The 57,021-nt window shown below is 73.8% G+C and carries 30 protein-coding genes and 5 pseudogenes; 14 read left to right on the top strand and 21 right to left on the bottom strand.

Annotation, left to right across the window (positions count from 1 at the left end; translation table 11 throughout):
- Positions 1 to 38: 38 nt before the first annotated feature.
- Positions 39 to 1,589 carry an FAD-dependent oxidoreductase gene (locus B1205_RS24240; RefSeq protein WP_089157709.1) on the bottom strand — a complete coding sequence of 517 codons (1,551 nt, stop codon included), beginning with the start codon at positions 1,587 to 1,589 and terminating at the stop codon, positions 39 to 41.
- Between the two features lie 215 nt (positions 1,590 to 1,804).
- Here B1205_RS24240 and B1205_RS24235 point away from each other — a divergent pair, with 215 nt between their 5' ends.
- Entirely contained in the window at positions 1,805 to 2,740 is a 936-nt protein-coding gene (locus B1205_RS24235; RefSeq protein ID WP_089157708.1) for a putative sugar O-methyltransferase, read from the top strand.
- Positions 2,737 to 3,723, top strand: a complete 987-nt coding sequence (locus B1205_RS24230) for an NAD-dependent epimerase/dehydratase family protein (protein ID WP_089157707.1) — start codon at positions 2,737 to 2,739, stop codon at positions 3,721 to 3,723. The genes B1205_RS24235 and B1205_RS24230 overlap by 4 nt, the downstream gene beginning before the upstream one ends.
- On the opposite strand, the gene B1205_RS24225 is transcribed toward B1205_RS24230, so the two are convergent.
- The 13 genes from B1205_RS24225 to B1205_RS24165 all read right to left on the bottom strand — a co-directional run bounded on the left by B1205_RS24225 (position 3,715) and on the right by B1205_RS24165 (position 21,297).
- A complete protein-coding gene (locus B1205_RS24225) occupies positions 3,715 to 5,091 on the bottom strand; it encodes an NDP-hexose 2,3-dehydratase family protein (protein WP_089157706.1) in 1,377 nt (458 codons plus the stop codon). The two genes, B1205_RS24230 and B1205_RS24225, sit on opposite strands and share 9 nt — an antisense overlap.
- The gene (locus tag B1205_RS24220) at positions 5,088 to 6,122 is read right to left on the bottom strand and encodes a glucose-1-phosphate thymidylyltransferase (RefSeq protein ID WP_089157705.1); all 1,035 of its coding nucleotides are present in this window, start codon (positions 6,120 to 6,122) and stop codon (positions 5,088 to 5,090) included. Before B1205_RS24220 ends, B1205_RS24225 begins: the two co-directional genes overlap by 4 nt.
- Entirely contained in the window at positions 6,119 to 7,318 is a 1,200-nt protein-coding gene (locus B1205_RS24215) for a glycosyltransferase (RefSeq protein WP_089157704.1), read from the bottom strand. The genes B1205_RS24220 and B1205_RS24215 overlap by 4 nt, the downstream gene beginning before the upstream one ends.
- 35 nt (positions 7,319 to 7,353) lie before the next feature.
- Complete coding sequence (locus tag B1205_RS24210; protein WP_254910162.1) at positions 7,354 to 8,571, bottom strand: 3-deoxy-7-phosphoheptulonate synthase; 1,218 nt, start codon at positions 8,569 to 8,571, stop codon at positions 7,354 to 7,356.
- Between the two features lie 255 nt (positions 8,572 to 8,826).
- Entirely contained in the window at positions 8,827 to 10,095 is a 1,269-nt protein-coding gene (locus B1205_RS24205) for a helix-turn-helix transcriptional regulator (RefSeq protein WP_140158131.1), read from the bottom strand.
- A 222-nt stretch (positions 10,096 to 10,317) separates the two neighbouring features.
- Positions 10,318 to 11,625 carry an amino sugar nitrososynthase RubN8 gene (gene rubN8, locus B1205_RS24200; RefSeq protein WP_089157701.1) on the bottom strand — a complete coding sequence of 436 codons (1,308 nt, stop codon included), beginning with the start codon at positions 11,623 to 11,625 and terminating at the stop codon, positions 10,318 to 10,320.
- A gap of 15 nt (positions 11,626 to 11,640) precedes the next feature.
- The gene (locus B1205_RS24195) at positions 11,641 to 12,876 is read right to left on the bottom strand and encodes a class I SAM-dependent methyltransferase (RefSeq protein ID WP_176308775.1); all 1,236 of its coding nucleotides are present in this window, start codon (positions 12,874 to 12,876) and stop codon (positions 11,641 to 11,643) included.
- 28 nt (positions 12,877 to 12,904) lie between these two features.
- Entirely contained in the window at positions 12,905 to 14,026 is a 1,122-nt protein-coding gene (locus B1205_RS24190; RefSeq protein ID WP_089157700.1) for a DegT/DnrJ/EryC1/StrS family aminotransferase, read from the bottom strand.
- Positions 14,023 to 14,820 carry a thioesterase II family protein gene (locus tag B1205_RS24185; RefSeq protein WP_089157699.1) on the bottom strand — a complete coding sequence of 266 codons (798 nt, stop codon included), beginning with the start codon at positions 14,818 to 14,820 and terminating at the stop codon, positions 14,023 to 14,025. The genes B1205_RS24190 and B1205_RS24185 overlap by 4 nt, the downstream gene beginning before the upstream one ends.
- Before the next feature lie 5 nt (positions 14,821 to 14,825).
- The gene (locus tag B1205_RS24180; protein WP_089157698.1) at positions 14,826 to 15,281 is read right to left on the bottom strand and encodes a type II 3-dehydroquinate dehydratase; all 456 of its coding nucleotides are present in this window, start codon (positions 15,279 to 15,281) and stop codon (positions 14,826 to 14,828) included.
- Between the two features lie 90 nt (positions 15,282 to 15,371).
- Positions 15,372 to 16,121, bottom strand: coding sequence for a 3-oxoacyl-ACP reductase FabG (fabG, locus tag B1205_RS24175; protein WP_089157697.1), 750 nt, complete (start codon positions 16,119 to 16,121; stop codon positions 15,372 to 15,374).
- Positions 16,118 to 17,347 (bottom strand): cytochrome P450, encoded by a 1,230-nt coding sequence (locus B1205_RS24170; RefSeq protein WP_089157696.1) that lies wholly within the window; start codon positions 17,345 to 17,347, stop codon positions 16,118 to 16,120. Before B1205_RS24170 ends, fabG begins: the two co-directional genes overlap by 4 nt.
- On the bottom strand, positions 17,344 to 21,297 hold the full coding sequence (locus tag B1205_RS24165) for an amino acid adenylation domain-containing protein (RefSeq protein WP_176308774.1): 3,954 nt from the start codon (positions 21,295 to 21,297) through the stop codon (positions 17,344 to 17,346). Before B1205_RS24165 ends, B1205_RS24170 begins: the two co-directional genes overlap by 4 nt.
- Positions 21,298 to 21,507: 210 nt before the next feature.
- On the opposite strand from B1205_RS24165, the gene mhpA reads away from it, so the two are divergent.
- From mhpA to B1205_RS24120, 10 genes and pseudogenes are all read left to right on the top strand, one after another.
- On the top strand, positions 21,508 to 23,049 hold the full coding sequence (mhpA, locus tag B1205_RS24160; RefSeq protein WP_089157761.1) for a bifunctional 3-(3-hydroxy-phenyl)propionate/3-hydroxycinnamic acid hydroxylase MhpA: 1,542 nt from the start codon (positions 21,508 to 21,510) through the stop codon (positions 23,047 to 23,049).
- A gap of 95 nt (positions 23,050 to 23,144) precedes the next feature.
- A pseudogene (locus B1205_RS33590) lies at positions 23,145 to 30,804 on the top strand (SDR family NAD(P)-dependent oxidoreductase); the annotation flags it as partial.
- A pseudogene (locus B1205_RS33585) lies at positions 30,781 to 31,290 on the top strand (polyketide synthase dehydratase domain-containing protein); the annotation flags it as partial. The pseudogenes B1205_RS33590 and B1205_RS33585, both read left to right, overlap by 24 nt.
- A gap of 654 nt (positions 31,291 to 31,944) precedes the next feature.
- A pseudogene (locus B1205_RS33580) lies at positions 31,945 to 35,874 on the top strand (type I polyketide synthase); the annotation flags it as partial.
- Positions 35,863 to 36,324 (top strand): annotated as a pseudogene (locus B1205_RS33575) (hypothetical protein); the annotation flags it as partial. The pseudogenes B1205_RS33580 and B1205_RS33575, both read left to right, overlap by 12 nt.
- 539 nt (positions 36,325 to 36,863) lie before the next feature.
- Positions 36,864 to 38,291, top strand: coding sequence for a type I polyketide synthase (locus B1205_RS24140; RefSeq protein WP_089157694.1), 1,428 nt, complete (start codon positions 36,864 to 36,866; stop codon positions 38,289 to 38,291).
- Between the two features lie 14 nt (positions 38,292 to 38,305).
- Positions 38,306 to 39,544, top strand: coding sequence for a nucleotide disphospho-sugar-binding domain-containing protein (locus B1205_RS24135; RefSeq protein WP_089157693.1), 1,239 nt, complete (start codon positions 38,306 to 38,308; stop codon positions 39,542 to 39,544).
- Complete coding sequence (locus B1205_RS24130) at positions 39,541 to 40,779, top strand: glycosyltransferase (RefSeq protein WP_089157692.1); 1,239 nt, start codon at positions 39,541 to 39,543, stop codon at positions 40,777 to 40,779. The genes B1205_RS24135 and B1205_RS24130 overlap by 4 nt, the downstream gene beginning before the upstream one ends.
- Positions 40,776 to 41,927, top strand: coding sequence for a class I SAM-dependent methyltransferase (locus tag B1205_RS24125; protein WP_089157691.1), 1,152 nt, complete (start codon positions 40,776 to 40,778; stop codon positions 41,925 to 41,927). Before B1205_RS24130 ends, B1205_RS24125 begins: the two co-directional genes overlap by 4 nt.
- A 20-nt stretch (positions 41,928 to 41,947) precedes the next feature.
- On the top strand, positions 41,948 to 42,772 hold the full coding sequence (locus B1205_RS24120; RefSeq protein ID WP_089157690.1) for a TylF/MycF family methyltransferase: 825 nt from the start codon (positions 41,948 to 41,950) through the stop codon (positions 42,770 to 42,772).
- Here the strand turns inward: B1205_RS24120 and B1205_RS24115 are convergent.
- From B1205_RS24115 to B1205_RS24090, 6 genes and pseudogenes are all read right to left on the bottom strand, one after another.
- Entirely contained in the window at positions 42,744 to 43,841 is a 1,098-nt protein-coding gene (locus B1205_RS24115; RefSeq protein WP_089157689.1) for a glycosyltransferase, read from the bottom strand. The genes B1205_RS24120 and B1205_RS24115 overlap by 29 nt on opposite strands.
- A complete protein-coding gene (locus tag B1205_RS24110) occupies positions 43,838 to 45,376 on the bottom strand; it encodes a B12-binding domain-containing radical SAM protein (protein ID WP_254910160.1) in 1,539 nt (512 codons plus the stop codon). Before B1205_RS24110 ends, B1205_RS24115 begins: the two co-directional genes overlap by 4 nt.
- A 110-nt stretch (positions 45,377 to 45,486) precedes the next feature.
- Positions 45,487 to 46,140 (bottom strand): HAD-IA family hydrolase, encoded by a 654-nt coding sequence (locus tag B1205_RS24105; protein WP_089157687.1) that lies wholly within the window; start codon positions 46,138 to 46,140, stop codon positions 45,487 to 45,489.
- 334 nt (positions 46,141 to 46,474) lie between these two features.
- A pseudogene (locus B1205_RS24100) lies at positions 46,475 to 47,227 on the bottom strand (Gfo/Idh/MocA family protein); the annotation flags it as partial.
- Positions 47,224 to 48,384: a DegT/DnrJ/EryC1/StrS family aminotransferase gene (locus B1205_RS24095; RefSeq protein WP_089157686.1), complete on the bottom strand. Its 1,161-nt coding sequence runs from the start codon at positions 48,382 to 48,384 to the stop codon at positions 47,224 to 47,226. The pseudogene B1205_RS24100 and the gene B1205_RS24095, both read right to left, overlap by 4 nt.
- 72 nt (positions 48,385 to 48,456) lie before the next feature.
- Complete coding sequence (locus B1205_RS24090) at positions 48,457 to 49,074, bottom strand: class I SAM-dependent methyltransferase (RefSeq protein ID WP_089157685.1); 618 nt, start codon at positions 49,072 to 49,074, stop codon at positions 48,457 to 48,459.
- 229 nt (positions 49,075 to 49,303) lie between these two features.
- Here B1205_RS24090 and B1205_RS24085 point away from each other — a divergent pair, with 229 nt between their 5' ends.
- Together B1205_RS24085 and B1205_RS24080 are read left to right on the top strand one after the other, a co-directional pair.
- Complete coding sequence (locus B1205_RS24085; protein WP_089157760.1) at positions 49,304 to 50,509, top strand: cytochrome P450; 1,206 nt, start codon at positions 49,304 to 49,306, stop codon at positions 50,507 to 50,509.
- Between the two features lie 93 nt (positions 50,510 to 50,602).
- Positions 50,603 to 50,767 carry an MbtH family protein gene (locus B1205_RS24080; RefSeq protein WP_089157684.1) on the top strand — a complete coding sequence of 55 codons (165 nt, stop codon included), beginning with the start codon at positions 50,603 to 50,605 and terminating at the stop codon, positions 50,765 to 50,767.
- An 89-nt stretch (positions 50,768 to 50,856) separates the two neighbouring features.
- Here B1205_RS24080 and B1205_RS30415 read toward each other — a convergent pair.
- Positions 50,857 to 57,021, bottom strand: a 6,165-nt coding sequence (locus B1205_RS30415) for a type I polyketide synthase (protein ID WP_254910159.1), incomplete at its 5' end; no start/stop codon positions are given.

Raw genomic sequence — 57,021 nt, 5'->3', positions numbered from 1 at the left:
GCCCGGCCGACGGGCAGGTCGGCCGGGCACGCCCCGGGTCAGCCGATGCTGCGTGCGAAGCGGAAGAACCCGTGCCGGTCGTAGTCACGCTTGACGCGCACCAGCCGCGGGTAGTTCTCGGCGTAGTACTCCGCGCGCCAGTTCGGCAGCGACGGGTCCCAGAAGTTCTGGTAGCTCTCCCGCAGCGAATGCCGGTCGAGCACGGCGAAGCCGTCCGCGAGCCAGCTCTCGGTGAGCGCGACGTCGTCGCTGGTGTAGTTGGCGTCGATCATCTGCCCGGTGAAGCCGGCCAGGATCTTGGTGGTCCGGTGCACGTAGGCGGTGTCCGTGCGGGCCGGCTCGTTCGCCGCCCCGCCGAGCGCCTCGAAGTAGAGCATGCGGTCCTGCGCGGGCGTGGAGTTGGCCGGATCGGTCAGGACGGCCACGAGGTCGTCGACGTCGGCGCGGGGCACCGCGGCGTCGTACATCCGGGACCGGGTGTGGTAGTGGATGGCGCGGGCCACCCGTGCGTCGGGACCGGTGCCGACCCGGTGGCACTGCGCGGTGGTGAGCGTCGTGCAGCCGTACAGCGACATCATCATGTCGTGCACGGACGACGGGGCGACCTGGCGGGTGTAGGGGGTCACGCCGATCTCCCCGACCAGTTGGTCGATGAGCCGCTCCAGATCCTCGATGGCGCCGTACCAGACACCCGACATGATCACCACGGTCTCCGGCGTGGGTGGGTTCCGGACCCGGGTCAGCAGGAGCGAGGACAGATCGTTGGGCGCCGAGATCACCCAGTCCTGCCACTTCTCGATCACCGAAGCCGCGTCGTTCAGCCAGATCAGCCGGTAACCGATGAGGGTGTCGCGCTCCACCGGCCGCAGCGTGTAGCTGGTGACGACGCCGTAGTTGCCGCCGCCGTTGCCGCGCAGCGCCCAGAACAGGTCGGGGTGCTCCCGCGCCGAGGTGCGTACGACGCGCCGGTCGGCCAGCACCACCTTGGCCGAGACCAGCCGGTCACAGGCCATGCCGAACTTGCGGGTCTGCATCCCGATGCCGCCGCCCTGGAGGTAGCCTCCCGCGCCCACCGTGGGGCAGATGCCACTGGCCAGGGCCATCCCGTGCGGGGTCAGGGCGGCCAGCGCGTCGACCTGCTGGGTGCCGGCGCCGATGGTGACGTACCCATTGTTGATCGTGACCTGGTTGAGCCGGGAGACGTCGAGGATCATGCCGGTGGTCGTCGAATAGCCGCCGAAGCTGTGCCCGCCGCTGCGCGGGACGGTGTGCACGGCGTGGTCGTGCGCGAAGGCCAGGGCGGTCCGGACGTCCTTGGCGCTCTCGCAGTACGCGACCGCCATCGGATTGGTGCTGTCGAACTGGGCGAGGGACTGCTCGCGGGCCTGCCCGTAACGCGCGTCCGTCGGCAGGATGAGGTCGCCGTCGAGGTGGCGGCTCAGCGACTCCCACCTCGGCCCGCCGCCACCGCGCCGGCCGGTGCCGCCGGCGGCGGAACCGCTCGGTTCGGCGACGCCGCCCGTCACCACGCCCACCGCCGACGCGGCGGCGAGGCCCAGGACGGCGCGACGAGAAACGTTACCTGTCACAGTGGATCTCCCCGTGAGAGTGGGACAACCATTCGATCCTAGTCGATCTCTGTGGGGGCGGGTATCGTCCGATGTGCTGAGTGGACCGCCCCGTTCCTCCAGCGGATTCCGGCCGGGCGGGCGCGAATCGATCGCCTCGGTGGTCGAGGGCCGGCGTCCACGACTGTCAAGTCGACTGGCTTTCGGCCCACCCGCGGCGGGTGTAGGAAAAAGCCATGACTGAGCAGGTCCAGCAGGCGCACCGGCGGTACGGTCCGAGCGAGCAGTGGCGGCACATCAACGAGGCGCACATCACCGAGGAGGCCGTGGCCGACCTCGCCGGATTCAAGTCCAACGGGGTCAACTTCAAGCTGGCGCTGTGGAACCCGGCGCCCAACGGCGTGCGGTACCTGAAGGCGCTCACCTTCCTCCTCGGCATGCAGCTCGACCCGACGAACCGGGAGCGGCTGCGGCGGACGCGCAACCGGGAGGTCGGCGACCCCTATTCGGTACGGTGCCACGGTGAACCGGTGTGCCTCGACTACCTGCAGGCCGTGCACGAGGTCGACTTCATCGCGACACAGGTGACCCTCGACGGCGCCCGGATCCTGGAGATCGGGGCGGGCTACGGCCGGACCTGCCACACCATGCTGTCCAACTACGACCTCGCCGGTTACACGATCGTCGACCTGCCGAACACCCTGGCCCTCGCCCAGCGGTACCTGCACACCGTGCTGGAGCCGGAGCAGTTCGCGAAGATCCGCTTCCTGGGTATCGACGACATCGACGACACGGTGCGGGCCGACCGCTTCGACCTGTGCGTGAACGTCGACTCGTTCGCCGAGATGAGCCCCGGCACCGTGCGCGACTACCTCGCGCTCGTCGATGCCACCTGCGCGCACTTCTACGTCAACAACCCGGTCGGGAAGTACCTCGACAAGACGCTCGACGGGCACTCGCAGGGCACCGCCGTGGTGGAGCTGGCGTTGACCAGCGGGCTGCTGCGCGACGTGATCGACATCCACGACAGCGAGGCGGTGCGGGAGAAGGTGCCCGCCTTCGAGTCCGCGTACCGTCCCGGTGAGCGGTGGGAGTGCGTGGCGAGCGACCGCGCGATCGCGTGGAGCTACTACTGGCAGGCCCTGTACCGCGCCGAACCGGTGACCCGGTGAGCGCCGGCGGGGGCCGGCCGCTGGTCGCGGTGCTGGGTGGTTCGGGCTTCGTCGGCGCCGCGGTGGTGGAGGCCCTCGCCCGGCGGCCGATCCGGCTGCGGACCACCGGCCGCCGCCCGCAGTCGGTGCCGCCCGGGGCGGTGGCCGACATCGAGGTGTCGTCGGCCGACCTCACCGATCGCGCGGCGCTGGAGGCGGCGGTGGCCGACGCGGACACGGTGGTCCACCTCCTGATGCACACGGCCGGCTGGCGTGAGGCCGACGACGATCCGGACGTCGAACGGGTGAACGTCGGCGTGATGCGGGACCTCGTCGAGATCCTGGGGGAGAGCGGCCGGCCGACCCCGGTCCTGTTCGCCGGTTCCACCTCGCAGGCCGGCCTGCCGGAGCGGATGCCGCTCGACGAGAGCGCGCCCGACCGGCCCACCACCGCCTATGACCGGCAGAAACACGCGGCGGAGCAGGTGCTCAAGGCGGCCACCGCCGCCGGGCGGGTCCGCGGGGTCTCCCTGCGGCTGCCGACCGTCTACGGCGACAGTCCCCGGGGGAGCCTGAATGGTCGCGGCGTGGTCTCCACCATGGTGCGCAGGGCCTTCGTCGGCCAGGAACTCACCCTCTGGAACGACGGTACGGTGGAGCGCGACCTGCTGTACGTACACGACGCCGCGGACGCCTTCGTCGCCGGGATCGACCACGCGGACGCGCTCGCCGGTCGGCACTGGCTGCTGGGCACCGGCTGTGGTGTGCCGCTGGGCGACGTGCTGCGGACGGTCGCCGACCTGGTCGGCGACCGTCTGGGACGGCCGCCGGTCCCCGTCGTCTGCGTGCCGCCGCCCGACCTCGCCACCGACACCGACATGCACAGCGTCGCGATCGACTCGTCGCGGTTCCGAGCGGCCACCGGCTGGCGTCCCCGGGTGCCGCTGGACGTCGCGCTGCGGCGCTGTGTCGACGCGTTCGCCCGCACCGCCGCCCTACAGTAGGCCGGTGCGCAGGCCGACCACCGCCAGCAGCGTACGTGCCTGCATGTTGAGGTAGTGGCCGTGCCGGGCCAGCGAGTTGAGCTGGCCCGGGGTCATCCAGGCGTAGCCGGGCGGGGGTTCGGTGCCCGCCTCGGCCTCGCCGGCCTCGACCAGCAGGTACCGGCTGACGGCGTTGAGGAACCGGCCGCCCTCGTCGGAGTGCACCGCGGCGTACCGGATCCGGTCGGCGCCGGCCCGGCGCACCAGGTCGAGGAACGGCGGTCGCTCCCGTTCCGGCAGGTGGGCGTAGTTCTCCAGGGTGCACTGCACCGTCGGCCCGAGTTCGACGGTGTCGAGCAGGCCGCCCTCGGCGCGGGCGTGCACCAGCAGGTGCGGCACCCCGCCGAAACGGCGGACCAGGAACGCGCAGACCCCCATGCCGACCGGCTCGAACAGCGGCTGCATCCACGAGGTCACCTCCCGGTTGCCGGCCTCGACGCGAACCCCGCCGACCCGGAAGTACCGGTTTTGGACGTGCCGGATCTCGTGGTCGGTGCGCACCCAGTCGGTCACCTCGGCGAGCGGCATGCGCTGGGCCCGTACGTCGTGCCGGGCCCGCTCGTTGGTGAACCACGACAGCACGTCGGTGTCGGAGCGCATCGCGCCCGCCTCCGCCGGCGCCGTCGGGGCGCAGGCGAGGACGCTGCGGGCGTCCATGTTCACGACGTTGTCGCGCTCCAGCAGCTTGCCGATCTGCCCGAGGGTGAGCCAGCAGAAGTCGTCGTGCGGCGGCACGTCGTCGAGAGTTTCGATGATCATGTTGCGGTTGGACTTGCACAGGAACCAGGAACCGTGCTCCGACTGGAGCACGTCGGCGAGCACCCGGCCCCGGTCCGGCCGGGTGAAGTGTTCCAGGTAGCGCACGCCGGCGCCCTCGTGCACGCCGGTGTAGTTGCTGTGCGTGGCCTGCACGGTCGGCGAGAGTTGCAGCAGCCCGGGATTGCCGGGCTCCATCTTGGCCTGCATCAGGAAGTGCAGGACACCGTCGAACTCCTTGGCCAGGATGCCGAGGATCCCCACCTCGGGCTGCACGATGATCGGCTGCTCCCATTCCCGGCCGTCGATCGAGACACGCAGCCCCTCGACGCTGAAGAACCGGCCGCTGCGGTGCACGATGTTGCCGGTCTCCGGATCGGACGACCAGCCGTCGATCCGGTCGAGCGGCACCCGTCCGACGTCGAAGCGGTGCGCCCGCTGGCGTTCGGCCAGCCAGGCGTCGAAGTCCTGGGTCCGCATGTCCGTGCCGGTCGTGACGGCCCGCAGGGAAAGCGCGAGCCGGGTGGGCAGCCGGGTGTCGTCCCGTGCCGCCAGTCGCGTCGCGATCGTCATGCCGGACTCCTCCGGGCCGAAGGGTTGGCCGGTGCGGTGACCCGCAGCCGTCCGTCGGTGATCTGGCCGGTGACCGGTGGCCGTCCCCGGACGACGGCGCCGGCCAGCAGGATCGAGTCCCGCACGACGGCCTCCCGCACCTCGCAGTCGGGCCCGATGGCGGCGTACGGGCCGATCTCGCTGTCCTCGACCACGGCGCCGGCGGCGACGACGAGCGGGCCGCGCAGCACCGAGCGGCTCACCCGCGCGCCGCGTTCCACCGTCACGTCGCCGTGCACGGCGCTGGCGGCGTCGACCGCGCCGGCGACGCCCGGGCGCAGCAGGTCGAGCAGGGTGCGGTTGCAGTCGAGCATGTCCTCGACCGTGCCGGTGTCCTTCCACAGGCCGGTGAAGGTCTGCGCGGTGACGGCGGCACCGGTGTCGATGAGGTGCTGGATCGCGTCGGTGATCTCGAATTCGCCGCGCGGGCTGGGGCCGATCCGGTGCACCGCGGCGTGGATCTCCCGGGTGAAGAAGTAGACCCCCATGATCGCCAGGTCGCTCGGCGGGGTGGGGGACTTCTCCACCACCGCACGGACGGCGCCGCCCGGCCCGACGTCGGCCACGCCGTACCGGCTCGGATCGGCGACCTTGGCCAGCAGCAGCTTCGCGGCCACCCGGCTGGACCGGAACTCGTCGGCCGCGCCGGCCAGGTCGCCCACCACCACGTTGTCGCCGAGATAGAGGACGAAGTCCTCGTCGCCGAGGAAGCCGGCGGCGAGGCGGACACCGTCCGCGAGTCCGGCCGGGGTGTGCTGCCGGATGTACGTGAGGTCGAGGTCCCACGCCGAGCCGTCCCCGAGAGCCGCCCGGATCTGGTCGCCGTGCCGACCGTCGACGATGCCGACCTCCCGGATGCCCATCGCCCGGATGTTGCGCAGGCAGTGCAGCAGAACCGGCTCGTTGGCGACCGGAATGAGCTGCTTGGGCATCGAGGACGTCAACGGGTGCAGCCGGCTGCCGCTGCCGCCGGCCAGGACGAGCGCCCTCATGTCGGCATCGCCCCGAGCCGGTTCGCCACCTCGGCCGGGCTCGGCATGGCGGCGATCTCCTCGGCGACGGCCTTGGCCGCCTGCCTGGCGTCGGCGTCGGTCAGCAGCTCGGCGGCGGCCTCGGCGATGCTCTCGGCGGAGACGACGGCCGCGCCGCGGAGCTGGTCCGGGCGTTCGACCCCGGCGGGCAGCAGCCGCCGTCCGGCGCCGGTGGCGGTGACCGCGCCGGCGTTGAGGAACCCGTCCGAGGCGAGCGGCAGGAACAACTGGGGCAGGCCGGCGGCGGACGCGCCGAGGGTCGTCGCCGCGCCGCCGTGGTGCACGGCCAGGTCGACGAGCGGCATCAGCGCCCCCTGCGGCACCCAGCCCTCAAGGTGGACGTTGCCGGGCAGCGCGCCGAACTGGTCCGTCGGCAGGTTCGGCCCGGTGGCCACCACCACGTCGGCGTCCAGGGCCGACAACCCGTGTACGGCGGCGCGCAGGGCGGGCGCCGTGCCGACCACGGTGCCGAGGGTGAGGTAGATCAACGGCCGTTTCCGCGGGGCCAGGGCGATCGGCGGTAGCTCACCGGGCTCGCTGAACTGCAGTGGGCGCAGCGGGGACCGCTCCGGGCGGCCCAGGAACGAGGCCTCCTGCAACGAGGACGGATAGATGTCCAGGTACGGGTCGCCGAGCAGGTACCCGCCCGCGGGCACGTCCACGCCCACCTCGGCGGCGACGGTACGCAGCATCGGCATGTCCACCTGCCGCCACGGGTCCGTCCGGTCGGTCGGCTCCGCCCGGGCGTGGGAGTGGCAGACGGCCGGGATGTTGAGGCGGTGGGCCGCCAGCCCGGCCCCCGGGTTGCCCGCCTCGTACACCACCAGGTCGGCCTGCTCCGCTCGCAGCACGGGCAGCAGGTCGGTGGCGTAGCTGCGGGGCAGCAGCTCGCTGAACGCCCGGATCGCGGGCCCGACCCATTCCTTCCACGGCAGCTCCCCGATCCGGTCGCTGCGGTCCTCGAACGCGATGCGGAAGGCGTCCCGGATCTGCATGCCGACCGAGACGGTACGGAATCCGAGTTCCCTCATCAGGGGGTGGAACCGCACGCCGGTGGCGTAGGTGACGTCGTGGCCTGCCTCCCGGCACGCGATGGCCAGCGGCAGCATCGGGTAGGTGTGGCCGTAGCCGGCGAGGCTGGAGAAGACGATCTTCATAGCACCTCTTCGATCGTTGGTGTCGGTTGCCTGTGCTACGTGCGGGAGGCGGCGACCAGCTCCGCGACGGCGAACGCGAGGGCCAGTCCCTGCCGCGCGTTCAGGCGGGGGTCACAGGCCGTCTCGTACCGGGTCGGCAGGTCCTCCTCGGTGATGGCCGAGGCGCCGCCGACGCACTCCGTCACGTCGTCGCCCGTCACCTCGACGTGGATGCCGCCGGGACGGGTGCCCAGCCGCCGGTGCACCTCGAAGAAGCCGGTGATCTCGTCGACCACATGCCGGACGTCGCGTGTCTTGTAGCCGTTCGCCGACAGGTAGGTGTTGCCGTGCATGGGGTCGCACTGCCAGATCACCGACGAGCCGGAGGCGGTGACCTTCTCCACGATCGGCGGCAGCACGTCGCGGACCCAGGCGTGCCCCATGCGGCTGACCAGCGTGACCCGCCCCGGCTCGCGGTGGGGGTCGAGCCGGCGCACGTACTCGACGGCCTGCTCCGGGGTCGTCGACGGGCCGATCTTGACGCCGATGGGATTGGACAGCAGCTCCGCGAAGGCGATGTGGGCGCCGTCGAGCTGGCGGGTGCGCTCGCCGATCCACAGGAAGTGCCCGAGGCCGCTGGACAGGCGGGGCTCCGGGCCGCGGTCGTCCACCCGTAGCTGCGCGCGCTCGTAGTCCAGCAGGAGGGCCTCGTGGCTGACGTAGATCTCGCCGTCGCGGTGGAACTCCCGCACCACGCCCATGCTGCGGGCCGCGCCGGCGCGGGCCCGCAGCATCCGGGCCGGGTCGGGGGTCCGGGCGGTGGGCGTGGGCTCGACCGAGTTGACCATGTCGCCCCGGTAGGCGGGCAGACCCTGGGCGTTGACGGACTGGGAGCGGGGCTTGGCGTACTGACCGGCCATCCGGGCGACCGTGACGACGGGCAGCCCCGCCCGGTGGACGAGCGCCGCCGCCATGTGGGCCAGCGTCCGCAGGTTCCCGCGCTGATGGGCCTCGGTGTCGCCGGCGAACGTCTCGGCGCAGTCGCCACCCTGGAGCAGGAACGCCTCCCCCCGGGCGACCGCGGCCAGCTCGCCGGCCAACCGGGCGGTCTCGTCCGCCGCGACGATCGGCTCCGCCCGGCTCAGTTCGGCCACCACGGCCCGCGCCCGGCGGGGATCGGGCCACACCGGCTGCTGCGCCGCCGGCTTGCGCAACGCCGCATCCAGCCGGGCGGCGAGTGGGCCCTCCGGCCGTACGCCCGGGCCGGTGGTCACGTCGTATGAGTGGTCCCTCGGACGCGGCGAAACCGCGGTCATGTTCTCCCCTTCGGCCGTCGCGTGAGCGGCTTGCGCCGGCACCAACCGCCCGACCAGTTTTGACCGCGCCACCAGGGGCAGGCATCACCCACATGAGTAGTCCGGGTGGAATTTGCTACCGGGCGCGCACGACCGTGGAATCGGCCGGCGGCTCCGGCATTTCCGTCGGTACGGGGAAATTGTGCGCGTCCACCGGCTCGGGGCGTACCGCGGCTACGTCGCGCTCGATCCGGTCGCGGCGCGGTCGTGGGCCTGACCGGGACCCACCCGGCCGGCGGGCGGCGGCGAGCTGCCGTTGCGGGCTGCCGCGCCGAGCTGCTTCCACCGCAGCGCCAGCTCGATGCGGGACTTGGTCCCGATCTTCTGGAAGATCTTGCGGAGGTGGAAGGCGACGGTGTGCCGGGACAGGAACATCCGGTCGGCCACCTCGGGGTTGGTGAGGCCCCCGGCGACCAGCTCGGCCACCGCGTACTCGGTGTCCGTCAGGATCGGGATCCGGCTGGGCGGCCAGTAGCCGGGTGCGGCCATGACGATGTCGTGGCCCCGCAACTTGCTGCGCACCCGCGACGAGTCGCGCGGCGATCCCGCGACGTCGTAGTACCGCATCGCCAGCTCGTAGTGCGAGCGCACCCGGCCGCACTCACCGCCGCCGGTGCCGAGCAGATTGCCGATGTCCTCGTTGGCCGAAGCGCGTGCCCAGGGGTCGCGGTAGGTCGCCGCGGCCTGCTCCAACTGGTGCGGGTCCCGATCGACCAGCCCGTCGACGTGCAGGGCGGCCGCCCGGATCGCGTCGATGCCGGGATTCTCGGCGGCGAGCGCCGCGGCGTGCTGCCGCCCGCGGACCGCCGTCTTCCGATCGTCCGCCCGCAACAACATGCGGACGAGGAAGGAGGCCGACGTGGGCTCGGAGAGCAGCAGGCTCCGCGTCGACACCGCGGACTCCAGCAGTTGGCGGGCGAGCGGCACGGCTGCGTCCCGGCCCTTGTCCGCCTCGGTGACCTGCACGATGAGCCAGGCGGGTGAGTTCCACGGAAGGACGTCCCGGCCGAAGAGCACGTCCTCCTTGAGCTGGTCGGCGTGCTGGGACATCGTGACCAGCTCGCCGCGCCGCAGGGCGGTGACCGCCCGTACGACGTTGCCGACCCCCGCCCACGACAGCAGGCGGAGGTCGTCGGCCAGTCTCATGCCCTGGTCGCACAGCTCCGTGGCGTCGGCGGTCCGTCCCTCGCACAGCGCGATCCGGGCGTTCACCACGGCCGCGATCGCGTCGATGACGGGGTCCTGCACGGCCGCCGCGGACCGGCGGACCACGCGGCGTGCCAGGTCGAGGCGCCGGACGTTGGCCAGCAGGAGCGCGAGTTGCATGCCCGCCAGCGACGGACACCAGGGCGTGCCCTGCTCGCACCGGGCCGTCGCGGCCGCCTTGGCGACGGAGAGTACGGAAAGGACGTCGCCGCCGCGCCACACGGACGCCGCCGTCATCAGGATCTCGAGGTTGATGCAGTCGTGAGCGGGCGTGCACGCTTGTGGCGGAAAACCCAACTCACACAATTCGATCCCCCGTGTCATCGGCATCTTATGACGGTTCGCCATTGAGCGTGAGTGGTGTCCGCGCATTTGTCAGATTTGTTTCCCTACTGTCATCTATAAGACGCTTGTCAATTGTGAGGCTTGTCGCCGATGATACAGGACGGCCCTGTGCTGTCAATCGGGTCGATCTTGGGCGGCCGGCCGCGTCGCCCGTACGCTGACGTAGTTGTTGTCGTGCTCCAGGCCCAGCGTCTGCGCGCTCAGGTAGTCGACCCCGTCGACGTACGTGTACGGCTGCATGAACCGGCCGGCTCGCACGTCGCGGTACATCCGGGCCAGCGGGTGCTCCGCCACGTACGTGGCCCCGCCGACGACGGTGATGCAGTCGTCCACCACCTCGGCGGCGAGCTGGTTGACGATGATCTTGGCGCACTGGAACGGGGTCATCATCCGGCGACCGCGCTCGTCCGGGTCCATGTCGTGACGCGGCGACAGTTCGTCGACGTTGACCAGCGCGGCCGCCGCGGTGGCCCGGAGCGCGTACAGCCGCGCCTCGATGTCGGTGAACAGGGTGCGCGACGCCGCCGGGGGAGGGGCCGCCCGCCGCGCGACCGTGCTCACCGCGACGTCGCGGGCGGCCTGGGCGACGCCGGCGTAGATGCCCAGCATGGCGATGGAGCTGACCGCCTGCCCGGCGAGACCCGCGTCGCTGTGCGCGCCGACGCTGCCCCGCTCCAGCACGTCGGTGGCGGGCACCGGGCAGTCGTCGAACGCCACGTCGAGCGTGCCGGACGCCCGCATCCCGAGGCCGCTCCAACCATCCACGATGGACAGGCCGGGGGTGTCCCGGGCCACGATCGGGGCGTACAGCAGCGTCGGACCCCCGTCCACCGGAGCCTGGGCGGACACCACGAAGTGCGTGCCGATCGGCGCCATCGTCACCAGCATCTTGCGCCCCGACAGCAGCCAGCCCCCGGTGCCGTCGGGACGCAGCCGGGTGACGTCCCGTCCGTGGTCCTTGACCGCGCCGCAGATCACGGCCTCGCCGCGGGCCATCGCGCGGAGCAGCCGCTCGGCCAGTTCCTGGGTCGGCTTCGGGCCGTACCGCCACTCGTAGGTCAGCGTGATCCCCCGACTGAACTGGGCGTGCAGGGCCAGGGCGGTCGAGGCGTCCGCCTCGGCGACCCGCGCCAGCGCGACCGCCACGTCGTACAGGCGGCTGACCCCCATCCCGCCCAGCTCGGTGGGCACGGTCGCGCCCAGCACCCCGTCCCGGGCGAAGCCGCGGAACGTCTCGACCGGGAAGACGCCGTCCCGGTCGTTCGGCATCGCCTCGGCCCTGATCCGGGGCAGGTGCCGCGCCAGAACGGCCAGCAGCTCCCGGCCCGGGTCGGTGGTCGCGGTGACCAGTTCGCCGGGTGACGTCGCCGTCGGTGGCGCGTCCGGTTCCGCCTCGACGACCGCGGCGTCCTTCTCAGGCATGGCTTCCTCGATTCCTCAGCTCACCCGGACGGTCGGCACGTAGCTGATCCATTTGCCGCCGGAGCGCCGGAACTCCTGCTCGTTCGCCATGATCTCGTCGGCGTGGTTCCACGCGAACAGCAGCGCGTAGTCCGGGTACGGGTCGCGGAACGCGGCCGGCGGGCGTACCGGAATGTGTTTGCCGGGCGTCACCCGGTGCTGCTTGGCGGGCGTGCTGTCACTCACGAAGGAGACGAGTTCGGGCCCGATGTCGCAGAAGTTGGTGACGGTGGCGCTCTTCGCCGTCGCACCGTAGGCGACCACGCGGGCGCCCTCGGCGCGCAGCCGCCGCAGCAGTGCCACCAGGTCGTCGCGGATGCGCATGACGTCGGCCGCGAAGCCGCGCAGGGTCTCCAGGCGGGACAGCCCGGCGGCGTCCTCCTCGGCCAGCAGGGCGGCGACCGCGGGGGTGGGCGTGCGCCTCCCGGCCCGGGCGAGCGTGTACCGGACCTCGCCGCCGTGCACCGGCAGCCGTTCCACGTCGACGAGCTCGAACCCGTGGTGCGCGGCCATGGTCTGCACCGAGTGGGCGCTGAACAGGAAGAAGTGCTCGTCGTAGATCTGGTCGAACGACGTCTTCGCCACCACGTCACCGAGGTAGGGATCCTCGAACACGAACACGCCGTCGGGCGCCAGCAACGCGTCCACGCCGCGGAAGATCGAGTCCGGGTACGGGATGTGGCACATGGTGTTCGCGGCGTAGACGACCTGGGCCGGTCCCTCCTCCGCGCGGACCTGCGCCGCCGTCGAGTCCTCGAAGAACGCGGTGCGCACCCGCACGCCCACGGCCCGGGCCGCCTCGGCCACCGCCCCGGAGGGCTCGAAGCCGAGATGGCGTACGCCGGCCTCGCGGATGGTGCCCAGCATGACACCGTCGTTGCAGCCCATCTCGACGATGAACGCCTCCGGGCCGGACAGCTCGGTGGCGAGGAACCGCCGCGCCACGTCCGCGAAGTGCGCGCGCATCACCGACGACCCGGACGAGTGGTACGGGTAGTCCTGGTGGAACATCCGCTCCCGCGGCACCTCCTCGGTGAGCTGCACCATCGTGCACTTCTCGCACTGCCCGACCGCGAGCCGGTAGAAGAACTCCTCGGTGTCGTCGTCCGGCGCCCGGAACGCGTCGGACAGCGGCTGACGGCCGAGGTCGAGGAACTCGTGGACGTTTCCTTCGCACACCCGGCAGACGGCGGGCGCCAGTTCACGCGGCATTGCATTCCCTTCGTACGGATGGGTTGTCTCAGAGACCGGTCAGCACGTCACGAAGGGCCCGGATCACGGTCTGCTGCCGCTCGGCCGACAGCGACGGGTACATCGGCAGCGAGAACACCTCGCCGGCCAGCTTCTCGGTGACCGGCAACGAGCCCTTGGCGTAGCCGAGGTGCGCGAATCCGGCCATCGTGTGCACCGGCCAGGGGTAGCTGATGTTGAGCGCGACGTCGTACGCGCGAAGTCGCTCGATGATCTCGTCGCGCCGGGGGTGCCGGACCACGTACAGGTAGTAGACGTGCTCGTTGCCGGGCGACACCGACGGCAGCACCAGCCCGCCGGGCCCGGCGAGGTCCGCCAGCGCCTCGGTGTAGCGCCGCGCGACCTCCCGGCGCCCCGCGACGTACGCGTCGAGCCGGCGCAGCTTGCCGCGCAGGATCTCGGCCTGGACCTCGTCGAGGCGGCTGTTGTGCCCGGGGACCCGCTCGACGTAGTAGCGGTCCTCCATGCCGTAGTAGCGCAGCCGCCGCATGTTCTGGTCGACGTGCTCGTCGTCGGTGACGACGGCGCCGCCGTCGCCGTACGCGCCGAGCACCTTCGTGGGATAGAACGAGAACGCGGCGGCGTCGCCCAGGGTGCCGGCCAGCCGGCCGTGGTGGCGTGCGCCGTGTGACTGGGCGCAGTCCTCCAGGACCGCCAGCCCGTGCTGCTCGCCCAGCCGGCGCAGTGGCGCCATGTCGACGCACTGGCCGTAGAGGTGCACGGGGACCAGCGCCCGGGTGCGCGGGGTGAGCACGGCCGCGAGCTGGTCGGTGTCCATCAGGAAGTCGTCCTCGCGCACGTCGACGAAGACCGGCTTCGCGCCCGTACCGTCGATCGCGACTACGGTCGGCGCGGCGGTGTTGGCGACCGTGACCACCTCGTCGCCGGGACCCACCCCGAGCGCCTGCAACGCCAGCTTGATCGCGTTGGTGCCGTTGTCGACGCCGGAGCAGTGGGCGACGCCGTGGTACGCCGCGAACTCCGCCTCGAACCCGGCCACGCTCGGCCCCAGGATCAGCTGGCCGGACTCGAACACCCGCGCCACCGCGGCGAGGACCTCCTCGCGTTCGTCGTGGTACTCCGGCAGGTAGTCCCATACCCGGATGGTCAACGTCTTCCTCCCTCGTCTGCTTGCGGTCGCGCAGGTCGGTGTGCGGCCAGGAGGCGGCGCCGAAGGAGCTCCGCGACCTCTCCGGTCCGGTCGGACAGGTAGAAGTGGCCGCCGGGCAGCACCTCCAGGTCGGTCGGCCCGGTGGTGTGACCGGCCCAGGCGTGTGCCTCCTCGGCGCTCACCAGCGCGTCCCGGTCGCCGGTGAGCACGGTGACCGGGCAGTCCAGGACGGCCGCCGGGTCGTGCCGGTACGTCTCCACCGCGCGGTAGTCGCCGCGGATGACGGGAAGCACCATCTCCCGGATCTCGGGGTCGTCGAGCGCCGTCGCACCCGGACCGCCGAGCCGGCGGATGTGGGCGAGCATGTCCCCGTCCGAGGAGAGGTGGAACCGGTCGTCCCGGTAGCGGGACGGCGCCCGGCGCCCGGAGGCGAACAGGTGCGACGGCGTGGGCAGCCCGGCGCCGGCCAGCCGCAGCGCGACCTCGTACGCCAGCAACGCGCCCATGCTGTGCCCGAGGAGCGCGAACGGCCGGTCGTCCAGGTGCCGCAACGCGTCGACGATCCGGTCGGCCAGCTCCGGGAGGCTGTCGACGCCCGGCTCGTGGCGGCGGTCCTGCCGGCCCGGGTACTGCACGGCCAGGACGTCGATCGCGGGAGCCAACGCCCGCGCGAGCGGAAAGAAGAAGCTGGCCGAACCGCCCGCGTGCGGCAGGCAGACGAGGGACCAGGTCGCGCTGGCGGCCGGGCGGAAGCGACGCAGCCACGTCTCGAACGGCGCGGACGAGCCCGGCATGGTGGCTAGCTCCGGCGGGCGTGGTCGGGGTGGCACAGCTCCAGCAGCGCCCGGGCCGCCAGGCGGTAGCCGAACGCGCCGAGCCCCACGACCACGCCGCTGGCCAGCGGAGCCAGGACCGACTCGTGACGGAACCGCTCGCGCGCCCAGACGTTGCTCAGGTGCACCTCGATCCACGGCGCGGGGTAGGCGGCGAGCGCGTCGCGCAGGCTCCACCCGGCCATCATCAACGCGCCAGGGTTCACGATCGCCCCGACGGTCGACCGGCGGTGCGCGTGCACCGTGCGCACCAGGCCCCCCTCGCAGTCGTCCTGGACCGGGACGACCTGCCAGCCGGCCCCGGCCACCTCGTCCGCGACGGACCTCGCGATGTCGTCCACGGTGTGATGGCCGTAGATCTCCGGCTCGCGGTCGCCGAGGATCCCGAGATTGGGCCCGTTGAGCAGCAGCACAGTGGACACGGGGGCGGCCTCCTCTCTGGTAGCCATGCTGGTGGAGCACCCGGTGGGCGGACAACTACCCGGCTTGACAGTGTTCGACGGACGCGCCGGTCAGCGGACCGGTCCACCGGCGACGTGGATGATCTGGCCGGACACGTACGACGCCCGGTCGCCGACGAGGAAGGCCACCACGTCGGCGACGTCCTCGGGCCGACCGACGCGGCGCAGCGGAATCGTCGCCGCCACCTGCGCCTGGTGCTCCTCGACCGTACGGCCGGCCTGGGCGGCCAGGGCCGCGGTCATCTCGGTGGCCACATAGCCGGGCGCCACGGCGTTGACCGTGACGTTCAGCGGCCCCAGCTCCAGGGCCAGCGTCCTGGTCAGGCCCTCGACGCCGGCCTTGGCCGCCGAGTAGTTGGCCTGGCCGACGTTGCCGGCCGCGGCGATGCTGGACAGGTTCACCACGCGGCCCCAGCCGAGCTTGGCCATGTGCTCGGCGACCGCGTGGGTCATCAGGAACGTGCCGCGCAGGTTCACGTTGATGACCAGGTCCCAGTCGGTCGGCGAGAGGTAGAAGAGCAGGTTGTCCCGGGTGATGCCGGCGTTGTTGACCAGGATGCCGGGCACCCCCAGCCGGTCGACCACCTCGTCGACCGCACCGCGCACCGAGTCGGCGTCGCTGACGTCGACCCCGACCGCCGTGGCCCGACCGCCGGCCCGGACCAGGCGGGCGGCCGCGCTCTCGGCGGCCATCGGGTCGATGTCGAGGACGGCGACGTCGATGCCGTCCTCGACCAGCCGGGCGGCCACCGCGGCGCCGATGCCCCGGGCCGACCCGGTGACGATGGCGACGCGGTTCATGCCCGCTCGGGCGTCAGCGCGACCGGCAGGTGACTCATGCCGTTCAGGACGTTCGAGTAGATCCACTTCTCGGGTCCGGTCTGCTCGGCGGACGACACGAGCGTCCGCAGCGAGTCGAGCACCTCCTCCACCTCGAGCCGGGCCAGCGTGTGCCCGAGGCAGATGTGCGTGCCGAAGGCGAAGGTGAGGTGCTTGTTCGGCCGACGGTCGAGCCGGAAGCGGTCCGGGTCTCCGAACGCCTCGGGATCCCGGTTGGTCGACGAGATCCAGATGGTGGCGATGTCGCCCTTCTTGACCGGCTGGCCGCCGACCGTGGTGTCGCCGGTGACCTTACGTCCGCTGTGGATCGCCGGCACACTCCAGCGCAGGACCTCGTTGGCGGCGGTGTCGAGGCCGACGGTGCCCTCCTTGAGCGCGCGCCACTGGTCCGGCCACTCGATCAGCGCCTGGAGCCCACCGGAGATGGCGTGCCGGCCGGTCTCGTCCCCGCCGATCATCAACCCGTAGCAGTTCGACATCAGGTCGGCGTCGCCGAGTCGCTCACCGCCGATGTGGCAGTTGGCCAGCAGGCTGACCACGTCGTCGGAGTCGCTGTCGCGCCGGGTCTGGGCCAGGTCGGCGAAGTAGAGCAGGATCTCGCTCTTGGCCTGCCAGCTCTCCTCCGGCGGGGCGCCGGCGTAGTCGGAGCTGAACGCGCGCGAGGTGAGCCCCAGCAGGTACCGCCGGTCCGACTCGGGCACGTCCATCAGACCGCAGATGGCGCCGAGCGGAATGTTCGCCGCGACGTCGTGGACGAAGTCGCACTCGCCCTTCTCGACCGCCGCCGTGATGAGGTCGTCGATCGTCCGCCGGATCGCCTCCCGGATGCTCTTGAGCCGGCGGGGGGAGAACGCCGCGTTCAGCACGTTGCGCAACTGGGTGTGCCGGTCGCCGTCGGTCACCGCGAGCATCGAACCGGCCGCCGAGTCGCCCCCGGTGAGGAGCGTCTCCAGCATGTTGCCACCCTCGGTGGTGTAGTTCTTCCGGTCGCGGTAGATCTCCATGGCGTCCGCGTAGCGGGTGAAGACCCAGAAGCCGGGGCGGTCGCCCGTCGGCGGATGCCAGTAGTGCGGCCGTTGTTCGCGGAGCGTGCGCCAGACCTCGGAGAGTTCGTTCTCGGCGTGCAGCACCGGGTCGGTGAGGTCCAGCGAGGCGACGTCCTCGGGACTGACGGTGGGGCGGGTCATCGGCGGCCTTCCTCGGGCGGGGACTGCGCGGGCGGGGACGGCAGCGACGTCGCCACCGCGGCGAGGGCGCCGACCGTGGGGTTCTTCACGATCTCCTTGGGCGAGAGGGCCAGGCCCGCCTCGCGGGCACGCCGGATCAGCGAGATGGCGAGCATGCTGTCGCCACCGAGCGCGAAGAAGTTGCTGCCGACGCCCACCTCGCCGTCGACACCCAGCAGTTCACGGAAGAGGTCGGCCAGCACCCGCTCGGACCGGGTCGCGGGGGTCTGGTCCGGCGGGACGACACTCTCGTGCTCGGCCGCCTCCGGGAGCGCGGTCGGGTCGAGCTTGCCGTTGCGGGTCACCGGCAGCGCGTCGACGAGGACGTACCGGGTGGGGGTCATGTGCTCCGGCAGCCGGCTCGCGGCGTGCTCGCGGAGGTCGTCCGGGGTGGGCGTCGCGGTCCGGGCCGGCACGACCCAGGCGACCAGCCGGGCCCGGCGGTCGCCGTCCTCCCGTACGCCGACCACGGCGCGGGCGACCGCCGGCAGTTCCTCGAGCACTGCGGCGACCTCGCGCGGCTCGATCCGGAAACCGCGCAGCTTGACCTGGTCGTCGGCCCGGCCGTGGAAGTCGAGGTTCCCGTCGCCGCGCCAGGAGGCGATGTCGCCGGTGCGGTACATCCGGCTGCCGGGTGGGCCGAACGGATCCGCCACGAACCGTTCCGCGGTCGGTCCGGGCCGGTCGACGTAGCCGTGGGCCACGCCCGGGCCCGCCACGTAGAGCTCGCCCCGGAACCCCGGCGGCACCGGCTGCAGGCCCGCGCCCAGCACGTAGACGCGGGCACCGGCGACGGGCCGCCCGATCGGGGGTCGACCACCGCCGGTGAGCGGGCGGCTCTGGGTGGCACAGACGGTGACCTCGGTGGGCCCGTAGGCGTTGACCATCCGCCGGTCCTTCGACCACCGCGCCGCCAACTCGGCCGGACACTCCTCGCCGGCGCTGATCAGGCCGCGGAGCCCGGGCACCGCCTCCGGATCGACGCTGGACAGGGCAACCGGCGGGAGGATCGCGTGGGTGATCCGCCGTTCACGCAGGACCGCCGTCAGGGTGTCGCCGGCCAGCGGCCCCGGCGGCGGTACGACCAGCGTCGCGCCCGCGGTGAACGCGCCCACCAGCTCGGCGACGAACGCGTCGAAGCTGGGCGAGGCGAACTGGAGCAGCCGGGAGGTGCCGTCCAGCATCAGGCCCTCGCGCTTGGTGGCGGCCAGGTTCGCGAGCCCGGTGTGGGTGACCGCGACCCCCTTGGGCCGGCCGGTCGTGCCGGAGGTGTAGATGATGTACGCCGTGTCGGTCAGCCGGGGCGCGACCCGGGGGAGTTCGCCGGTCCGTTCGGGGGCCACCGGCGCGTCCAGCAGAACGCGCGGCCAGGGACGGGTCAGCGGCAGGTCGGAGCTGGTCGCACAGACCACCGCCAGGGGGTCGCAGTCCGCGAGCATGTCCGCGATCCGCTCGGCGGGGTAGCCCGGGTCGACCGGGACGAACGCGGCGCCGGTCCGTACGGTCGCCAGCAGCGCGACGATCAGGTCCAGCGAGCGGGGCAGCGCCAGGGCGATCCGGGTGCCCGGCGCCGCGCCGGTCGCGGCGAGTGTCGCCGCCAGGTGCCCGGCACGTTGGTCGAGCTCGGCGTAGGAGACGGCGACGCCGTCCTCCTCCGCAGCCGGACGCCCGCCGTGGGCGGCCACCGCGCGTTCCCACATCCGGCCCAGCGTCGCGGCGGGCTCCGCCTCCCGGACCGCGTTCCACTCCCGCAGCACCCGCCGGCGGGTGGCGGCGTCCAGGAGGTCCAGTCGGGCGAGCGGCTGCCCGGGCGCGTCGTGGAACGCCCGGAGCAGGCGTTCGAACATGTCCAGGATCCGCCCGGCGGGTTCGTCGCCGATCCGCTCCGGGTCGGCGACCAGCGTCAGGGCGAGGGCGTCACCGGCCCGGTCCACCCGGAGTTCGACCACGGGCGGCCGGTCCGGGTCGGGCCGCGGCTGCCCGGGTCGGGCGATGCTGAGCACGGTGTCGAAGAGCGAACCGTAGGCGTCGTCGAGCACGGCGTGCCCCCGCGGTCCGAGCCGGTCGTGTTCGGCCGTTGCGGCCAGGGCCGGCCCGATCCGGTCCGCGACCGCGCGGAACGAGTCGTCGGGCCCGACGGCCACCAGCACCGGCCGGACGCCGGCCCCGCCGTCGCCTCCCCGGGTGCCGTAGACCACCGGGGAACCGGCTCCCAGCGAGTGCAGCAGGATCGCCCACGCGGCGTGCAGGACCTCGTCGGTCGCCGCCACCCCCAGCCGCCGTTCCTGCCGGGAGGCGCCGGTCGTGGCGGCGCCGAGCATGTCCCGCAGCCGGGCGGGCCGGTCGACGCCGGCCAGCGCGGACTGCCAGTGCCGGGCGTTGCGCGCCTGCCGACGCAGCAGGCCGCGATCCGGCTTCGCCGATCCCAGCAGGGGAAGCTCGGGTCGGACCTCGACCTCGACCGGGACGTGGCTGTCGCCGAGCGTCTCCGCGACGTACGCCCGGAGGGCCTCCGGCCGGGGTGCGCGCCCGGCCGCCGGTGTCACCACGGCGTGGACCAGCGCGACGCGGTCGTCGTCCTCGATGCCGAAGACCGCGGCTTGGGCCACGTCCTCGTGTTCGAGCAGCGCGCGCTCCACCGCCTCCGGGTGGATGCGGACGCCGTGGGCCTTTAGGACACCGTCGAGCCGGCCCTCCCAGGTGAGGTAACCCGCTTCGTCGAGCCGGCCGACGTCGCCGGTGTGCACCCATCCGTCGCGGACGGTGCGGGCGGTCTGCTCCGGGTCGTTCCAGTAGTGGCTCATCATCCAGCGCCCTGCCACGCAGATCTCGCCGGATTCGCCGGTCGGGAGGATCCGGACGTGGTCCTGCGGGTCACGGATGGTGATCCGTACGTTGGCCGGGGGCCGCCCGACGGTGCGGCGCAGGTCGGGATCCGTGTGGTCCTGCGGGGTGAGCAGGCTGATCAGACCGGTCTCGCTGCTGCCGTACACCTGGAACAGCACCGGGCCCAGGGCCTTGGCGGCGGCGGCCAGCCGGTCCGGCGCGGCCGGGCTGCCGGTGTAGAACACCTCGCGCAGGCTGCTGACGTCGACGTCGTCGAACGCGGGATGCTCGGTGAGGGCGTACACCTGCGGTGAGGCGAGGACCATCCGGTTGACCCGGTGCCGCTCGACGGCCCGGAGCACCGCCTCGGCGTCGAACCCGTCGTGCAGGACGACGCTGCCGCCGGCGATGATCGCGTCGTCGGCGGAGAAGCCGCTGGAGTGGGTCAGCGCGCCGTTGATCAGACAGACCGCCGGCTGGCCGGCGGCCGCCGCGGCGGCCATCTCGTTCTTGACGGCGAACGACCAGCTCACGCCCTTGGGTCGGCCCGACGAGCCGCTCGTGAAGGTGACCACGGCGGTCTCCGGCCGTTGGGCGGTGTCGTCGTCGAACGGCGGGTCGGCCGGCTGGGTCATGTCCAGGACGTCCGGGCCGAACCGGCCGGGCGCGGTGATCGCGAAGTCCGATCCGGTCGCGGCGCGCAGGGCGCGGGCGCGGTCGAGGTTGTCCGCGTCGACCGCGACCACCACCGGCCGCAGGTCGGCCAGGATCTCCGCCTGGATCCGGACCCCCAGATCGTCCCGTGGATCGGCGGCGTTGACGCCGCGCAGGTGGACCACCGTCCCGCCGACGAGGTTCACCGCGTACCGGTAGACCAGGGTGGCCGGCGTGTTCGGGTTGGTCAGCACGGCGACCTTGGCGCCCGGGCGGACACCGGCGCGGCGCATCCACGCGGCCGTCGTCCGGGTCGCGTCGGCGAGGCGGGCGGCCGAGAACGGCTCGTCCCCGAGGAACACGACGGCGGCGGCAGGATCGGCGTCGAGCCGGCCGAGGATCTGGCGAACGTAGTGCTCATACCACCGCAACGGGGAATCTCCAATGCAGCTCGCGAACGCGGCCGACAGATGGGGCCTCGGCCACGGTAGGTGGCGGGCCGACCGGCCCGGATCCCTCGCGTTGACAGTGGTCGCCGGTGCGGGGCCACGGCCGGAGCCGTCAGGGTGAGCGATGACGGCCCCGCGCGCCGGACGGATACGGTCGCGCAGCCGCCACCGGTCGAGCAGGAGGCCGTTTCCGTGACTTCTCCATCCCCACCGTCCGACGTCGTCGTGGTCGGCTGTGGACCCAGCGGCGCCGTGCTCGCCGCCCTGCTCGCCCGCCGGGGCCGGCGGGTCACCGTCGTCGAGCGGCATCCGGAGGTCTTCGGGCTGCCGCGGGCCACCAGCTTCGACGGGGAGACCGCCCGGCTGCTGGCGGCGGCGGGCGTCGGCGCCGGCCTGCCCGGGATATCGGTGCCCGCCACCGGCTACCAGTGGCGCGGCGCGGACGGGCAGGTGTTGCTGGACATCGGCTTCAGCGAGACCGGGCGGTACGGGTGGCCGGACGCCAACACGATGCACCAGCCCGCGCTGGAGCGGTTGCTCGGCGCCGCGCTGGCGGCCCAGCCGGGGGTCGAGGTCCGGCGGGGTCTGACCGTGGTCGACCTCAGCCAGACCGAGGACGGCGTCACCGTGGTGGCCGAGGACCGGGCCGGCGTCACCCACACCTTCCACGCCGGCTGGGTGGTCGGCTGCGACGGAGCCAACAGCGTCGTCCGCGAGCTGGCCGCCGTACCAATGGCCGACCTGGGCTTCTCCTTCGAGTGGCTGTTGTGCGACGTCGCGCTGCACGAGCCCCGGGAGTTCGCGCCGACCAACATCCAGCTGTGCGACCCGGCCCGGCCCACGACGCTGGTGGGCAGCGGACCCGACCGCCGGCGCTGGGAGTTCATGTGCCTGCCGGGGGAGTCCGCCGCGGAACTGGACAACGTCGAGGCCGCGTGGCGGCTGTTGGCGCCGCACGGCGTCACCCCCCGGACGGCGACGCTGCTGCGCAGCGGGGTCTACCGGTCGCACGCCCGGTGGGCGCAGCAGTGGCGGCAGGGCCGGGTGCTCCTCGCCGGGGACGCGGCCCACCTGATGCCGCCGTTCGCCGGGCAGGGCATGTGCTCGGGCATCCGCGACGTCAGCAACCTGGCCTGGAAACTGGACCTGGTCCTCGACGGCCGCGCGGACGAGCGGCTGCTGGACAGTTACACGCTCGAACGGCGCGGCCACACCCGGGAGGCGGTGCTCGCCTCGGTCAAGCTGGGCCGGGTCATCTGCGTGACCGATCCGGCCGCCGCCGCCGACCGCGACGCGGCCATCCGGGCCAACGGTGGGGGCCGCCGGACGACGCCCCCGGAGGCGACGCGGCTGACCACCGGAGTGCTGCACCCCGGCGGCGGCGACGTGATCGGCACCGGCCGGATCGCTCGGGACGGGGTCACCGGCCGGTTCGAGGACCTGGTCCCGCCCGGCTTCGTGCTGGTCACCACCGAGGAGCCGGGCGCGTGGGGCGAGGCCCAGCACGCCTTCCTGGCCGAGCTGCGTGCCGCCGTCGTCCACCTCGTGCCCGGCGACCGGGTCGCCGGGCCGGGGCAGGTCCGCGACGTCGACGGCGGCTATCTGTCCTATCTGCGGGACCGGGCAGCGGCGTCCGTGCTGATCCGACCCGACTTCCACGTCTACGGCACCGCCGCCGAGGGCGCGGTCGCCGCGCTCCTCGACGGTCTCCGCGTGCGGCTGCGGACCGGCTGAGGGCCCGCCACCGTCAGGCTGAGGGATCCCGGCCGCCAGGGCCCGCCAATAGCGTCGACGTCGTGAGTACCTCCGAGTCAGACCTCGTCCGGGCACTGCGGGAATCGGTCAAGGAAACGGCCCGGCTGAAGCAGCGCAACGCCCAGCTGCTCGCCGCGGCCTCGGAACCCGTCGCGGTGGTCTCGATCGGGTGCCGTTTCGCCGGCGGCGTCGCCGGGCCGGAGGACTTCTGGCGGGTGGTGTCCGAGGGCGTCGACGTCTACACCCCGTTCCCGGACGACCGGGGCTGGGACCTGGCCAACCTGTACGACCCGGACCCGGACACCCCCGGCACCACGTACGTCGAGCAGGGCGCCTTCCTGCGGGACGCCGCCGAGTTCGACGCCCGCTTCTTCGGCATCTCGCCGCAGGAGGCGACGGCGATGGACCCGCAGCAGCGGCAGCTGCTGGAGGTCTGCTGGGAGACGATCGAACGCGCCGGCATCGACCCGGACAGCCTTCGCGGCACCGTCACCAGCGTCTACGCCGGCATGGTGCACCAGGACTACGCCCCCGACCTGGCCGGCGCGGAGGGCTTCCTCAGCCTCGAACGGGCGCTGGGCAGCGCCGGCGGCATCGCGTCGGGCCGGGTCGCGTACTGCCTCGGGATCGAGGGCGCCGCGGTCACGGTCGACACGATGTGCTCCTCGTCGCTGGTCGCGATCCACCTGGCCAGTCAGGCGCTGCGCCGGGGCGAGTGCACGATGGCGCTGGCCGGTGGTTCGACCGTGATGTCCACGCCGGGCGGATTCGTCGGGTTCGCCCGCCAACGGGGTCTCGCCCGCGACGGCCGGATCAAGTCCTTCGCCGCCGCGGCGGACGGCAGCAGCTGGGCCGAGGGCGTCGGCGTCGTGCTGCTCGAACGCCTCTCCGACGCGCAGGCCAACGGGCACCGGGTACTCGCCGTGATCCGCGGCTCGGCGGTCAACCAGGACGGCGCCTCGAACGGCCTCACCGCCCCGAGCGGGCCCGCGCAGCAGCGCGTCATCCGCGCCGCGCTGGCGGCGTCCGGGCTGTCGCCCGACGACATCGACGCCGTGGAGGCCCACGGCACGGGCACCGTGCTGGGCGACCCGATCGAGGCGCAGGCGCTGCTGTCGACGTACGGCCGCGGTCGTGACCCGAAGCGGCCGCTCCTGCTCGGCTCGGTCAAGTCAGTCCTCGGTCACACCCAGGCCGCGTCGGGCGTGGCGGCGCTGATCAAGACCGTGCTGTCGCTCCGCCACCGCTACCTGCCGGCCACCCTGCACGTCGACGCACCGACCCCGCAGGTCGACTGGTCGCCCGGCACCGTCGAACTGCTGACCGAGGGCCGCGCCTGGCCCGACACCGGGCGCCCGGCCCGCGCCGGCATCTCCTCGTTCGGCGCCAGCGGGACCAACGTCCACATGATCGTGGAGGAGGCGCCCGCCGCCGCCGACCCCGGCCGGGAGGCCACCGCAACCGCGCCGGAGACGGCGCTCCCGTTCGTGGTCACGGCCCGGACCGCGACCGCGCTGGCCGCGCTCGGCCGCCGGCTCGGCGACACCGTGGACGACGCCGTGCCGCTGGGGGATCTCGCCCACGCGCTGGCGACCGGGCGGGCCGTACGGAGCCACCGGGCGGTGGTGGTCGCGACCACCCCCGACGAGCTGCGCGCCGGTCTCAGCCTGGTGGCCGAGGGGCGGACCGGGCCCGGGGTGGTCGCCGGGTCGGCCGGCACGACCGGCCCCGGCAAGGTCGTCTTCGTCTTCCCCGGCCAGGGCACCCAGTGGGTCGGCATGGGCCGCCGGCTGCTGGACACCTCGCCGGTCTTCGCCGCCCGCATCGCCGAGTGCCAGAAGGCGTTCGAGCCGTGGGTCGACTGGTCGCTCGTCGACGTCCTGCGCGGCGAGAGCCCCAACGACCTCGAACGCGTCGACGTCGTGCAACCGGCGTGCTTCGCGGTGATGCTCGGCATGGCGGCGGTCTGGGAGTCGCTCGGCGTGGTCCCGGACGCGGTCGTCGGCCACTCGCAGGGTGAGATCGCGGCCGCCTGCGTCTCGGGCGCGCTCTCCCTGGCCGACGCCGCACAGGTGGTCACGTTGCGCAGCCAGGTGATCGCCGAGCTGATGCCGCCCGGGGGTGGGATGGCGTCGGTCGGGCTGGCCGAGGACGCCGTACGCGAGCTGATCGAGCCGTGGGGTGAGCGGCTGCAGGTGGCGGCGCTCAACGGGCCCACGTCGGTGGTGGTCGCCGGCGAGGGCGCCGCGCTGGACGAACTCGCCGCGCGGCTGGCGGACGGCGACGTCCGGTTCCGCCGGGTCCCGGTCGACTACGCCTCGCACAGCCACTTCGTGGAGACCATCCGGCCGGCCCTGCTGGCCGACCTCGCGGCCGTGACGTCCACGGCGCCGCGGATCCCGTTCCGCTCGACGGTCGAGCCCGGCCGTTCCGACGACGAGGCGCTCGACGCCGGGTACTGGTACCGCAACCTGCGTCAACCGGTGCTCTTCGACCCGGCCGTGCGGGCCCTGATCGCCGACGACCACCGGGTCTTCATCGAGCTGGGCGCGCACCCGGTGCTGGTGCCGTCGATCACCGGGATCGCGGCCGAGCTGGACGCCGACGTCGTCGCGGTCGGGTCGATCCGGCGGGACGCGGACGTGTCCGCCCGACTGGCCGCCTCGGCCGCCGAGCTGTTCGTCCGGGGCGTACCGGTGACGTGGCGGGCCCTGCTGCCCGAGGGCGCCGGAGCGGTCCGGGTCGAGCTGCCCACCTACCCGTTCGACCACCAGCGGTTCTGGATCNCCCGCTGCTCGGGGCGGTGGTGGAACTTCCGCAGACCAACGGCGTGGTCTGCACCTCCCGGTTGTCGCTGGCGACCCACCCGTGGCTGGCCGGCCACCGGATCCAGGACAACGTGCTGGTTCCCGGCACGGCCTACGTCGACCTGGCGATCCAGGTCGGCGACGAGTTGGGCTACGGCGTGCTCGACGAACTGGTGATCGAGGCGCCGCTGGTGCTCGCGGCGGACGCGGCCGTCAGCCTCCAGGTCGCCGTGGGCGCGCCGGACGCCGCCGGCCGCCGCCGGGTGGAGGTGCACAGCTCCCCGGCCGGCGGCGGGTGGACCCGGCACGCCGTCGGCCTGCTCTCCGACGCGTACGACACGACGGCGGGCAGTGGTGTCGACTTCGCCTCGTGGCCGCCCCCGGGCGCCGTCGCGGAGCCGGTCGACGACTTCTACGAGCGGCTGGCGGAACGCGGCTACCAGTACGGGTCCGCCTTCGCCGGGCTGACCGCCGTGTGGCGGCGCGGTGACGAGGTCTTCGCCGAGGCGGCCCTGCCCGCCGACCAGCGCGACGACGTGGACCGGTTCGGCATCCACCCGGCCCTCTTCGACGCCGCCCTGCACGCGAACGCCTTCCACCGGCGCGCGGACGACCGCAACGTCCTGCCGTTCGCCTGGAACGGGGTCCGGCTGCACGCCGGCGGCGCGGTCGCGCTGCGGGTCCGGGTCGCGCCCTGCGGGCCGGACGCGTTGTCCTTCGACGCCGCCGACGGCACCGGCGCGCCGGTGCTGTCCATGGAGTCCCTGGTCTCGCTCCCGATCACGGACGTGCGTGGACCGGCGGCCGGCCGCGCGCCGGAATCGCTCTGGCAGGTCGACTGGACGCCGCTGACCCTGCCGCCGCTGCCCGAGGCGCCGGCTTACCGGGCCGTCGAGCACGCCGGCGACGTGGTGCGGCTGGCGCTGGCCGACGAGCTCGGCGAGCCCCGTCCGGACGCCGCCGTCCTGGACGTCGTGCCGGTCGACGCGGCCGAGGCCGAGCCGCTGCCGCTGCTGAATCGGGTGCTCGGGGTGGTGCAGGCCTGGCTGGAGGAGCCGGCGCTCGTCCCGGTGCCGCTGGTGGTGCTGACCCACGGCGCGGTCCCGGCCTCGGGCCGCGTCGAGGATCCGGCCGGCGCCGCGGTCTGGGGGCTGGTGCGTTGTGCGCAGGCCGAGCATCCGGACCGGATCGTCCTGGTCGACGTCGAGCCGGGCGGGGACCGCGACCGGGCGGTTGCCGCCGGCCTGGCCGCCGGCGAGGAACGGGTCGCCGTGCGCGCGGACGCCGTCCTGGCCCCCCGGCTGGGACGCGCCGTCCTGACCGGTCCGCCGGCGACGACCGGGTTCGCCGCCGGCGGCACGGTGCTGATCACCGGCGGCACCGGTGTGCTCGGCGCGTTGCTGGCCCGGCACCTGGTGACCGGGCACGGCGTACGGCGGCTGGTCCTGGCCGGCCGCCGCGGCGTCGCGGCCGAGGGGATGGCCGAGCTGGTGGCCGAGCTGGCCGACCTCGGCGCGACGGTCGAGGTGGCCGCGTGCGACGTGACCGACCGGGACGCGCTCGCCGCGCTGCTGGCCGCCGTCGCGGCCGAACACCGGCTCACCGGTGTGGTGCACGCGGCCGGCGTGCTGGACGACGCGGTCGTGACCGGCCTCGACCCGCACCGCCTGGCCCGGGTGTTCGCGCCGAAGGCGGCGGTGCGGCTGCTCGACGAGCTGACCCGGGACGACCCGCCCGAGGTCTTCGCGGTGTTCTCCTCGGCCGCGAGCGTCTTCGGCTCGGCCGGCCAGGGCAACTACGCGGCCGCGAACGCGTACGCCGAGGCGGTCGTGTCCGCACGCGCCGCCGACGGCCTGCCCGCGGTGGCGCTGGCGTGGGGGCTGTGGAGCCCGGCGACCGGGATGACCGGCTCGCTGGCCGACGTCGACCGGACGCGGATGAGCCGTGGTGGCGTCCGCCCGATGTCGACCGACGAGGCGTTGGCCGACTTCGACGCCGGCATCCGCGCCGGCCTGCCGCTGCNGCCGGCGGCGTCGTCCCGCCGTTGTTCCGGTCGCTGGTCCGGCCGGCCCGGCGCACGGCGCTGGCCGGCGCCGACGAACCCGGCGGGGCGCTGGGCCGGCGGCTGGCCGGGCTCACCGCCGAGGAGCAGGCCGAACTGGTCCTCGCGCTGGTGCGTACCGAGATCGCGACCGTGCTCGGCATCGCCGACCTCGACGCCACCTCCGACGACAGCCGGTTCGGCGACATCGGGTTCGACTCGCTGACCGCGGTCGAGTTGCGCAACCGGCTGACCGCGGCGGCCGCGGTCAAGCTGCCGGCCACGCTGATCTTCGACTACCCGACCCCCCGGCAGCTGGCCGCCCACCTCGTCGAGAAGGTGCGGGGGTCGGCCGACACCGCGCCCGCGCCGCGCGCTCCCGAGCGTCCGCTCCCGGCCGCCGACGACCCGGTGGTCATCGTCGGGATGGCGTGCCGCCTGCCGGGCCGGGTCACCACACCGGCCGAGTTCTGGGACCTCGTGGCCGAGGGCCGCGACGGCATGTCCCCGATCCCCGGCGACCGTGGCTGGGACGTGGACCGCCTGCTGGGCACCGACCCCGACGAGGCCGGCACCACCTACGCCCGGCAGGGCGGCTTCCTGCACGACGCCGGCTACTTCGACGCGGCGCTGTTCGGCATCTCGCCGCGCGAGGCGACCGCGATGGACCCGCAGCAACGACTGCTGCTGGAGACCACATGGGAGGCGCTGGAGTCGGCGGGCGTCGACCCGTCGTCGCTGCGCGGCGCGTCGGTCGGCGTCTACACCGGCATGTCCATCCACGACTACCTCGGTGACCTGGCGCGCGTACCGGCCGAGTTCGAGGGTTTCACCACCACGGCGACGGCCGGCAGCGTGGCGTCCGGCCGGGTGTCGTACGTGTTCGGTCTCGAGGGCCCGGCCATGACGGTCGACACCGCCTGCTCGTCCTCCCTGGTGGCGGTGCACCTGGCGGCCCAGGCGCTGCGCCAGGGCGAGTGCGAGATGGCGCTGGCCGGCGGCGTCGCGGTGATGGGCTCACCGGTCGGCCTGACCGGATTCTCGCGGGCCCGGGGGCTGGCCGCCGACGGCCGGATCAAGGCGTTCTCCGCCGCCGCCGACGGAACCGTGCTGTCCGAGGGTGTCGGCGTGGTCGTCCTGGAACGACTGTCCACCGCCCGGCGCAGGGGACACCGGCCGCTCGCCGTCGTGCGTGGTTCCGCGGTCAACCAGGACGGCGCGTCCAACGGCCTGACCGCGCCGAACAGCCTGGCCCAGCAGCGGGTCATCCGGGCCGCCCTGGCCGCGTCCGGCCTCGGTCCGGACGAGGTCGACGCCGTGGAGGCCCACGGCACCGGCACCACGCTCGGTGACCCGAGCGAGGCCCAGGCCCTCCTCGCCACGTACGGCCGTGGCCGACCGGCCGACCGGCCGCTGTGGCTCGGCTCGGTGAAGTCCAACCTCGGGCACACCCAGGCGGCGGCCGGCGTCGCGTCGATCATCAAGATGGTGGAGGCGATCCGGCACGGACAGTTGCCGCCCACGCTCTTCGTCGACGAACCCACGCCGCACGTCGACTGGTCCGAGGGGGCCGTGGCGCTGCTGACCGAGGGTCGGGACTGGCCCGAGGTCGACCGGCCGCGACGGGCCGGGATCTCGTCGTTCGGGATCAGCGGCACGAACGCCCACCTGATCCTGGAACAGGTCACCGAGCCGGTCGCGCCGAAACCGGACCGGGACGACACGCCGATGGTCCTGCCGTTCGTCCTGTCCGCCCAGAGCGCGGCCGCCCTCGCCGGTCAGGTGCACCGGCTGCGGAGCGCCGTCGATCAGGGGACGCCGCTGGCCGGCGCGGCCCGGACGCTCGTCACCGGCCGGTCGCTGCTTTCGCACCGGGCGGTGGTCGCCGCGGCCGACCGGGACGCCCTGCTCGCCGGGCTCGACGCGATCGCGGTCGGTGAGCCCGGTCCGAACGCGGCGCTGGGCGCGGTCACGGCCGGCGTCGGAGCCTCCGTGGTCTTCGTGTTCCCCGGCCAGGGCGCCCAGCGGGCCGGCATGGGCCGCGCCCTGCACCAGCGGTTCCCGGTCTACGCCGCCGCCTTCGACGAGGTGTGCGCGCGGCTCGACGCGCGGCTCGACGGGGCCGTGGACCGGTCCGTGCGGGACGTGGTCCTCGCGGAGCCGGGCGCCGCGGCGGCCGAGGCGCTGCACCGGACCGTCTACACCCAGGCGGCGTTGTTCGCGGTCGAGACGGCGCTGTTCCGGCTGGTCGAGTCGTGGGGCGTACGACCCGCCCTGCTGCTCGGGCACTCGATCGGGGAGATCACCGCGGCGCACGTGGCCGGCATGCTGTCGCTCGACGACGCGGCGACGGTGGTGGCCGCCCGCGGCCGCCTCATGCAGGTGCTGCCGGCCGGCGGGGCGATGGCGGCGGTGGCCGCGACGGAGGAGGAGGTCCGCCCGTTCCTCGGTGGGGACCTCTCGCTCGCCGCGGTGAACGACCCCGGTTCGGTCGTGCTCTCCGGCGACGAGGCCGCGGTGGAAACCGCCGTGCGGGCGCTGCGGGAGCAGGGCCGCAAGGTGCGCCGACTGTCCGTGTCGCACGCGTTCCACTCGGCCCGGATGGACCCGATGCTCGCCGATTTCCGGGCCGCGATCGCGGATGTGGTCTGGCGGCCGGCCCGGATTCCGGTGGTCGCCGCCGACGGGGCCGACCTGACCGACCCCGGTCACTGGGTCGACCACGTACGTCGCACCGTCCGCTTCGCCGACGGCGTCCGCGCCGCACTGGACCGGGGTGGGCGGCTGTTCGTCGAACTCGGGCCGGGCGCCGGCCTGTCCGGTTCGGTCCTGGAGACGGCGTCGCGGTCCGGGTACGAACCGGTGTGCGTGCCCGCGCTGCGGGACGGACAGGCCGAGCCGGAGACCGTGATCGGCGCGCTCGCCGCGCTGTTCGTCCGCGGTGTGCCGGTGGACTGGCAGCCGCTGGTGCCCGCGGAGGTCCCGGCCGCGCCGCTGCCGACCTACGCGTTCGACCGCCGGCACTACTGGCTCACCTCGACCGCCGGCGCGGTGAACGCCGCCGACCTGGGACAGGTCGACGTCGCGCACCCGCTGCTGGCGGCGATCGTGCCCGTGCCGGACACCGGCGGCCTGATCGGCACGGCCCGGCTGTCGCTCACCACCCACCCCTGGCTCGCCGGGCACCGGCTGCACGGGGTGGCGGTGCTGCCGGCCGCCGCGCTCGTCGACCTCGCCGTCCGGGTGGGGGACGAGCGCGGCTGCGGGGCGCTGGGCAGCCTCGTCCTGCGGGCGCCGCTCCCGATCCCGCCCGACACGACCGTCCGGCTGGAGATCGTGGTGGGCGCCGACAACGACGGCCGCCGTCCGTTCACCGTCTACGCCGCGCCCGACGCCGGAACGGCCTGGATCCGCTGCGCGGACGGCACCCTGGAGGCCGGCGCCGTCACCGAGCCGGTGCCGTCCGGGCAGTGGCCGCCGCCCGGCGCGGAGCAGGTCGCCATCGACCCGGAGAGCACCGGACGCGCGGAGCCGACCGGGCTGTGGCGTCGCGGCGAGGACACCTTCGTCGAGGTCGCGCTGGCCGACGAGGCGGAGCCCGACGCGTTCGGACTCGACCCGGCCCTGCTCGACGCGGTGCTCCGGGCGGTGACCGGCCCGGAGGCGGTCGCGACGCCGTGGGAGTCGGTGGCGCTGCACGCCACCGGGGCACGCCGGCTCCGGGCCCACCTGGCCCGACTGGCCGGCGACCGCTGGTCGCTGCGGGCCACCGACGAGACCGGGCGGCCGGTGATCACCGCGCGATCGGTCGGCCGGTCACCGGTCCGGCCCGAGGACATCGGCGCCCACCCGGCCACGGACGCCATGTTCCGGGTGGTGTGGCAGCCCGTGGCCACCCCGGCGGTCGAGGCCGCCCGACCCGCCGCCGTCCGCCTCGGCGGCGCCGGCGACATCGCCGCCGTCGCGACGCGCGACACCGTGTACGACGTGCCCGCCGGCCCGGTCCCCGAGGTGCTGGGCGGCGTCCTCGCCGTACTCCAGGCCTGGCAACGCCATGCCCCGGCGGACGGCCGGCTGGTCGTGCGCACCACCGGTGCCGTCGACGACCGGACCGACCCGACCGGTGCCGCCGTGTGGGGCCTGGTCCGCGCGGCCCAGGCCGAGCTGCCGGGCGTCGTGCTGCTCGACGTGGCACCGGGCCTCGACGTCCAGGCGGCGCTCGCCGCCGCGCTGCACTCCGGCGAACCGCAGCTCGCGGCGCGGGCCGACGGCCTCCGGGTGCCCCGCCTCGCCGCGGCCGGCGACCTGGCCGGCGAGCCCGTCCCCTGGCACCCCGACGGCACGGTGCTGATCACCGGAGGCACCGGTTCGCTCGGCGCTCTCGTCGCGCGCCACCTGGTGCGCACCCGCGGCGTCCGGCGGCTGCTCCTGGTCAGCCGGCGCGGCCCGGCGGCCGACGGCGCGCAGGCGTTGGTGGCCGAACTGGCCGGGCTGGGCGCCGAGACGTCGGTCGTCGGCTGCGACGTGGCGGACCGGGCGGCCGTGGCGGCGCTGCTCGCCACGATCCCGCCCGAGCACCCGCTGACCGCCGTCGTGCACACCGCCGGCGTCTTGGACGACGGGCTGCTCGACGCGATGACGCCGGACCGGCTGGCCACCGTGTTCGGCCCGAAGGCGGACGCCGCCCGCCACCTGGCGGAGCTGACCCGCGACCACGACCTCGCCGCGTTCGTCACCTTCTCGTCCGCCGCCGCGCTGCTCGGCTCGACCGGGCAGGCCAACTACGCCGCCGCCAACGCCTACCTGGACGGCCTCATGGCGGCCCGGCGCGCGGACGGCCGCCACGGCGTGTCGCTGTCCTGGGGCCTGTGGGCGCAGGACGGCGGCATCACCGGCAACCTGGCGGACGCGGACCGGGCCCGGATGCGCCGCGCCGGGGTGTCGCCGCTGAGCCCCGAGGAAGGGCTCGCACTCTTCGACGCGGCGGTCGACAGCGGTGAGTCGCACCTCGTGCCGATCAAGCTCGACCTGGCCGCCGCGCGGGCCGACGCGGCCTCCGGCGCGGCGGTCCAGCCGTTGCTGCGTGACCTGGTGCGCGTGCGCCGCCGGGCGGGCCGGGCGGCCGACGGCGGTGACCTGGCGGCCTCGCTGGCCGGCCGGTCGGAGGCGGAGCAGGAGCGCATCCTCGTGGCGCTGGTCCGCAGCCGGGTGGCGCTGGTCCTGGGCCATGCCTCGGCGGAGGACGTCGCGCCGGACACCCCGTTCCAGGCGGCCGGCATGGACTCGCTGGGCGCGGTCGAGCTGCGCAACCGGCTCAGTGCCGCGGCCGGGTTCGCCATGCCCGCGACGCTGGTCTTCGACCACCCGACGCCGGTGCGGCTGGCCCGGTTCCTCCGGGAGCGGCTCGTCGGCGAGGACGCACCGGTGGAGGTCACCGCCGCCGTGGCGGCGGGAGACCCGGCCGAACCGGTCGCGGTGGTCGGGCTGGGCTGCCGGCTGCCGGGCGGCGTACGCAGCCCGGGCGGGTTCTGGGACCTCATGAGCGCCCGCCGTGAGGGCCGGACGCCGGTGCCGGACGACCGTGGCTGGGACCTGTCCACGATCCCGGTGGAGGCCGGCGGCTTCCTCGACGACGTGGCCGGGTTCGACGCCGGGTTCTTCGGCATCTCCCCGCGCGAGGCGACCGCCATGGACCCCCAGCAGCGGCTGCTGCTGGAGGTGGTGTGGGAGGCGTTCGAGGACGCGGGGCTCGACCCGGCCGCGTACCGGGGCGCCGACGTCGGCGTCTTCGTCGGCGTGATGGGCGAGGGCTACGGGATGCAGGGCGGCGACCCGGAGACCGACGGCCTCCGGGTCACCGGCGGGGCGCTCTCGGTGGCGTCCGGCCGGGTGTCCTACGCGTACGGCTTCACCGGCCCGGCGATGTCGGTCGACACGGCGTGCTCGTCGTCCCTCGTGGCGATGCACCTCGCCATGCAGGCCCTACGCAACGGGGAGTGCTCGCTCGCCGTCGTCGGCGGCGTGACGGTCATGGCGACGCCCAACGCGTACGTCGAGTTCGCCAAGGCCGGCGGGCTCGCGGTCGACGGCCGATGCAAGGCGTTCGCGGCGTCGGCCGACGGGACCAGTTGGTCGGAGGGCGTCGGCGTGGTGCTCCTGCAGCGGCTCGCGGACGCCGAGGCGCGGGGCAGCACGGTGGGCGCGGTGATCCGGGGCTCGGCGGTCAATCAGGACGGTGCCTCCAACGGGCTGACCGCCCCGAACGGGCTCGCGCAGCAGCGCGTCATCCGGCGGGCCCTCGCGGTCGCCGGGCTCTCGCCGGCCGAGGTGGACGTCGTCGAGGCGCACGGCACCGGCACCCGGCTCGGTGACCCGATCGAGGCGCAGGCGCTCCAGGCCACGTACGGCCGGCGCGGGACCGCCGATCCGCTGTGGCTGGGATCGGTGAAGAGCAACGTCGGTCACACCCAGGCGGCGGCCGGCGTCGCCGGCGTGATCAAGATGGTGCTGGCGCTGCGGCACGGGATGCTGCCGGCGACGCTGCACGCGGACGCGCCGACCCCCGAGGTCGACTGGTCCGCCGGCACCATCCGGCTGCTGACCGAGGCCCAGCCGTGGCCGGCCCACCCGGACCGGCCGCGCCGCGCCGGGGTCTCCGCGTTCGGGGCCAGCGGCACCAACGCCCACGTCATCGTCGAGGAAGCGCCCCGGCGTACGCCGGTCCCCGCGCCCGACCCGGTCGAGCCCGGCCCCCTGCCGTTCGTCCTGTCGGCCGGCGACCCGGGCCGCCTCGCCGTGGTCGCGGCCGGGCTGGCGGACGCCGTCGAGGACCGCCGGCCCCCGCTGCCGGAACTGGCCGCCGCGCTCGCGTTCGGCCGCGCCCGGCACCGGGAACGGGCCACCGTGCTCGCGGCCGACCACGGCGAGCTGGTCGGGAAGCTGCGGAACCTGGCCGCCGGCGAGCCCGCGGCGGACGTGGTCACCGGACGGTCCTCGCCGGGCACCGGCGCCGTGTTCGTCTTCCCCGGCCAGGGCGGCGGATGGGCCGGGATGGGCCGGGAGCTGCTGGCCGCCTCGGCCGAGTTCCGCGAGTGGGTGCGCCGCTGCCAGGAACTGCTCGACGAGTACGACTGCGACTGGACGCTCAAGGAGGCGCTCGGCGGTGGCGACCTCTCCCGGACCGACGTGGTCCAGCCCGCCGCGTTCGTGATGATGACCGGGCTCGCCCAGCTCTGGGCGCGGGCCGGGGTCCGGCCCGAGACGGTCCTCGGGTCGTCGCAGGGCGAGCTGGCCGCCGCGTGCGTGGCGGGGGTCCTCTCCCTGGACGACGCGCTGCGGATCTGCGTGGTGCGGTCCCGGCTGGCCGCGGCGCTGCCGCCGACCGGCGGGATGCTCATGCTGGGCGTCGGCCGGGCACGGGCGGAGGAACTGCTCGGCGCGTACGAGGGTCGACTCGAACTGGCTGCCGTCAACGGACCCGCCATGGTCGGCGTCTCCGGTGCGGTCGACGCCGTCGAGCGGCTCGCGGCCTTCGCGGCGGACCAGGGCATCTGGTTCCGGCGGCTGCGCGCGGACTATGCGTCGCACTCGTTCCTGGTGGACGAACTGGAGCGCCCGATGCTGGCCCAGCTCGACGGGGTCGGCGAGCGTCCGGCGGGGGGTCTGGTCGAGTCGTGCCGGTTCTACTCCACGGTGGAGAGCCGGTGGATCGGCCCGGATGACGTCCTCGACGCCGCCTACTGGTTCCGCAACCTGCGCCGTACGGTCGAGTTGGCAGACGCCGTCCGCGCGGTGACCGCCGACGTGCGGGCCGTCGTCGAGGTGTCCCCGCACCCGGGTCTGGTGTCGCCGATCCTCGACGTTCTCGCCGACACCGGCCGGCCGGTCGGGGTGATCGGCACGCTGCGCCGCGATCACGGCGGCGTTCGGCAGGTGCTGACCGCGATGGCCGAGGCGTTCGCCCTCGGGCTGCCGGTCGACTGGTCGGTGGCCGTCCCGGACGTCGGGCCGGCGTGGCGGGAGCTCTGCCGCGACCTGCCCACCCACCCGTTCCGGCACCGCCGGTACTGGCTGCGGGGCGGTGGCGCCGGTGTCGTCGCGGCGGCCGAGGAGACGGGGCATCCGCTGCTGACCGCGGTGACCGTCCTGCCCGACGCCGACGGCGTGCTCGCCGTGGGGCGGTTGTCCACGCACCAGCAGCCGTGGCTCGGCCGGGCCGAGGGCACGGGTCCGGTCGAGGTGCCCGTCTCGGTCTGGGTCGAGCTGGCCATCCGGGCCGGTGACGAGCTGGACTGCGGCCGGTTGGCGGAGCTGGACGTGGTCGGGCCGGCCTGGCTGGACCGGCGCGCGACCCTCGCGGTGCAGGTCCTGGTCGGCGGGACGGATCGCGACGGCCGGCGGCCGGTGACCGTACGCTCCGCGCCCGCGCCGGCCGGTGGCGACCGGTCGGGCTGGACCCTGCACGCGACCGGCCTGCTCGACCGGGGTCCGGCCGGCGCCGACCCGGCGGACTCCGACGGAGCGGCCTGGCCCCCGGCCGGCGCGCGACGCGATGACGGAAGCGGGGTCTGGCGGCGCGGGGACGAGACCTTCGCGGAGGTGGCCCTGCCGGACGACCTTGCCCAGGACGCGGCCGCCTTCGGCATCCACCCGCTGCTCCTGGATGCCGCGGCCCGGGCCGCCGGCAGCATCTCCGGCAACGCCGCCCGGTGGCGCGACGTCGAGTTGCACGCGACCGGTGCCACGTCGGTGCGCGTCCACCTGCGCCCGGCCGGGGACGGCGTCGTGCTGACCGCCGCCGACGAGAGCGGCCGGCCGGTGCTCACGGCCGGCCGGATCGTTCCGCGGCCGGCTGACGAGCCCCGGCCGATCCGACCCGACGGCGCCCTGCGGATCGTCTGGGCNNGGCCCGGCCGGACGGCGCCGGCCCGCCGCGGATCGTCGCGGTGGACGGCGACGACGCGGTGCTCGACCTGGGCGGTGACCCGTCCGCCCTGGCCGGCGCGGTCGCGGTCCTCGACGTGCCACCCGGCGAACCGCCCGCGGCCGCCTGCCGGCGGGCGCTCGCGGTCGCCCAGGCGTGGCTGGACGAGCCGGGCCTGGCCGGTGTCCGGTTGGTGGTGCGGACCCGCAACGCGGTGCCGGTCGAGCCCGGCACGGTGCTCGACCCGGCCGGCGCGGCCGTACGCGGGATGATCGCCGCCGTCCAGGCCGAACACCCGGACCGGTTCCTCCTGCTCGACGTCGAACCGGGCGCGGACCCCGGGGCCGGGCTCACCGCCGGTGCCGCGCAGGCGGTGGTGCGGTCCGGGCGCGTCCTCACCCCACGGCTGGTGGCCGTCGCGGAAGCCGGACCGGCGGCCCGTCCGCTCGACCCGGCCGGCTCCGTCCTGATCGTGGGCGGTACGGGCCGGACCGGCTCCCGGGTGGCCCGCCACCTGGCCACCCGCCATGGCGTCCGCCGCCTGGTCCTCGCGGGCCGGCGCGGCCCGGACACGCCCGGGGCGTCGACCCTGGTCGACGAGCTGGCCGTGCTCGGCGTCACCACGACCGTGGTGGCCTGCGACGTCTCCGACCCCGACGCGGTACGCGGCCTGCTGGCCGGGATCCCGGCCGAGCACCCGCTGACCGGCGTGGTGCACGCCGCCGGGATGGCCGACCGCACCCCGCTGGAGGAACTGGACCCGGACCGGCTCGGCGCCGTCCTCGACGCCCGGAGCGAGTCGTTGCGGCACCTGGCCGAGCTGACCGTGGACCGGGACCTGGCCCTGATCGCGGTGCTCACCACCACGGGGGGCCTGACCGGCCCGGCCGACCGGGCGGCCACCGGTGCGGCCGACGGGCTCGCACTGGCGGCGGCCACCCGTTGGGGTGCCCGCGCGCCGATGGTGGCGTCCGACGACGACGCGGGCTTGTCGGCCCTGTCGGCGGCGATCGACACGGCCGAGCGGTTCCCGGTACCCGGGCGGCCCGGCAGGTGGGGCGCACCGGCACCCGGCCGGCCGGTCCCGCCGCTGCTGCGGGGGCTCGTCCGGCCCCGGCGACGGTCGGCGTACCGGGCGGCGGCCGGCGTGGAGCCGGCCGACCGGTGGACGGAGCTGCTGCGGTCGCAGGTCGGCGCGGAGCGGGAGAAGACGGTGGCCGACCTGGTCCGGGCGCAGTTGGTCCAGGTGCTCGGCCTGAGCCCCGACGAGCCGGTCGAGCCCGACCGTGGCTTCTTCGAGGTCGGCCTGGACTCCCTGATGGCCCTCGACCTGACGCGGCGGCTGAACAGCCACGCCGGCACCTCGCTCACCCCGGCCTCGGTGTTCAACCACCCGACGCAGGCGGCGCTGACCCGACACCTCCTCGACCGACTCGCGCCCTCCGAGTGATTGGGAGACCACCCGTGCGCTTCCTGTTCGCGACGTTCGCCTGGCCGTCGCACTACTACCCGATGGTGCCGCTGGCCTGGGCGCTGCGAGCCGCCGGGCACGAGGTCCGGGTGGCCAGCCCGCCGTCGCTCGTCGACACCATCGTCACGACCGGGCTCCCGGCGGTGGCGGTGGGGAAGGACGTCGACATCGCCGACCGGGCCCGCAACGGCAGGCTGGGCGAGGTCGACGCGGACGAGCGATGGCCGGCGGACCGCAACGACTGGAGCGACGCCCAGCGCGCCCTGGTCCGCCGGATGGCGCTCACGATGTACGAGGTCGCCGACGCGATGGTGGACGACCTCGTCACGTACGCCCGGAGCTGGCGGCCGGACCTGGTCGTGCACGAGTCCGTCACCTTCGCCGGCGCGGTCGCCGCCGAGGTGCTCGGCGTGCCGTCCGCCGCGCACGGGACGGGCATGCCGATCATCCCCGGGATGCTGGTGCCCAGGGACAACCCGCCGCCGTTGCCGGAGTTCGTCGACCTCTTCCGGGGGTACGGCGTCGCGCCTCGGCCCGTCCCGTCGGTGTGGATCGATCCCTGCCCGCCCAGCATCCGGAAGTCGGGGACGATCTCGGCGCCCCGCCTGTCCGTGCGGTACGTCCCCTACAACGGTCCCGGCGCGGTACCGGAGTGGCTGGTCGAGCCGCCGGAACGGCCCCGGGTCTGCGTCACCTGGGGCACCTCCGCGGTGCACCTGGGCACCGGCGCGGTGACCGACCTGTTGAGCCGGACGATCGAGGCGGTCACCGGCCTGGGGGTGGACGTCGTCCTCACGCTCTCGGCCGCCACCCGCGCGGCTCTCGGCGCGCTGCCGGACGGGGTGCGGGTGGCCGACTCACTGCCGCTGCACGTGCTGTTGCCGACCTGCCGGGCGGTCGTGCACCAGGGCGGGGTGGGGACCGCGCTGACCGCCGCCGTCCACGGAGTGCCCCAGCTGTCGGTCACCCGCCTCCCCGACCAGACGGCGGTCGGCGACGCGTTCGCGGCCGGCGGCGCCGCGCGTCACCTGGTGCAGAGCGAGACCACGGTGGAGCGGATCAGGGATCACGTCGTCGCGTTGCTCGACGACGGGGAGTGCCGCGTGGCCGCCGAGCGCCTACGCTCGGAGATCACCTCCCAACCCGCGCCGGCCGACCTGGTGCCGGAGTTGGTGACGCTGGCGACGTCGTCCACTGTCCACGGTGGAGATGGCGGCCCGGAGACGTCATGAAGATCGTCTTCGCCAGTCTTCCCGGATACGGTCACACCTTCCCGTTGCTGCCGCTGGCCCTTGCCGGCCGTGCGGCCGGGCACGACGTCGTCTACGCGACCGGTCCGAGATTCCACCCGCTGCTGCGGGGGCTCGGCTTCCGCGTCGTGCCGGCGGGAATGCCGATCCCGGAGGCCTTCGACGCCGCGGCCGGGGGAAAGGGCGGACGGACCGGGGAGCTTTCCTTTCCGGAGTGGCTCGATCGTGCGGTCCGGGCCTTCCACGATGTGTTGCCTCGCCGGGTGGCCGCCGACCTGCTGTCCGTGCTGCGGGCGGAGCAACCCGACCTGGTGGTCTACGAGCTGGGCAATCCGGGAGCAGGGCTGGCGGCGCGTCGCACGGGCGTGCCCGCGTTGTGTCACTCCTGTGGCCGGGCGGGCATGGTCGACCGCGACGACCGGTGGCGGCGCGAGGGCGGGGAACTCCTCCGGGCGGTCGCCGCCGAGATCGGGGTGACGCTGCCGGCGGGACACCTCCTGGGCGACCCGTACCTGGACATCTACCCGCCCTCGCTGCAGGATCCCTCGTTCCTGGCCACCGCGGAACGGGTGCTGCTGCGGCCGGTGACGTTCAGCGAACCCGGGCGGCTACCGGAGATCGCCGTCGCCGAGCGGCGACGACCGCTGGTCTACCTGACGCTGGGCACCGTCGCGGGCACGGTGGCCGGCCTGCGCGCCGCCGTCGACGGACTCTCGGCGCTGGACGTGGACGTGGTGGCGGCCGGGCCCGGTATCGCGGTGGCTGATCTCGGTCCGCTGCCGGGGAACGTGCACTTCGAGCGCTGGGTGCCACAGGGCGAACTGCTGCCCCTGGTCGACCTCGCCGTGCACCACGGCGGCGCCGGGACCATGCTCGGCGCGGCCGGGGCCGGGGTGCCGCAGCTGCTGCTGCCCGTCGGGTTCGACGGGTTCCTCAACGCCGACGCGGTGTCCGCCGTCGGGGCCGGGAGGTGGTTGCTGCCCGAGGGGGTCGAACGGGTGGAGGACCGTGGCGGAGGCAGCGCCGTCGTCTCCGCCGAGGCGATCGCCGCGGCGGCCGGCGACCTGCTGGCCGATCCCGTCGCCGGACAGGCGGCGAAGACCCTGGCCGAGGAGATCGCCGGCATGCCGGGTCCCACCGAGACCGCGGCCCGGTTCCCCGAGTTCGTCGACGCGTTCCCCGGGCTGCCACCCTCCTACGAAGAGGTTTCGTCATGAACTCCGAGCACGTCAAGGCCGTCGAGCTTCTGGTCGCCGTCGCCGGCGGCAGCGACCGGGACGTCGTCGCCGCCGCGGAACAGATCGGTCTTCCGGACACCGCCGCCTGCCTGTTCACCGAGTTGGCGGACCGGTGCACGCCCATCACCCTGCCCAGGGAGATCGTCCTGCACGTCCGGGTGGACTGGCGGGACCGGTCCAGCGACGCGCACTTCGTGTTCGGTCCGGCCGGGGTGACCACCGCGCCGGGCGAGCCCGACGCGGCCGACGCGCGCATCACCATCTCCCTGGTCCACCTGGTGCGGATGCTGTTCGCCCCCGGCCGCCTCCGGGAGGCCGCGGCCTGGACCCACCGCGTGCTCCCGGAGTTTCCGGAGCCGCCGGCCGGTGGCCGGCCGCGCATCGTGCCGTCCGACGACCCGCTCCTGCTCGTCGGACGTGCGACCCAGGCCCTCCTGGGGGCCCGGCAGACCCCGACCCTCGAGGACCTCGCGGTACGCTTCGGCTCCGACAAATGGGGAAGTACCCACTGGTACACCCCGCACTACACCCGCCACCTGCAGCCCTGGCGGGACGAGCCGGTACGGCTGCTGGAGATCGGGATCGGTGGCTACCGCGACACCGGCTATCAGGGCGGCTCGCTGCACATGTGGCAGCGGTACTTCCACCGTGGCCTGGTGTTCGGCGTGGACATCATCGAGAAGAAGGTCACCGGCAGCCGCATCCGCACGTTCCGCGGGGATCAGAACGATCCCGAGTTCCTGTCCCGGCTGGCTGCCGACCACGGCCCCTTCGACATCGTCATCGACGACGGCAGCCACATCAACGGGCACGTGCTCACCTCCTTCCGTACGCTGTTCCCCCTCCTGCGTGACGGCGGGCTGTACGTCATCGAAGACCTGCAGACGTCGTACTGGGCGAAGTTCGGTGGCTCGCCCGACGGCTCCGGTGCCGAGCGGACCACGATCGGCATGCTCAAGGAGCTGATCGACGACCTGCACCATCAGGAACATCGACGGAGCAGTCGCGGAATCGAGCGGAACGTCACCGAACTGCACCTGTACCACAACATCGCCTTCATCAAGAAAGGCGTCAACGACGAATGCGGGCCGGAATGGCTGTACCGGTTCGGAATCGACCCACGATAGAACGATTCGAGGTGGCGGAAATGGCGGAAGCGCAGAGCCGGCGAGGCGTCGAACTCTATCTGGACCTCATGAAAAAGGTGCTGCTCAACACCATCTATCGCGATCAGTCCTTCGACCGCGTCCGCTACAAGGTGGAGCCGCGCGTGCAGGGCGGCGGGATGCCCCGCGCCGACTTCGACGCCGAGGCCCGCGAGAACGGCGTGGACTGGCCCACCGCGGCGCACACCATGGTCGGCCGCCGGCGACTCGACAACCTGCACCGGTGTCTCGACCAGATCCTCGACGACGAGGTTCCCGGCGACGTGATCGAGACCGGGGCCTGGCGTGGCGGCGTCTGCATCTTCATGCGGGCCTTCCTCGCCGCGCACGGGTGCACCGACCGTACGGTGTGGGTGGCGGACTCGTTCGAAGGGCTGCCGGCTCCGGGGCAGTTCGACGGGCGCATGGTGGGACGCGCGGTCTCCGCCATCAACGCCCAGTTCCTCTCGGTGAGCCTCGACGAGGTCCGGGAGAACTTCCGCCGGTACGACCTGCTCGACGAGCAGGTCCGGTTCCTTCCCGGCTGGTTCGCCGACACCCTGCCGAAGGCGCCGGTCGATCGCCTGGCCCTGCTCCGGCTCGACGGCGACTGGTACGAGTCCACCATGGACGCCCTGGTCAACCTGTATCCGAAGGTGGTGCCCGGCGGGTTCGTCATCATCGACGACTACGTCCTCGACGGCTGCCGCCGGGCGGTGACGGACTTCCGCCAGGCCAACGGCATCGACGACGAGATCCAGGCGATCGACGGATCCGGGGTCTTCTGGCGTCGTGCGCTCAGCGGCACGACGTCAGCAACTCGGTGAGCGCCCGCCGCGGCGAGTTCATGGCCGCGGCCTCCTGCGCCACCTCCCGTGCCGCCTGCCGGTAGGTCGGGTCGTCGACGACGCGGCGAGCCGCGACGCCCACGTCGTTCGGGTCGTCGATCATCCGGGCCGCCCCGCGGTGCACCGCCCGCGCCGCGTTGGGCGGCTGATCGGCGAACACCGGCATCAGGACGCTGGGCACGCCGGCCGCGAGCGTGGCCAGCAGGGTTCCGGAGCCGGCGGAGCCGATCACCACGTCGACGCCGGGCAGCAGCTCGGGCAGCGGGGCGAACCCGACGGGGTGGACCCGGGGCCCCGGACGTACCTGGTCCGGGCCGGCGGTGACCAGGACGTCGAAGCCCGCGTCGTCGACGGACCGGGCCAGGTCGGCGACCAGCGACGGGTTGGCGACGCTGGTGCCCAGGGTGACCAGCGCCCGGGGCAGACCCGGCACGCGCGGTGGGACCGGGCGGCTCGGCTGCGCGGTGACCTCGACGGTGACCCCGCCGGGACGGACCGTGATCCGGCCGGGCTCCGGGGCGGTGTCGGTCGGCAGGCGCAGAGATTCCGGGAACGGGTCGAGCAGCGCGATCCGGGCCCGCGGCGTCAGGGAGCGGGACGCGTGTTGCCCCCTGGTTCGCTCGCGGGCCGGGTCGGCGAACTCGGCGGGCCACGGGCCGGAGCTCGCGTAGGCGGCCCACGGCACGCCGAGCCGGGCCGCCAGCAGCGGCGCCACGAAGTCGAACCATTCGCTCACGATCAGGTCGGGCTCGTGACGCTGCGCCTGCCGAAGCGCCTCGTCCCAGGTCAGGTCGACCCGGGTGCCGGCCAGCAGTTCGGCCGCCCCCGGGCCGAGGGTGCGCGCCGAGCCGGCCCGCTTGAGGTTCACCACGATCAGCTCCTCGACGGACGGACCGGCCGGGAGCAGGCGTCGGCCGCCGAGATACGGCGTCATCGAGTCGGCCGTCAGGAACGCGGCATCGTGACCGGCGGCGACCGCCGCGTCCGCGAGTGGCAGCAGCGGCAGGACGTGGCCCGGTCCGGGAGCGGCGCCGAAGAGGATCCTCATGCGTTCTCGTGGGCGCCTTCCGGCACGACCGAGAGCTTCGGCGTCCCGGCCACCATCGTCTTCTTGTAGGCCTTGAACTCGGACGAGTTCATCTCGTCCCAGGCCTGGTCCCGCATCGCCTCCAACTGCTCGGCGGGCACGAGCGTGCCCTTCATGTTGGCGCGCGTCCAGTTCATCGTGTCCGGGTTGAAGTCACCGGACAGGTGCCCGTCCCGGCAGGCCATGTCGTAGAGCGGGGTTCCGGGCAGCGGCATGACGAGGAAGAAGTTCGCCGCGTCGAGGCCGTAGGAGATGTGCCGGCGGGCGAGGTCGATTGTCGTCTGGATCTCGTCGAGCGTCTCGTCCGGGTAGCCGAGCATGTAGTTGCCCGCGACCCGCAGGCCGTAGTCCTTGCAGGCGCCGATCAGGGCCTCGATGTCGTTCTTGACGATGTTCAGCTTGTTGCTCGCGTACTTCTTGAGGATCCGCGGGTTGCCGGACTCGAACGGCAGCACGAGTTCGGTGAAGCCGGCGTTCACCAGGGCCTGGAGCACCTCGTGGTCCGGCTTCCACCGCTTCATCAGGTGGACCACGTTGACGCCGTTGACGTCCAGGATGTCCAGACCGGCGTCCTGGATCTTGGTGAGCAGCCGCAGTGAACGCTTGCGGTCGGCGAGCAGCGAGTCGTCCTCGATGAAGACCTGCTTGACCCCGAGACTCTTGAGCACTTCGAGCTCTTCGAGCACGCGGTCGTCGGACTTGATGCGGTACCTGCCGAGGAAGCCGCTGTCGCTGTCCTCCTGCTCGCCGGCGATGTGGCAGTACGAGCAGTGGAAGGGGCACCCTAGTGAGGTCATCAGCGAGGCGTAGCGCAGGTCGTCACCCGGAGCGAACGCCCCGCCGTGCGGTCGGCCGATCGTCCAGTAGCGTTCGTTGGGAAGCAGGCGCCACTCCGGGATCGGCAGCGTGTCGAGGTCCATCCGCACCTCACCGGGGCGGACCGGGTTGATCCGGATCGCGCCGTCCACCCGTACCGCGATGCCGTTGATGTGGGTGAAGTCGGTGTGCCGCGAGGCGCGCAGCGCCTCGACGATGTGGATGATCGTCTCCTCCGACTCGGACAGGCACACCACGTCGAAGCCGGCGTCGAAGAACTGCGGAAGCCGCGAGCGGGCGTTGACGCCGCCGGCGACCAGCACCTTGTCCGGGAAGTGCGCCCGGATCAGCCGCGCGGTCCGCAGGACCATCGTCTCCTGCTCGGTGAAGATCGAGGTGAGGCCGACGACGTCGTAGCCGGCGGCGTCGGTGAGGATGCGCTCATCGGGCACGCCGGTGCGCAGGAGTCCGCTGGGAAGCTCGGTCGCGGAGCCGTAGAACACCTCGTCGAGCGAGTCCGTCCCGTTGCCGACGCACGCGTCGTAGATGGCGACCTCGGTGCCGTGCCGCCGGAGCGCGCCGGCCAGGCTGGGGTAGGCCAGTGACCCGTTCGGTTTGCACATCGTGCCCGGCAGTGACTGGTTCGGCGGGTACAGCAGGAGCACTCGAACGTCCCGCATGGTCACCTTCCCTTCACATAACCATGGTTCGACCCTTTCGAGCCACCTTGAGCAGGTTATGAGCGGCGGTACCGGAACGGCATCCCTCAGCTTGACAAGAGCCGGGCCGGTCAGCGCCGGCCCGGGACCGAAATNGGCAGGAGGTCGCCGGGGGAGTGGACGACCAGATCCGGACGAGCCGCGATCAGGTCGTCCTCGTCCACGGTCGCCCAGGTCGCCGCCACGGCGGTCACCCCGGCCGCCCGGGCGCTGTGGATGTCGGCCGGGGCGTCACCGACCATGACCGCCCCGGCCGGATCCGCGCCCAGCAGGGCGAGCGCCCGCAGCACGATGTCGGGGGCGGGTTTGGCGTGGGCGACCTCGTCCGAGCCGACGACGTGGTGGAAGTACCGGCTCAGGTCCAGTGTGGTCAGCAGGGAGCGTGCCCTCGGCCCGGCCTTCCCGGTCGCCACGGCGAGCCGGAACCCGCGCGCCCGCAGCGTCCGGAGCAGGTCGGGCACCCCGGCCACCACCGGCACCTGGCCGGCCAGCCGGTAGCTCTCCTGGACGAACGGCTCCTCCATCTCCAGCGGGAGGCCCATGAGCCGCATGATCTCCGGGAAGTAGCGGCCCTGGTGGCGTTGGTACTCGGCGAAGGGCGCCGGCCCGGGGCCGACCACCTTCGCGTACGCCGCGGCGAACGCCCGGCCCATCACCTCGTGGCTGTCCACCAGAACGCCGTCCAGGTCGAAGATCACCGCACGGGGCGTCGGTGTGGACACCATCAGCTCGCCGCCGCGGTCGTGACCGGTCCGGTGGGCAGCGGCGGTGCCGCCGCGGCCCGGTAGAGCGCCTCGATCGTGCCGATGATCCGGCGTACGCCCGCGNGACCGAGGACCGGCGCCCGGCGAGCCGGTCCCGGAGGTCGTCGAGCTGGCGGGCGTACTCGGCTCCGATGGGCTCGGCCGGGAACGCGACGTCCTCGGTCCGGCCCCACCGGAGCACGCTGAGCCGGGGCCGCTTCTCATGGTCGGGGCTGAAGCCGAAGGTGGTCCGGAGGGTGGCGGAGCCGTCGCTGCCGTCGACCCGGATCTCGGTGACGTCGTGCACCGCCGAGTGCGCCGCCCAGCTTGCGTGCAGGCCGACCGACAGGCCGCTGCCGCTGACCAGGAATCCGCGGACGGTGTCCTCGACGTCGGCGGTGAGCGCCGGCGGCGGCTGGTCGTGGCGCCAGGCCGCCGTCCAGCGCGGGTCGTTGACGTGGTCGTGCGAGGTGGACGCGGTGACCCGGTCGAAGGTCAGCGGCCCGGCGATCGCCTCCAGCACGTCGAGCAGGTGCCAGCCGAGGTCCACCAGCACCCCGCCGCCGGCCTCCGCCCGGCTGGTGAACCAGCCCTGGGACCGCGGCACCCCCCGGGCCCGTTTCCACACCAGCTCGACGTGACGCAGCCGGCCGAGGTCGCGGGCCAGTCGCACCATCTCCCGGACGTCGGCCCGGTACGCGCAGGCGCTGCCCGCCAGCAGCGGGGCGCCGCCCACCCGTTCGGACTCGGCCAGCGTGTCCGCCTCGGCGGTGGAGAGGCAGGCCGGCTTCTCCACGAAGGTGGCCAGGCCCCGGTCGAGGAGGCGGCGCGCGATCGCGGCGTGCAGGTGGTTGGGGGACGCGACCAACGCGAGGTCGGCGTCCTCGGCCCGGAGCGCGTCGAGGTCGGCGAGGGCCGGGCGGCCGGTCGCCGCGTGGAACGCCGCCCGCCGCCCCGGGTCCGGGTCGACCGCGGCCACCACCTCGTAGTCGTCGCTCGCCGTCAGGCGGGGCAGCCAGATCTCCCGGCCGGACCACCCGAACCCGACCAGTACGGTGCGGATCCTCATCCGGCGGCCACGGCGTCGGCCACGATGGCGGCGGTCTCGGCGAGCGCCTGCTCCGACGCCAGCAGCGTGCGATGGTGCAGCCAGACGCAGTCCTGACTGATCGCCTCCGTGTGGGGGCACCGGGCGGCGATCGCGTCGACGGACTCGTCGGGCGCGCCGACCTGCCAGAACGCCGCGGTGCGGTAGATGGCCCGGAAGCCCGCGAAGGCGGGGACACCCGCCTCGACCAGGCGGTCGACGAGCAGGTTGCGCCGCTCCTCCGACCAGCCCGGGAGCCGGAACATCGCCATGTAGTGCGGATTCCGGTCGGCTCGTGGGTCGCCGGCCTGCGGACGGACGCCGGGCACCTGGGCGAGCAGCGTCGACAGGTACGCCCACCGCTGTTCCCGTACGTCGATCTGGCTGTCGAGGCGGCTGAGCTGGGCGCGCAGGACGGCGGCCGAGAACTCGTTCATCCGCATGTTGGTGCCGGCCACCTGGTGGTGGTACCGGCGGTCGGTGCGCGGGCGACCGCAGCTGTGGCGCAGGAACGCCTTCTCGTACTCGTCCGGGTCTCCGAACAGCACCGCGCCGCCCTCGCCCGCGGTCATCAGCTTGCCGTTCTGGAAGCTGAAGGCCGCGATCGACCCCAACTCGCCCACGCGCCGGCCCTGCCACCGGGCGCCGTGCGCGTGCGCCGCGTCCTGCAGGATCCGGGCGCCGGCGTCGGAGGCGAGCTTGTCCAGGGCGTCCAGGTCGGCCATCAGGCCCGCCATGTGCACCGGCATGATCACCCGGGTCCGTGGCGTGATCGCCGCGGCGGTGGCGGCGACGTCGATGTTGTAGGTGTCCGGGTCGACGTCCACCGGTACGGCGACGGCCCCGATCCGCTGCGCGGCCTGGGACGAGGAGATGAAGGTGAACGCCGGCACGATCACCTCGGTGCCCGGGCCCACACCCATCACCTCGAGGGCGACCTCCAGCGCGTGCGTGCCGTTGGTGACGGCGAGGGCGTGCCCGCCGCCGTGGTGGGCGGCGAACTCGCGCTCGAAGCTGTCCACCTCGCTGCCGCCCATGCGCCACCATTGACCCTGGCTCAGCGCACGGTCGAGTGCTCGGCGTTCGGTGTCGTCGAACTGCGGCCAATCCGGAAAGGTCGGCCCGGGTCGCGGACTCATCTCTGCCTTACTCCTTCTCATCGATGTGCCGCACGGTGCGAGCGTCGATGACGGCGCGGGCGGGGAAAGGTGTCAGACCCGGGTGACCGTCGCGAGCCAGCCCGGCGCCCCTTCGCTGTCCCTGGTGTTCTCGACGGTCGTCGATTCGAGCGAGTCGATCCGCCAGCCGGTCGTGAAGGTGTCCCGGATCACCTCCGCGCTCACCCGCCGGGCGCGGATGCCGGCGTGGGGCGCCCGGACCGGTCCCGGCTGGTGGCGGTCGCCGATGCAGAGCAGGAACAACCGAGCGCCCGACGGCATCACGCCGGCCAGGCTGGCGGCGTACCGGATCCGGTCGGTCTCGTCGAAGGCGTGGAACAGGCAGGAGTCGAGCACGGTGTCGAACTGCTCGCCGAGGGCGCCGAGGTCGAGCGCGTCGCCGACCTCGAAGCGCACCCGCAGGCCGCGCTCGTCGGCCTTGCGTCGGGCGGCCCGGATCGCCGTCGGCGCCGCGTCGACGCCGACGGTCGGGAGCCCGGACGCCGCCACCAGGAGCGCGAGCTCGCCGGTGCCGCAGCCGACGTCGAGCACCCGGCCGCGGAACGCGCCCGCCTCGGCGAGCTCGCGCATCGCCGCCTGAGGGCGGCCGAGGTCCCAGAGCGGGGTACCGGCGTAATGCGCGTCGAAGCTTTCTACCTGGCTGGCACTCATACTGGCCGGCTCCTTGTCGTCGGTTCGGCTCACCGTACGAAGCCCGGCGTCATCGTCACCATCCCTCACCCTGACAGCGATTCCTGATGGTGCCGGCGGCCCATTCTCGGAGCGTGCCGAAAGGGCGATTGACGACGACTAGCAATGCGAGGGATGCCCGGCCCCGCGCCCGGAAACTAGGGTGCCTGATGGATATCGGGGAGTCGGCCCTACGAGAGAAGTGGGTTCCATGAGTTTGAAACAGTCCGAACGGACCCTGTCCAATTTTCTCGCCTATCTCGACGGGCTGCGGGCGCGCGGCGACGTGCATTACGACGACAAGATCCAGGCGTGGCACGTGCTCGGCTACCACGACGTGCAGAACGTGCTCGCCGACGCGGAGACCTACTCGTCCGACGTCGCTCCGCTGGCCCCCAAGCAGGAAGACTTCGACCTGTTCAAGAAGGGCAACTTCGTCCGTGCCGACGATCCCGGGCACCGGCGGTTGCGCGGTCTGGTCAGCCGGGCCTTCACCCCGAAGATGATCACCGAGCTGGAACCGCGGATCATCGAGGTGACCAACCAACTGCTCGACGACGCGGACGCCAACGGCAACCGGTGGGACCTGATCGAGCAACTGGGCTACCCGCTGCCGTTCATCGTCATCGCCGAGATGCTCGGCATCCCGGTCACCGACCGCGCGTTCGTCCGGCGGCTCTCCGACACCTTCTTCGAGACGCACAACGTCGACCCGGAGGCGTCGCTGGACTCGCTGGGGGAGAGCGCGGTCAACAACGTCGCGCCGCTGCTGCGCGAGTTGAACCTGCACCTGCTGGAGTTCGTGCGGGAGCGCCGCAAGAAGCCGGCCGACGACCTCACCAGCAAGCTCCTCGCGGTCGAGGTCGACGGCGTGCGGATGGACGACGAGGAGACCGTCGGCTTCCTCGGCCTGCTGCTGCTGGCCGGACACGTCACCGCGACCTCCACCCTGGGCAACACGGTCCTCGCGCTGCACGAGAACCCCGAGGTCTGGGACGAACTGCGGGCGGACCCGACGCTGATCCCGGCCACGATCGAGGAGTCGATGCGTTTCCGCCCGCCGTTCCCCCGCCTCGGGCGGCAGGCGACGAGGGACACCGAGATCGGCGGCCAGAAGATCCCGAAGGACGCGTTCGTCCTGGTCTGGATGACCACCGCGAACCGTGACGTCCGCGTGTTCGACGACCCGGACCGGTTCGACATCCACCGCGACCCGAACCCCCATCTGACCTTCGGCAAGGGCATCCACTTCTGCCTGGGCGCCCCGCTGGCGCGGCTGGAGGTCCGGGTCGCCCTGCGCCTGCTGCTGGATCGCTACCGCGACATCCGTGTCCGCGACGACGTGCCGGTCAACCTGCGGAACCCGTGGGCGATGATCGGCGTCAACCAGCTGCCCATCGAGGTCAGCCGGTACTGACCGGACCCGAGGACGGGCTCAGCGGGCAGCGGCCGAGGCGGCCACCCGCTGAGCCCGTCCTCCGTTTGCCGACACCCCTGGAAGGAGACCCTGATGAACCCGTTCGAGGTGGAATCCGTCGACTATCTGGTACTCCGTAACGACGAGGGCCACTTCTCGCTCTGGCCCGGCTTCGCCGACGTGCCGCCGGGCTGGCGGGTGGTCGTCGGACCGGACACCCGGCAGGCGTGCGTGGCCTTCATCGAGCAGGCCGCCTGACCGGTCCTCAACGACGCCGGTCCTCGGACGGCACCGGTCCCCGGCGACACCTCGGCTCCGGCGCTCCGCCGGAGCCGAGTGCTGCCCGGTCAGCTGCCGGAGCTGAGGGCCCGTTCGATGAGGCTGCCGACGTCCAGGGTGTCGATGTCGTCGTCGTCTGCCGGCGTCGGGGCCTCGGCCACCGGCCCGCCCGCCTCGGCGTCGGCCAGGTCGAGCAGCGCCTCCAGGACACCGGCCTCCTTGAACCGCTCGAACGGCACCGTGGCCAGCACCCGGCGTACGTCCTCGTCGCGGGCGTCCCCGTCGTCCTGCGCGCCGAGCAGTTCCGCGCGCAGGTACTCGACGACTGCCTGCGGGGTCGGGCAGTCGAAGATCAGCGTCGCCGGCAGCTTCAACCCGGTGGCGGTGATCAGGCCGTTGCGGAAGTTGACCGCCGCCAGGGAGTCGAAACCGGCCTCCTGGAACGCCTGGCCCGCACCGATCCCGTCGGCGCCCGAGTGCCCGAGCACGGTGGACGCCTGGCTGCGGACCAGCCGGAGCAGTATCCGGTCCTGTTCCGCCGCCCCGGCCGCGCGCAGCGACGTCAGGAGCGACGACGTGCCCGCGGCGGAGTCGTCCGAGGGCTGCGCCGCCGCGATCGCCGCCGCCGCCTCCGGCAGGTCGTCGAAGAGCGGGCTGGTCCGGGCCGACGTGAACGGCACGATGAAGGCGGGCCAGTCCATGTCGGCGACCACCACCGACTCCGTGTCCGCCTGGACCACCTGGTCCAGGGCGGCCATCGCGGTGTCGGGTGTCATCGGGACGACGCCCCGTCGCCGTAGCTGCGCCAGCATCTCCTCGTCCATCCCCGTGCCCGCCTCGGTCAGCGCACCCCAGGCGATCGCCTGGGCCGGCACGCCGTCCGCGCGGAGGCGTCGTACCAGCGCGTCGAGGACCGCGTTCGCGGCTCCGGCGGCCGCCTGACCACCGCCACCCCAGATGCCGGCGATCGAGGAGAAGACGACGAACGCGTCGAGCGGCAGCCCGGCCGTGCGCTCGCCCAGCCAGACCGCGGTGTCCACCTTGGCCCGGAAGACCTCGGCGATCTCCGTGTCGCCGGTCTCGTCGATCGGCAGGCTCAGGGACAGGTCGGCGGCGTGGACGACCGCGGTCAGCGGTCGACCCGGGTCGAGGACGAGGGCGGCGAGCGCGTCCCGGTCGTCGTCGGCACACGACTCGACGACGACGGCGCCGCCCAGCTCCGCCAACTCGTGGCGCAGGGCGTCGGCCGCGCCGGGCCGGTCGGTGGTGACCACCAGGCGTTCCGCGCCGGCTCCCGCGAGCCACCGCGAGACGTACCGGCCGAGGCCCTCCGCCCCACCGGTGACCAGGACCGTGCCCCGCGGCCGCCAGCGCCGCTCGCCGCCGGACGCGGCCCCGTCGGGAGCCCGCCGCAGACGCCGGACGAGGACACCGGACCGCCGGATCGCCAGCTGGTCCTCGCCGGACGCGGCGCTCAGCACGCCGAGCAGGGACCGTACCGCCCGGCCGTCGAGGTCGACCGGCAGGTCGATCAGGCCGCCCCAGCGGTCCGGGCGTTCGAGTGCGGCCGCCCGGCCCAGACCCCACACCGCCGACTGCGCCACCTCGGCCGCACCGGCGGCGTCCCGGGCGTCCACGCTCACCGCGCCCTGGGTCAGGCACCAGAGCGGGGCGGTGATCCCGGCCGTGACGAGCGCCCGGATCAGGGCCAGCGTCGAGGCGGTGAGCGCCGCCGGGTCGGCCCGGCCGCTCCCGGTCCGGTCCGGCAGCGCGAGCAGCGACAGCACCCCCGCCACCTCGTCGCCGGCCGGCACCGAGGTGAGACGGCGGGTCAGGTCCTCGCCGTCCGCCACCGGACAGGGCACCGCGTCGAGGCCGTTGGCCCGCAGGTGATCGAGCAGGCCGTCGTGGCTAGCGCCGCCGGACGCCGGCGTGACGACGAGCCAGCGACCGGCGGGCACGGTCGGCGCCTCGCGCCGGGCCGGGACCCAGTCGACCGTGTACCGGAGCTGCGCCGAGGCCGACCAGGCCGCCCGCGTACGCCGCCACCCGGCGATGGCCGGCAGCACCGCGTCCAGGGCCGCGCTCTGGTCGGCGGACAGGTCGAGCAGGGCGGCGAGAGCGGCCGGGTCGGCCTCGTCGACCGCGGCCCAGAAGCCGGCGTCCTCCGCCGGACCGGTCGGCTCGTCGTCGTCCGCGTCGGCCTCGGTCAGCCAGAAGTGCCGGCGGTCGAAGGCGTAGGTGGGCAGCTCGCCCGTCCATCCGGGTCGGCGCGCCGGCAGGGCCGCGCTCCAGTCGACCGGCACGCCGGCGGTGAAGAGCCGGGCGGCCGAGGCGAGGAAACTCGCCGGGCCGTCGGCGTCGCGGCGCAGCGTGCCCGTGACCATCGGCCGCACGGCGCCGCGCGACGGCGCCGCCGGATCCGCGTCGTCGATGACGTCGGACATCGGCTGCACCAGGACCGGATGGGAGCTGACCTCCAGGAACACGCCGAAGCCCTGGTCCATCAGACGCGCCACGGCCGGGCCGAAGCCGACCGGCCGCCGCAGGTTCTGATACCAGTACTCCGCGCCGAGGACGTCGTCGCCGTCGATCCAGCCACCGGTCACGGTGGAGTGGAACGGGATGCGCGGCGACCGGGCGAAGATCCCGCTCAGCGCCGGCACCAGGACCTCCTCGATCCGCTCGACGTGGCGGGTGTGCGAGGCGTAGTCCACCGGCACCGGGCGGGTCCGCACGCCGTCGCGCGTCAACGATTCCAGCGCGTCGGCGAGCGACTCCGCGTCGCCGGCGACGACGACCGAGGACGGACCGTTCACCACGGCCACCTCGAGCCGGTCGTGCCAGGCGGCCAGCCGGTCGGCCGCCTCGGTGGCGCCCAGCATCACCGACGCCATGCCGCCGTGGCCGGACAGGACGGTCGCGATGGCCCGGCTGCGTACCGCGACGACGCGGGCCGCGTCGACCAGCGACAGGGCGCCGGCGACGCACGCCGCCGCGATCTCGCCCTGGGAATGGCCGATCACCGCGTCGGGTCGTACGCCGACCGATTCCCAGAGGGCGGCCAGGCCGACCATCATCGCGAAGCTCGCCGGCTGGATGACGTCCACCCGGCCGAGGGTGTCCTCGTCCGCCTCGCCGCGCAGGACGTCGGTCAGCGACCAGTCCACCCAGGGTTCGAGCGCCCGCGCGCACTCGTCGATCCGGTCCCGGAAGACCGCCGAGGAGTCCAACAGGGTGCGGCCCATGCCGGCCCACTGCGAGCCCTGGCCGGGGAAGACGAGAACCAGCCGGCCGGGCGCCCCGGAACCGGCCACGCTGCCGGTGGTCAGACTGGGGGCCGTCTCACCGCGGGCGAGAGCGGCCAGACCGGTCCGTGCCTCGTCCGTCGAGCCGGCCAGCACGACCGCCCGTTCCGGCAGCGTCGCCCGGCCGCGTACCAGGGCGTCGGCGACCGCGGCCAGCGCCGTGGGATCGTCCAGGGTCGCCCGCAGCCGGGCGGCCTGCGCGGCGAGCGAGCGGGTGCTCCGGGCCGTCACCACCAGCGGTACGACGCTCGCGGTGAACGCCGGCTCCCCGGACGGGGCGGCCGCGGTCTCCTCGGGCGGGGCCTGTTCGAGGATCAGGTGCGCGTTGGTCCCGCTGGCCCCGAACGCGGACACCCCGGCCCGGCGCGGCCGGTCGGTCCGCGGCCAGTCCCGCGCCTCGGTCAGCAGCGCCACGGTGCCGGCCGACCAGTCCACCTGGTCGGTCGGAGCCTCGACGTTGATGGTCGGCGGCAGCACGCCGTGCCGCAGCGCCTCCACCATCTTGATCACGCCGGCCACGCCGGCGGCCGCCTGGGTGTGCCCGACGTTGGACTTCAGGGACCCGAGCCAGAGCGGCCGCTGCGGGTCCCGGCCGTTCCCGTACGTGGCGAGCAACGCGCCGGCCTCGATCGGGTCGCCGAGGACCGTGCCGGTCCCGTGGGCCTCCACCGCGTCGACGTCCGCCGCACCGAGCCCGGCCGAGGCGAGCGCCCGCCGGATCACCCGTTGCTGCGCCGTGCCGTTCGGGGCGGTCAGCCCGTTGGACACGCCGTCTGAGTTGACCGCCGATCCCCGTACCGTGGCCAGCACCCGGTGACCGCGTCGCCGGGCCACCGAGAGCCGCTCCAGGAGCACCACGCCCACGCCCTCCGACCAGCCGGTGCCGTCGGCGGTGGACGAGAACGCCTTGCACCGGCCGTCCGCGGAGAGGCCGCGCTGGCTGGAGAACTCGACGAACGCCTCCGGGCTGGCCATCACCGTGGCTCCGCCCGCCATCGCCATCGTGCACTCGCCACGTCGCAGGGACTGTGCGGCCTGGTGGATCGCGACCAGCGAGGACGAGCATGCGGTGTCCAGGGTGACCGCCGGCCCCTGGAAACCGAAGACGTACGCGATCCGGCCGGAGGCGACGCTCGGCGACGTGCCGGTCATGACGTAGCCCCGGACGTCCTCGGGAATCCGGGTCAGCCGGGTCGCGTAGTCGTGGTGCACGATCCCGGTGAACACGCCGACCTCCTCGCCCCGGACGGACAGCGGGTCGATGCCGGCGCGTTCCATGGCCTCCCAGGACGCCTCCAGGAGCAGCCGCTGCTGCGGGTCCATGGCCAGCGCCTCGCGCGGGGAGATGCCGAACAGCGCGGGGTCGAACTGGGCGGCGTCGTGGAGGAAGCCACCCGACCGGGTGTAGGTGGTCCCGGGACGCGCGGGATCCGGGTGGTAGAGCCGGTCGATGTCCCAGCCCCGGTCGGTCGGGAAGCCGGAGATGGCGTCGCGTCCCTCGATGACCAGTCGCCACAGGTCGTCCGGGCTCTCCACGCCGCCGGGCAGCCGGACGGCCATCCCGATGATCGCGATGGGCTCGTCGGGGTCGGCCGGGGCGTCGGCGGTCCGGACGGTCACCTCGGCCGCCTCGCCTGTCACCTGGTCCGCCAGGCGGGCGGCGAGGATCCGCGGCGTCGGGTGGTCGAAGACCGCCGTCACCGGCAGGTCGACGCCGGTGAGGTCGCGCAGCCGGTTGCGCAGCCGCACCCCGCCCAGCGAGTCGAAGCCCAGGCTCTTGAACGACTGGTCGTCGTCCATCGCGTCGAGGTCCACCCGCTGGAAGCCCAGCACCACCGCCACCGACTCCCGGACCACGTCGAGCGCGATCCGTTCCCGTTCGGTCCGGGACCGGTCCGTCAGCCGGGCGGCGACGCTCTCCGGCCCGTCCCGCCGGTCGTCGGCCGGGGGCAGCGCGGGGACCACCTCGCCGGACGGCGCCGGGTCGAGCCAGTACCGGCGGTGCTGGAACGCGTAGGTGGGCAGCTCGCTGGCGAGGGTCGCGGCGGATCCGGCCGGCCGGCCGACGATCGCGGGCCAGTCCAGGGCCACGCCGCGGACGTGCAGCTCACCCAGGGCCGCCACCGTGTCGACGACCTCCGCGCCGTCCGCGCGCAGCGTGGCGATGAAGGACACCGCCGGCGAGTCCACGTTCTCGGACGCCATCGCGGTGAGCACGCCGCCCGGCCCGAGCTCCAGGAAGGTGGTCACGCCCTGGCCGTGTGCCGAGACGACCGCGTCGCCGAACCGTACCGTCGCGCAGACCTGCCCGACCCAGTAGTCGGCGGTGGCGAACCGCTGTCCAATGTCCGGCCGACCGGTGACCGTGGAGACGGCGGGGATCCGGCCGGGACGGTACGTCAGGGACTCGGCCACCTCCCGGAACTCGGCGAGCATGGGCCGCATCAACGGCGAGTGGAAGGCGTGGCTCACCGCCAGCCGGCGGGTCTTGTGGCCGAACTGCGCCAGGTCGCTCGCCACCCACAGCACCGCGACCTCGTCACCGGACACCACCACCGAGCGGGCGCTGTTGACCGCCGCCACGTTGATCACGCCGGGCGCCTCGACCAGCGACGGCGTCACCTCGGCCTCGCTCGCCTGGATGGCGACCATGGCGCCGCCGGGCGGCAGCGCCTGCATCAGCCGGGCCCGGGCGGCGACCAGCCTTCCGGCGTCGGCCAGGTCGAGCACGCCGCTGACGTGGGCGGCGGTGATCTCACCGATGGAGTGGCCGGCGACCAGGTCCGGTCGCAGCCCCCACGACTCGTACAGCCGGTACAGCGCGGTCTCCAGGGCGAACAGGCCGGCCTGGGTGTAGATCGTCTGGTCGATCAGCCGGCCCTCGGCCATCGCCGACGCGCCGAGGACGACGTCGGACAGCGGCGC

It is taken from the genome of Micromonospora sp. NBS 11-29 (assembly GCF_002140155.1).
In the GTDB taxonomy this organism is placed as follows: Bacteria; Actinomycetota; Actinomycetes; order Mycobacteriales; family Micromonosporaceae; genus Micromonospora.
Note: the sequence above shows the minus strand (reverse complement) of the source record. Positions and strands in the feature narration are given on the sequence as shown.

Coding starts and splice junctions, on each gene's coding strand:
- B1205_RS24170 (WP_089157696.1), bottom strand. CDS start 17,347: ATGACCCGCCCCACCGTCAGTCCCGAGGACGTCGCCTCGCTGGACCTC.
- B1205_RS24080 (WP_089157684.1), top strand. CDS start 50,603: ATGAACCCGTTCGAGGTGGAATCCGTCGACTATCTGGTACTCCGTAAC.
- B1205_RS24205 (WP_140158131.1), bottom strand. CDS start 10,095: ATGACGGCGGCGTCCGTGTGGCGCGGCGGCGACGTCCTTTCCGTACTC.
- B1205_RS24195 (WP_176308775.1), bottom strand. CDS start 12,876: ATGCCGCGTGAACTGGCGCCCGCCGTCTGCCGGGTGTGCGAAGGAAAC.
- B1205_RS24125 (WP_089157691.1), top strand. CDS start 40,776: ATGAACTCCGAGCACGTCAAGGCCGTCGAGCTTCTGGTCGCCGTCGCC.
- B1205_RS24085 (WP_089157760.1), top strand. CDS start 49,304: ATGAGTTTGAAACAGTCCGAACGGACCCTGTCCAATTTTCTCGCCTAT.
- B1205_RS24115 (WP_089157689.1), bottom strand. CDS start 43,841: ATGAGGATCCTCTTCGGCGCCGCTCCCGGACCGGGCCACGTCCTGCCG.
- B1205_RS24120 (WP_089157690.1), top strand. CDS start 41,948: ATGGCGGAAGCGCAGAGCCGGCGAGGCGTCGAACTCTATCTGGACCTC.
- B1205_RS24110 (WP_254910160.1), bottom strand. CDS start 45,376: ATGCGGGACGTTCGAGTGCTCCTGCTGTACCCGCCGAACCAGTCACTG.
- B1205_RS24090 (WP_089157685.1), bottom strand. CDS start 49,074: ATGAGTGCCAGCCAGGTAGAAAGCTTCGACGCGCATTACGCCGGTACC.
- B1205_RS24215 (WP_089157704.1), bottom strand. CDS start 7,318: ATGAAGATCGTCTTCTCCAGCCTCGCCGGCTACGGCCACACCTACCCG.
- B1205_RS24095 (WP_089157686.1), bottom strand. CDS start 48,384: ATGAGTCCGCGACCCGGGCCGACCTTTCCGGATTGGCCGCAGTTCGAC.
- B1205_RS24225 (WP_089157706.1), bottom strand. CDS start 5,091: ATGACGATCGCGACGCGACTGGCGGCACGGGACGACACCCGGCTGCCC.
- rubN8 (WP_089157701.1), bottom strand. CDS start 11,625: ATGCCTGAGAAGGACGCCGCGGTCGTCGAGGCGGAACCGGACGCGCCA.
- B1205_RS24185 (WP_089157699.1), bottom strand. CDS start 14,820: ATGCCGGGCTCGTCCGCGCCGTTCGAGACGTGGCTGCGTCGCTTCCGC.
- B1205_RS24235 (WP_089157708.1), top strand. CDS start 1,805: ATGACTGAGCAGGTCCAGCAGGCGCACCGGCGGTACGGTCCGAGCGAG.
- fabG (WP_089157697.1), bottom strand. CDS start 16,121: ATGAACCGCGTCGCCATCGTCACCGGGTCGGCCCGGGGCATCGGCGCC.
- B1205_RS24220 (WP_089157705.1), bottom strand. CDS start 6,122: ATGAGGGCGCTCGTCCTGGCCGGCGGCAGCGGCAGCCGGCTGCACCCG.
- B1205_RS24130 (WP_089157692.1), top strand. CDS start 39,541: ATGAAGATCGTCTTCGCCAGTCTTCCCGGATACGGTCACACCTTCCCG.